This is a genomic window from Plantactinospora sp. BB1 (assembly GCF_003030385.1).
Classification (GTDB): Bacteria; Actinomycetota; Actinomycetes; order Mycobacteriales; family Micromonosporaceae; genus Plantactinospora.
This window is the reverse complement of sequence record NZ_CP028159.1, coordinates 3,382,709-3,439,520: the sequence shown is the minus strand read 5'-3', so window position 1 is coordinate 3,439,520 and position 56,812 is coordinate 3,382,709. Positions and strand designations below refer to the sequence as shown.

51 protein-coding genes, 1 tRNA gene and 2 pseudogenes (2 of these 54 cut by a window edge) are annotated in these 56,812 nt (G+C 72.5%); 18 read left to right on the top strand and 36 right to left on the bottom strand.

The window, feature by feature from the left end:
• On the top strand, window positions 1–335 hold the 3' portion of the coding sequence (gene dtd, locus C6W10_RS15025; protein WP_107258618.1) for a D-aminoacyl-tRNA deacylase. 88 nt of this gene lie to the left of the window's left edge; only the last 335 of its 423 coding nucleotides appear in the window; its start codon lies off the left edge, out of view; the stop codon is at window positions 333–335.
• 45 nt (window positions 336–380) lie between these two features.
• On the opposite strand, the gene C6W10_RS15020 is transcribed toward dtd, so the two are convergent.
• Window positions 381–1,169, bottom strand: a complete 789-nt coding sequence (locus tag C6W10_RS15020; RefSeq protein WP_107263956.1) for a sporulation protein — start codon at window positions 1,167–1,169, stop codon at window positions 381–383.
• Window positions 1,170–1,534: 365 nt separating this feature from the next.
• Between C6W10_RS15020 and sigB the strand changes: the two genes are divergently transcribed.
• The gene (gene sigB, locus C6W10_RS15015; protein ID WP_107263955.1) at window positions 1,535–2,485 is read left to right on the top strand and encodes an RNA polymerase sigma factor SigB; all 951 of its coding nucleotides are present in this window, start codon (window positions 1,535–1,537) and stop codon (window positions 2,483–2,485) included.
• A gap of 86 nt (window positions 2,486–2,571) precedes the next feature.
• On the opposite strand, the gene C6W10_RS15010 is transcribed toward sigB, so the two are convergent.
• Together C6W10_RS15010 and C6W10_RS15005 are read right to left on the bottom strand one after the other, a co-directional pair.
• Complete coding sequence (locus tag C6W10_RS15010; RefSeq protein WP_107258617.1) at window positions 2,572–4,200, bottom strand: ABC transporter permease; 1,629 nt, start codon at window positions 4,198–4,200, stop codon at window positions 2,572–2,574.
• Window positions 4,197–5,123, bottom strand: coding sequence for an ABC transporter ATP-binding protein (locus tag C6W10_RS15005; RefSeq protein ID WP_107258616.1), 927 nt, complete (start codon window positions 5,121–5,123; stop codon window positions 4,197–4,199). The genes C6W10_RS15010 and C6W10_RS15005 overlap by 4 nt, the downstream gene beginning before the upstream one ends.
• A gap of 188 nt (window positions 5,124–5,311) precedes the next feature.
• Here C6W10_RS15005 and C6W10_RS15000 point away from each other — a divergent pair, with 188 nt between their 5' ends.
• A complete protein-coding gene (locus C6W10_RS15000; protein WP_107258615.1) occupies window positions 5,312–6,193 on the top strand; it encodes a TetR family transcriptional regulator in 882 nt (293 codons plus the stop codon).
• Between the two features lie 106 nt (window positions 6,194–6,299).
• Here C6W10_RS15000 and C6W10_RS14995 read toward each other — a convergent pair whose 3' ends face one another.
• Both C6W10_RS14995 and C6W10_RS14990 read right to left on the bottom strand, forming a co-directional pair.
• Window positions 6,300–7,481 (bottom strand): acetoin utilization protein AcuC, encoded by a 1,182-nt coding sequence (locus tag C6W10_RS14995; protein ID WP_107263954.1) that lies wholly within the window; start codon window positions 7,479–7,481, stop codon window positions 6,300–6,302.
• 144 nt (window positions 7,482–7,625) lie between these two features.
• Entirely contained in the window at window positions 7,626–8,498 is an 873-nt protein-coding gene (locus tag C6W10_RS14990) for a sulfurtransferase (RefSeq protein ID WP_107258614.1), read from the bottom strand.
• 97 nt (window positions 8,499–8,595) lie between these two features.
• Between C6W10_RS14990 and C6W10_RS14985 the strand changes: the two genes are divergently transcribed.
• Complete coding sequence (locus tag C6W10_RS14985; RefSeq protein ID WP_107258613.1) at window positions 8,596–9,282, top strand: metal-dependent transcriptional regulator; 687 nt, start codon at window positions 8,596–8,598, stop codon at window positions 9,280–9,282.
• 183 nt (window positions 9,283–9,465) lie between these two features.
• Here C6W10_RS14985 and C6W10_RS14980 read toward each other — a convergent pair whose 3' ends face one another.
• The 6 genes from C6W10_RS14980 to C6W10_RS14955 form a co-directional block, all read right to left on the bottom strand.
• Window positions 9,466–10,011 (bottom strand): hypothetical protein, encoded by a 546-nt coding sequence (locus tag C6W10_RS14980; RefSeq protein ID WP_159079336.1) that lies wholly within the window; start codon window positions 10,009–10,011, stop codon window positions 9,466–9,468.
• Window positions 10,012–10,197: 186 nt separating this feature from the next.
• Window positions 10,198–10,479, bottom strand: a complete 282-nt coding sequence (locus C6W10_RS14975; protein ID WP_107258611.1) for a DUF5522 domain-containing protein — start codon at window positions 10,477–10,479, stop codon at window positions 10,198–10,200.
• An 80-nt stretch (window positions 10,480–10,559) separates the two neighbouring features.
• Window positions 10,560–11,495 (bottom strand): DUF2332 domain-containing protein, encoded by a 936-nt coding sequence (locus tag C6W10_RS14970; protein WP_107258610.1) that lies wholly within the window; start codon window positions 11,493–11,495, stop codon window positions 10,560–10,562.
• Window positions 11,496–11,644: 149 nt separating this feature from the next.
• Window positions 11,645–14,515, bottom strand: coding sequence for a vitamin B12-dependent ribonucleotide reductase (locus C6W10_RS14965; RefSeq protein ID WP_107258609.1), 2,871 nt, complete (start codon window positions 14,513–14,515; stop codon window positions 11,645–11,647).
• 70 nt (window positions 14,516–14,585) lie between these two features.
• Window positions 14,586–15,098, bottom strand: a complete 513-nt coding sequence (gene nrdR, locus C6W10_RS14960) for a transcriptional regulator NrdR (protein WP_107258608.1) — start codon at window positions 15,096–15,098, stop codon at window positions 14,586–14,588.
• 285 nt (window positions 15,099–15,383) lie between these two features.
• Window positions 15,384–15,710: a LysM peptidoglycan-binding domain-containing protein gene (locus C6W10_RS14955; RefSeq protein WP_107258607.1), complete on the bottom strand. Its 327-nt coding sequence runs from the start codon at window positions 15,708–15,710 to the stop codon at window positions 15,384–15,386.
• A gap of 246 nt (window positions 15,711–15,956) precedes the next feature.
• On the opposite strand from C6W10_RS14955, the gene lexA reads away from it, so the two are divergent.
• Entirely contained in the window at window positions 15,957–16,742 is a 786-nt protein-coding gene (lexA, locus tag C6W10_RS14950; protein ID WP_107258606.1) for a transcriptional repressor LexA, read from the top strand.
• Window positions 16,743–16,817: 75 nt separating this feature from the next.
• Here lexA and C6W10_RS37275 read toward each other — a convergent pair whose 3' ends face one another.
• Both C6W10_RS37275 and hflX read right to left on the bottom strand, forming a co-directional pair.
• Window positions 16,818–18,680: a hypothetical protein gene (locus C6W10_RS37275; RefSeq protein ID WP_159104590.1), complete on the bottom strand. Its 1,863-nt coding sequence runs from the start codon at window positions 18,678–18,680 to the stop codon at window positions 16,818–16,820.
• Window positions 18,681–18,761: 81 nt separating this feature from the next.
• Window positions 18,762–20,213, bottom strand: coding sequence for a GTPase HflX (gene hflX / locus C6W10_RS14940; RefSeq protein WP_107258605.1), 1,452 nt, complete (start codon window positions 20,211–20,213; stop codon window positions 18,762–18,764).
• Window positions 20,214–21,003: 790 nt separating this feature from the next.
• Between hflX and C6W10_RS14935 the strand changes: the two genes are divergently transcribed.
• The gene (locus tag C6W10_RS14935) at window positions 21,004–22,485 is read left to right on the top strand and encodes an NAD-dependent malic enzyme (RefSeq protein WP_107258604.1); all 1,482 of its coding nucleotides are present in this window, start codon (window positions 21,004–21,006) and stop codon (window positions 22,483–22,485) included.
• 174 nt (window positions 22,486–22,659) lie between these two features.
• Here the strand turns inward: C6W10_RS14935 and dapF are convergent, their stop codons facing one another.
• From dapF to C6W10_RS14920, 3 genes and pseudogenes are all read right to left on the bottom strand, one after another.
• Window positions 22,660–23,505 carry a diaminopimelate epimerase gene (gene dapF, locus C6W10_RS14930; protein ID WP_107258603.1) on the bottom strand — a complete coding sequence of 282 codons (846 nt, stop codon included), beginning with the start codon at window positions 23,503–23,505 and terminating at the stop codon, window positions 22,660–22,662.
• Between the two features lie 238 nt (window positions 23,506–23,743).
• Window positions 23,744–24,703, bottom strand: coding sequence for a tRNA (adenosine(37)-N6)-dimethylallyltransferase MiaA (gene miaA / locus C6W10_RS14925; protein ID WP_107258602.1), 960 nt, complete (start codon window positions 24,701–24,703; stop codon window positions 23,744–23,746).
• Window positions 24,704–24,861: 158 nt separating this feature from the next.
• Window positions 24,862–25,554 (bottom strand): annotated as a pseudogene (locus C6W10_RS14920) (class III extradiol dioxygenase subunit B-like domain-containing protein); the annotation flags it as partial.
• A gap of 248 nt (window positions 25,555–25,802) precedes the next feature.
• On the opposite strand from C6W10_RS14920, the gene C6W10_RS14915 reads away from it, so the two are divergent.
• The gene (locus C6W10_RS14915; RefSeq protein ID WP_107263953.1) at window positions 25,803–27,011 is read left to right on the top strand and encodes a DUF349 domain-containing protein; all 1,209 of its coding nucleotides are present in this window, start codon (window positions 25,803–25,805) and stop codon (window positions 27,009–27,011) included.
• Between the two features lie 360 nt (window positions 27,012–27,371).
• On the opposite strand, the pseudogene C6W10_RS14910 reads toward C6W10_RS14915, so the two are convergent.
• Window positions 27,372–28,492: pseudogene (locus tag C6W10_RS14910) on the bottom strand (IS630 family transposase).
• Between the two features lie 99 nt (window positions 28,493–28,591).
• Window positions 28,592–30,085, bottom strand: coding sequence for a tRNA (N6-isopentenyl adenosine(37)-C2)-methylthiotransferase MiaB (gene miaB, locus C6W10_RS14905; RefSeq protein ID WP_107258601.1), 1,494 nt, complete (start codon window positions 30,083–30,085; stop codon window positions 28,592–28,594).
• 82 nt (window positions 30,086–30,167) lie between these two features.
• Here miaB and C6W10_RS14900 point away from each other — a divergent pair, with 82 nt between their 5' ends.
• Window positions 30,168–30,416, top strand: a complete 249-nt coding sequence (locus C6W10_RS14900; protein WP_107258600.1) for a DUF2277 family protein — start codon at window positions 30,168–30,170, stop codon at window positions 30,414–30,416.
• 33 nt (window positions 30,417–30,449) lie between these two features.
• Here C6W10_RS14900 and C6W10_RS14895 read toward each other — a convergent pair whose 3' ends face one another.
• Window positions 30,450–30,932 carry a hypothetical protein gene (locus C6W10_RS14895; protein WP_107258599.1) on the bottom strand — a complete coding sequence of 161 codons (483 nt, stop codon included), beginning with the start codon at window positions 30,930–30,932 and terminating at the stop codon, window positions 30,450–30,452.
• A 548-nt stretch (window positions 30,933–31,480) separates the two neighbouring features.
• Here C6W10_RS14895 and C6W10_RS14885 point away from each other — a divergent pair.
• The 5 genes from C6W10_RS14885 (at window position 31,481) to C6W10_RS14865 (ending at window position 35,265) form a co-directional block, all read left to right on the top strand.
• Window positions 31,481–31,576 (top strand) — tRNA-Sec (locus tag C6W10_RS14885).
• Between the two features lie 332 nt (window positions 31,577–31,908).
• Window positions 31,909–32,661: an amino acid ABC transporter ATP-binding protein gene (locus C6W10_RS14880; protein WP_107258597.1), complete on the top strand. Its 753-nt coding sequence runs from the start codon at window positions 31,909–31,911 to the stop codon at window positions 32,659–32,661.
• Window positions 32,662–32,720: 59 nt separating this feature from the next.
• Window positions 32,721–33,656 (top strand): glutamate ABC transporter substrate-binding protein, encoded by a 936-nt coding sequence (locus C6W10_RS14875; RefSeq protein WP_107258596.1) that lies wholly within the window; start codon window positions 32,721–32,723, stop codon window positions 33,654–33,656.
• Between the two features lie 86 nt (window positions 33,657–33,742).
• Window positions 33,743–34,399 carry an amino acid ABC transporter permease gene (locus C6W10_RS14870; protein WP_107258595.1) on the top strand — a complete coding sequence of 219 codons (657 nt, stop codon included), beginning with the start codon at window positions 33,743–33,745 and terminating at the stop codon, window positions 34,397–34,399.
• The gene (locus C6W10_RS14865) at window positions 34,396–35,265 is read left to right on the top strand and encodes an amino acid ABC transporter permease (protein WP_107263952.1); all 870 of its coding nucleotides are present in this window, start codon (window positions 34,396–34,398) and stop codon (window positions 35,263–35,265) included. Before C6W10_RS14870 ends, C6W10_RS14865 begins: the two co-directional genes overlap by 4 nt.
• A gap of 66 nt (window positions 35,266–35,331) precedes the next feature.
• Here C6W10_RS14865 and rny read toward each other — a convergent pair whose 3' ends face one another.
• The 9 genes from rny to C6W10_RS14820 form a co-directional block, all read right to left on the bottom strand.
• Window positions 35,332–37,107 (bottom strand): ribonuclease Y, encoded by a 1,776-nt coding sequence (gene rny / locus C6W10_RS14860; protein WP_107258594.1) that lies wholly within the window; start codon window positions 37,105–37,107, stop codon window positions 35,332–35,334.
• 654 nt (window positions 37,108–37,761) lie between these two features.
• Window positions 37,762–38,466, bottom strand: a complete 705-nt coding sequence (locus C6W10_RS14855; RefSeq protein ID WP_107258593.1) for a 3-keto-5-aminohexanoate cleavage protein — start codon at window positions 38,464–38,466, stop codon at window positions 37,762–37,764.
• Window positions 38,467–38,498: 32 nt separating this feature from the next.
• On the bottom strand, window positions 38,499–39,239 hold the full coding sequence (locus C6W10_RS14850; protein ID WP_107258592.1) for a regulatory protein RecX: 741 nt from the start codon (window positions 39,237–39,239) through the stop codon (window positions 38,499–38,501).
• Between the two features lie 23 nt (window positions 39,240–39,262).
• A complete protein-coding gene (gene recA, locus C6W10_RS14845; RefSeq protein WP_107263951.1) occupies window positions 39,263–40,312 on the bottom strand; it encodes a recombinase RecA in 1,050 nt (349 codons plus the stop codon).
• A 216-nt stretch (window positions 40,313–40,528) separates the two neighbouring features.
• Window positions 40,529–40,729 (bottom strand): DUF3046 domain-containing protein, encoded by a 201-nt coding sequence (locus C6W10_RS14840; protein ID WP_107258591.1) that lies wholly within the window; start codon window positions 40,727–40,729, stop codon window positions 40,529–40,531.
• Between the two features lie 39 nt (window positions 40,730–40,768).
• Window positions 40,769–42,091 carry an MFS transporter gene (locus tag C6W10_RS14835; protein ID WP_107258590.1) on the bottom strand — a complete coding sequence of 441 codons (1,323 nt, stop codon included), beginning with the start codon at window positions 42,089–42,091 and terminating at the stop codon, window positions 40,769–40,771.
• A 170-nt stretch (window positions 42,092–42,261) separates the two neighbouring features.
• A complete protein-coding gene (locus C6W10_RS14830; RefSeq protein WP_107258589.1) occupies window positions 42,262–43,404 on the bottom strand; it encodes an acyl-CoA dehydrogenase family protein in 1,143 nt (380 codons plus the stop codon).
• Between the two features lie 50 nt (window positions 43,405–43,454).
• Window positions 43,455–44,153 (bottom strand): UdgX family uracil-DNA binding protein, encoded by a 699-nt coding sequence (locus C6W10_RS14825; RefSeq protein ID WP_107258588.1) that lies wholly within the window; start codon window positions 44,151–44,153, stop codon window positions 43,455–43,457.
• 29 nt (window positions 44,154–44,182) lie between these two features.
• A complete protein-coding gene (locus C6W10_RS14820) occupies window positions 44,183–45,523 on the bottom strand; it encodes an aminotransferase class I/II-fold pyridoxal phosphate-dependent enzyme (protein ID WP_107258587.1) in 1,341 nt (446 codons plus the stop codon).
• Window positions 45,524–45,562: 39 nt separating this feature from the next.
• On the opposite strand from C6W10_RS14820, the gene C6W10_RS14815 reads away from it, so the two are divergent.
• Complete coding sequence (locus tag C6W10_RS14815; RefSeq protein WP_107258586.1) at window positions 45,563–46,846, top strand: bifunctional pyridoxamine 5'-phosphate oxidase family protein/GNAT family N-acetyltransferase; 1,284 nt, start codon at window positions 45,563–45,565, stop codon at window positions 46,844–46,846.
• On the top strand, window positions 46,843–47,511 hold the full coding sequence (gene leuE / locus C6W10_RS14810) for a leucine efflux protein LeuE (RefSeq protein ID WP_107258585.1): 669 nt from the start codon (window positions 46,843–46,845) through the stop codon (window positions 47,509–47,511). The genes C6W10_RS14815 and leuE overlap by 4 nt, the downstream gene beginning before the upstream one ends.
• A 39-nt stretch (window positions 47,512–47,550) precedes the next feature.
• Here leuE and C6W10_RS14805 read toward each other — a convergent pair whose 3' ends face one another.
• The 3 genes from C6W10_RS14805 to C6W10_RS14795 form a co-directional block, all read right to left on the bottom strand.
• Window positions 47,551–48,576, bottom strand: coding sequence for a sporulation protein (locus tag C6W10_RS14805; protein WP_369938435.1), 1,026 nt, complete (start codon window positions 48,574–48,576; stop codon window positions 47,551–47,553).
• 95 nt (window positions 48,577–48,671) lie between these two features.
• Complete coding sequence (locus C6W10_RS14800) at window positions 48,672–49,736, bottom strand: hemolysin family protein (RefSeq protein WP_107258583.1); 1,065 nt, start codon at window positions 49,734–49,736, stop codon at window positions 48,672–48,674.
• Window positions 49,733–51,097, bottom strand: a complete 1,365-nt coding sequence (locus C6W10_RS14795; RefSeq protein WP_107258582.1) for a hemolysin family protein — start codon at window positions 51,095–51,097, stop codon at window positions 49,733–49,735. Before C6W10_RS14795 ends, C6W10_RS14800 begins: the two co-directional genes overlap by 4 nt.
• Before the next feature lie 267 nt (window positions 51,098–51,364).
• On the opposite strand from C6W10_RS14795, the gene C6W10_RS14790 reads away from it, so the two are divergent.
• Window positions 51,365–52,555: a D-arabinono-1,4-lactone oxidase gene (locus C6W10_RS14790; RefSeq protein ID WP_107258581.1), complete on the top strand. Its 1,191-nt coding sequence runs from the start codon at window positions 51,365–51,367 to the stop codon at window positions 52,553–52,555.
• Window positions 52,555–52,935: a sensory rhodopsin transducer gene (locus C6W10_RS14785; protein ID WP_199853362.1), complete on the top strand. Its 381-nt coding sequence runs from the start codon at window positions 52,555–52,557 to the stop codon at window positions 52,933–52,935. The genes C6W10_RS14790 and C6W10_RS14785 overlap by 1 nt, the downstream gene beginning before the upstream one ends.
• A gap of 65 nt (window positions 52,936–53,000) precedes the next feature.
• Here the strand turns inward: C6W10_RS14785 and C6W10_RS14780 are convergent, their stop codons facing one another.
• Window positions 53,001–53,363, bottom strand: coding sequence for a YkvA family protein (locus C6W10_RS14780; RefSeq protein ID WP_234361755.1), 363 nt, complete (start codon window positions 53,361–53,363; stop codon window positions 53,001–53,003).
• A 220-nt stretch (window positions 53,364–53,583) separates the two neighbouring features.
• Here C6W10_RS14780 and C6W10_RS14775 point away from each other — a divergent pair, with 220 nt between their 5' ends.
• Window positions 53,584–54,024, top strand: coding sequence for a VOC family protein (locus C6W10_RS14775; protein WP_107258580.1), 441 nt, complete (start codon window positions 53,584–53,586; stop codon window positions 54,022–54,024).
• Window positions 54,025–54,106: 82 nt separating this feature from the next.
• Here the strand turns inward: C6W10_RS14775 and mnhG are convergent, their stop codons facing one another.
• The 4 genes in view from mnhG to C6W10_RS14755 are tightly spaced (each overlapping or abutting the next) and all read right to left on the bottom strand, a layout consistent with a single transcriptional unit that may run on beyond the window.
• The gene (gene mnhG, locus C6W10_RS14770) at window positions 54,107–54,469 is read right to left on the bottom strand and encodes a monovalent cation/H(+) antiporter subunit G (protein ID WP_107258579.1); all 363 of its coding nucleotides are present in this window, start codon (window positions 54,467–54,469) and stop codon (window positions 54,107–54,109) included.
• Window positions 54,466–54,726, bottom strand: a complete 261-nt coding sequence (locus C6W10_RS14765) for a monovalent cation/H+ antiporter complex subunit F (RefSeq protein WP_107258578.1) — start codon at window positions 54,724–54,726, stop codon at window positions 54,466–54,468. The genes mnhG and C6W10_RS14765 overlap by 4 nt, the downstream gene beginning before the upstream one ends.
• Entirely contained in the window at window positions 54,723–55,400 is a 678-nt protein-coding gene (locus C6W10_RS14760) for a Na+/H+ antiporter subunit E (protein ID WP_369938431.1), read from the bottom strand. Before C6W10_RS14760 ends, C6W10_RS14765 begins: the two co-directional genes overlap by 4 nt.
• Window positions 55,397–56,812 carry the 3' portion of a Na+/H+ antiporter subunit D gene (locus C6W10_RS14755; protein ID WP_107258577.1) on the bottom strand. It continues 90 nt past the right edge of the window, so 1,416 of the gene's 1,506 nt are visible here — the last part of the coding sequence; its start codon lies beyond the right edge, outside the window; its stop codon occupies window positions 55,397–55,399. The genes C6W10_RS14760 and C6W10_RS14755 overlap by 4 nt, the downstream gene beginning before the upstream one ends.

Here is a 56,812-nt window from a genome sequence, read left to right as displayed (position 1 = left end):
TGCTCGGGGTGACCCACGCCGACACCCGGGCCACCGCCGAGACGATGGCCCGGAAGGTGCACGAGCTGCGGATCCTGGCCGACGAGCGGTCGGCCGCCGACGTCGGGGCGCCGCTGCTGGTGGTCAGCCAGTTCACCCTCTACGGCGACGCCCGCAAGGGCCGCCGGCCCAGTTGGGGCGCGGCGGCCCCGGCCGAGGTGGCCGAACCGCTGGTCACCGCGTTCGTCGAGGCGCTGCGGCTGCGGGGGGCCAAGGTCTCCACCGGCCGCTTCCGGGCGCACATGCTGGTCGAGAGCGTCAACGTCGGCCCGCACACGGTGCTGCTGGAGCTGTAGCGCCGACCCGCGCCGCCCGTCGGGCGGACCGCCGCAGGGCGGGGCTCAGAAGAAGAGGCCGCGCTTCTGCATCGACTGGCGCAGCCAGCCGTCGAGCTGCCGGACCCAGTCCGTCCGGTCGACGGAGGCGTAGTCGACGGTGAACCGGCCGAACGCGTCCCGGCCCTCGGTGAAGAGACCGCCCCGCTTGTCGATCTCCAGCACGATCTGCAAGTGCTGCGGCGTGGCCACGAAGGTCAGTTCGAGCTGGTTGATCGCCCGGGCGTACTGCGGACCGGGGTAGAACTCGATCTCCTGGTAGAACGGCAGGCTCTGGCGTACGCCGTAGATGTGGCCGCGCTCGACGTCCGCCCGGCTGAACCGGAAGCCGAGCTGGACCAGGGCGTCGATGACCCGCTCCTGCGCCGGCAGCGGATGCACCGCGACCGGGTCGAGGTCACCCTTGTCCACCGCGCGGGCCACCTCCAGCTCGGTACGCAGCCCCATGGTCATCCCGTGCAGGTGGCGACCGCCGATCTCGGTCAGCGGCGTCTCCCACGGCACCTCGAAGCGGAACGGGATGTCGTGGCGCTGCCCGCTCTCCAGCCGGAACGGGCCGGTCACCCGCTGCCGCTGGAACTCCTGGGTGGTGTTGTACTCACTGTCACCACTCTCCACCTCGACCCGGGTCACCAGGCCGAGCGCGACGTACTCGACGTCCACCGGATGGTCGCCGCCCGCGACGTGGACCTGGCCCTCCAGATAACCGCCTGGCCGGCAGTTCGGGTTGGTCAGCACCGTCTCGACCGACGGACCGCCCACACCCATCGCCTGCATCAACCGCTTGAAGACCACCACGTCCTCCATCCGTCGTCGATCTCTGTCCCGTCTCGCACGGTAACCGTCACTGGCAAGTACCGCCCGGGCAACGGGCCGGAGCGGTCCGGTACCGGAGGACGACGATCAATGGGATCAAGGTCGAGAAACCGGGACGAACCAGCCCCCGGCGGTCTCCCGGTTTCATGCCAACCCGACGTTCTCCTCACCTCGGCTTCACGCCCTACCGGCCAAGCTATGTGTCACCAGCGCGGTTGTCCGCTGGTACGCGCCACATTGTCGAAGCGGGGAGGCGACAGATGATGGTCCTGAACGAGAGCCACACTCACCCGGCCAGCGCGGCCGGGGTCCACACCGAGCCGACCGGGGACGGCGGGCAGGTCATGGTCGACCTCGACGCCACCGACGAGCGGGGTGCCTCGGCCGACCTGGTCCGGGCCTACCTCAACGGCATCGGCCGGACCAAGCTGCTCACCGCCGTCCAGGAGGTGGAGCTGGCCCGGCGGATCGAGGCGGGGCTCTACGCCGAGGAGAAGCTGAGCGCCGACACGCGGGGGGCGTTGTCGGCGGAGCTGCGAGCCGACCTGGAGATCATCGCTGTCCAGGGGCGGGCCGCGAAGAACCACCTGCTGGAGGCGAACCTGCGGCTGGTGGTCAGCATCGCGAAGCGGTACACGGGGCGGGGCATGGCGTTCCTGGACCTGATCCAGGAGGGCAACCTCGGCCTGATCCGGGCCGTCGAGAAGTTCGACTACACCAAGGGCTACAAGTTCTCCACCTACGCCACCTGGTGGATCCGGCAGGCCATCACCCGGGCCATGGCCGACCAGGCCCGCACCATCCGCATCCCGGTGCACATGGTCGAGCAGGTCAACCGGATGGTCCGGACCCGCCGGGACCTGGCCACCCAGCTCGGCCGGGAGCCCACCGTCGCCGAGGTCGCCGCCGCGCTGGGCGTACCGGAGTTCCAGGTCATCGAACTCATCTCGTACGACCGGGAGCCGGTCAGCCTCGACCAGGCCGTCGGCGAGGACGGTGAGAGCGCCCTCGGTGACTTCGTCGCCGCCGTCGACCCCCGCGAGGAGCCCGGTGACGCCGTCTCGGCGGGTCAGCTCCGCAACGAGGTGGAGATCGTCCTCGCCACCCTCTCGCACCGCGAGCAGGCCGTGATCCGGCTGCGCTTCGGCCTGGACGACGGGCGGCAGCGCACCCTCGACGAGGTGGGCCGGGAGTTCGGCCTCTCCCGGGAGCGGATCCGCCAGATCGAGAAGGTCACCCTGCTGAAGCTGCGCCACCCGTCCCGGGCCGACCGCCTGGAGGCGTACGCGAGCTGAGCCGTACCCTCCGGAGCCCCCGCCACCTGCCCCGGTGGCGGGGGCTCCGTGCTGTGTCCGTGCTCCCGGGTTCGGGTCCGTCCGGTTCAGCCGATCGCCAGGTCCCGACGGCGGAACGTGGCCAGGCCGAGCCCGGTCAGCGCCACCGCGACGGCGAGCAGCACCACCAGGGGGGTGGCGCTCGGGTCGGCGGCCGGCACCGCCGGCAGGTGGGTGAAGGGCGACAGGTTCAGCACCGGCTGTGGCAGCTCCAGCAGCGCGCCGAGCTGTCCCAGCAGGACGCAGAGCAGGAAGGCCGTCCAGGACAGCGCCACCGACAGCCGGGGCAGCAGCCCGAACAGCACCACCACCAGGCCGGCGAGGACCAGCGCCGCCGGCGCCTGGACCAGTCCGGCGACGGTGAGCCGGGCCACCTCGCCGGGTACGTCGCCGCTGACCAGGCCGTAGCCCAGCCCGGTGCTCGCGCCGGCCAGCGCCAGCAGGACGACCGCGCCGAGGGCGGCCCAGAGCAGGTGGCTGAGCAGCCAGCGGGGCCGGCTGACGGCGGTGGCGAGTATCCCCTCCAGGGTGCCGGCCGCCTCCTCGGTCCGCAGCCGCAGCACCGCCTGGACCACGAAGCCGGCCACCGCGAGCGCGAACATCGCCATCATGGTGCCGAGGAAGGCGTCGATCAGCTTCTCGGTGCCGCCGAGCTGGGCGATCAGCTCGGTGGCCGCCTCGTTCTCGCCGACGAAGCTGTCGACCTCCTCGCCGACCGAACCCATCGACATCCCCATCACCACGATGCCGACGGCCCAGCCCAGCACCACACCCCGCTGCAACCTCCAGGACAGGCCGGCGGGGCTGAGCAGACTCCGGGCCGCCACCGCCGGGCCACGGCGGACGGCCAGCAGCCCGGCGCCAAGGTCGCGGTGGGCGGTCAGCAGGAACGCCGTACCGACGGCGAGCAGCGCGAAGCCGACCGTCAGGGCGAGTACCGGCCAGCGGTTGCGGTCGAACGCCTGGACCTGGCTGGCCCAGCCGAGCGGGGAGAGCCAGGACGGCCAGGCGCTGACCACCCGCATCCCGTCGGCGGAGACGGTCCCCCAGGCGTCTCCGGCGGCCCGGAGCAGGAAGGCGACGCCGACGACGGCCGCGGCCATGCCGTTCGCCCCGCGCGCCGTACCGGAGATCTGGGCGGTCACCGCGGCGACCGCCGCGAACGAGACCCCGATCCCGGCGATCGCCGCGCCGAGCGCGAACGAACCGGCCACCGGCAGGTCCCCGGCCACCAGGACCAGGGCCAGCAGTACCCCGCTGAGCACGTTGGCGGCGAGCGTGGTGAGCAGGGCCGCGGTGAGCGGGGCGTGCCGGCCGACCACCGCCGAGCCGAGCAGCTCCGCCCGGCCGGTCTCCTCGTTCTGCCGGGTGTGCCGGACCACCGCGAAGGTGCTGAGCAACGCGGCGAGCAGGGCCAGCATCGTGTACGCCTCGGCGGTCACCACCGACCCGAGGCTCGGCCCGGAGACCGGGCCGTTGAACGCCCGGGCGACCACACTGGCGGCGCTGGTGGTGGCGTAGCCGATCCGGTCGGACTCGGTGCCGTAGATGCCGGCGACGCTCTGCGCGACCGCGGCGGCGACCCCCGGCACGGCCAGCACCCAGACCAGGAGCTTCACCCGGTCCCGGCGCACCGCGAGCCGGGTCAGCCGGGCGGTGCCGGTCAGCGCGGTCACCGGGCACCCGCCGGCACAGGACGCTCGGCGGCGCCGGTCTCGGAACCGTCGCCGTAGTGCCGCATGAACAGCTCCTCCAGGGTCGGCGGCGTACTGGTCAGGGCCCGTACCCCGGACCGGGCGAGGTGGGCCAGCACCGGGTCGAGGGTGCCGGACTCGACCTCGAACCGGGTGGTGGAGCCGGAGACGGTGACCGCGTGCACCCCGGCCAGGTCGGCGAGCCCCTCCACCGGGCGCTCCGTCTCGACCGTCATCGGGGTCCGGGTCAGGTGGCGCAGCTCGGCCAGGGTGCCGGACTCGACGGTACGGCCGGCCCGGATGATGCTGACCCGGTCGCAGAGCGCCTCCACCTCGGACATCACGTGGCTGGAGAGCAGCACGGTCTTGCCCGCGTCGCGCAGCGCGGTGACGTACTCCCGGAAGACCGCCTCCATCAGCGGGTCCAGCCCGGAGGTCGGCTCGTCGAGCACCAGCAACTCCACGTCGGAGGCGAACGCGGCGACGATCGCCACCTTCTGCCGGTTGCCCTTGGAGTAGGTGCGGCACTTCTTGGTCGGGTCGAGGTCGAAGCGTTGCAACAACTCGTCCCGGCGGGCCCGGTCCAGCCCGCCGCGCAGCGCGCCGAAGAGGTCGATCGCCTCCCCGCCGGAGAGGTTGGGCCAGAGGTTCACGTCGCCGGGCACGTACGCCAGCCGGCGGTGCAGCGACACGGCGTCCCGCCAGGGATCGCCGCCGAGTACGCCCACCTCGCCCGCGTCCTTGCGGAGCAGGCCGAGCAGGATCCGGATGGTGGTGGACTTGCCCGCCCCGTTCGGTCCGAGGAACCCGTGCACCTCGCCGGACCGGACGGTCAGGTCCAGTTCGTCCAGCGCGCGGGTGGCCCCGAAGGTCTTCACCAGGCCGGCCACCGAGATCGCGGTCATGACGCTCCCTTGCTAGTTGCCGATTCCGCTTGCCAGTTGCCGATTCCGCGTCGTCCGGGAACCGTCCGGGAACCAGGACGACGTGTCGAGCCGGATCGTGACAGTGTCTCGATGCCAGTGTACTGACCGATGGTAGGACGACGGTCACAAATTCCTGATCGTCGGTCAGGGGTCGGTACCCTGGGCGGATGGATCGACCTCCCGCTCTCGACACCCGGAGCCGGATCCTGCGTACCGCCCTGGACCTGTTCGGCGCGCAGGGCTACCAGCGCACCTCGCTGCGGCAGATCGCCGACCGGCTGGGGCTGACCAAGGCGGGCATCCTCTACCACTTCCCCAGCAAGGAACACCTGCTGGTGGCGCTGGCCGAGCCGCTCGTCTCCGACCTGGAGGCGGCGCTGGAGCGGGCGGCCCAGCTGCCCTGGCCGGCGGCCCGCTGGGCGGCGCTGGAGGGCTGGCTCGACACCCTGCTGCGGCACCGGCGTCCACTGGGGACGCTCTACCACGACATGACGCTGCTCGCCCGGGGCAGCACGTACGCCCGGATCATGCGGCTCGCCACCAGGGCGTACGACCTGGTGGCCGGCCCGGGCGCGACCCGGCTGGAGCGGATCCGCGCCATCCAGGCCACCGGGATGCTCGGCGACCCGATCGTCTTCTACGCCGACGTACCGGACGACGAGTTGCGGGCGGCGCTACTCGACGGCGCGGTCCGACTGCTCAGCGAGCCGGCGCCGCGAGCCGGCACGGACCGGATCGGAGAACGGGCCGCAGAACCGGGCGGAGAACGGTCCGCAGAACCGGGCGGGGGAATGGCCGCAGAACCGGGCGGGGGAATGGCCGCAGAACGCGGCGGAGAACGGCAGTCCGGTCCGGAGCGGGTTCGGCCGAGCCGTCGGCGCCGGGCGGGGCGACCGCCCGGGCTCAGTGCCGAACAGGTGCGCACGGCCCGGGCGATGCACGGCGCCGGGCTGCACACCGTGGACCAGATCGCCGCCAGCCTCGGCGTCTCCCGGGCCACCCTCTACCGGCACCTCCGGGTCGCCGACCCGGCCCAACCCGAGCGATAACGAGACAGGTTCCGATACTAATCCGAGACGATTTTGAGACACCCCGGGCGGCGACGAACACGGCGGCCGGCCCGCGCGGCGAGCCGCCGCCGAACCGAGCCACGGCTCAGAGCGACGGATCCTGCGGGTCGAGGCCGTGCAGTGGAAAGACCGCCTTGCGGGTCGCCATGATCGCCCGGTCCACCGCGTCCGGCTCGCCGGTCGGCTGCCACGGCTCGTACGAGCCGTCCGCCTCGTCGGTCATCCGCAGCGGCACCTCCCGCTCCGGACGGCGGGCCTTGGCCAGTTCCCGCCAGGCCGGCGGGGTCAGCGCGGCCGGGTCGACCGGTTCGCCGGTGGCGACCGCGAGCAGGTGCGTCCAGGCCCGGGGCACCACCTCGACCAGCGCGTAACCGCCGCCGCCGGTGGCCACCCAACGCCCCTCACAGAGTTCGTCGGCGAGCGCCCGCAGCGCCAGATAGCTCGCCCGCTGCCCGTCCACGCTCAGCCGCAGGTCGGCCAGCGGATCGAGCCGGTGACTGTCGGCACCGCACTGGGTGACCAGGATCTGCGGCCGGAACGCGCGCAGCAGCGCCGGAACGGTGGCGTGAAAACCACGCAACCAACCCGCGTCGCCGGTCCCGGGCGGCAGCGGCAGGTTGACCGCGCTCCCCTCGGCCCCCGGACCGCCGATCTCGTCGGAGAACCCCGTACCCGGAAAGAGTGCCAACGGCGTCTCGTGCAGGCTGACCGTCAGCACCCGGGGATCGCCGTAGAAGACCTCCTGCACCCCGTCGCCGTGGTGCACGTCGACGTCCACGTAGGCCACCCGCTCGGCGCCGAGGTCGAGCAGCCGGGCGATCGCCACCGCCGGGTCGTTGTAGACGCAGAACCCGGCCGCCCGACTCGGCATCGCGTGGTGCAGGCCACCGGCCACGTTGACGGCGCGCCGGGCCTCGCCCCGCCAGACCGCCTCGGCCGCCGCCAGGCTCGCCCCGGCCACCAGGGCGCTCGACTCGTGCATCCCGTCGAAGATCGGATTGTCCGGGGTGCCGAGGCCGTACCCGGAGAAGAGCGGGTCGCTCGGCGCCGCCCGGACCGCGTCGAGGTAGTCCGGCCGGTGCACCCGGGCCAGTGCCGCGTCGTCGGCCGGGGTGGGGGCCACCAGGCGTACGCCGGGGCGGTCCAGCACGCCGAGTTCCCGAGCCAGGGCCACGGTCAGTTCCACCCGTACCGGGTCGAGCGGATGGTCACCCAGGTCGTACGTCAGCAGACTCTCGTCCCAGACCACCACCGTGTCGTCCGACATGGTGTTCATCGTCGCACGGGGAACGGCGGCCGACCGCGACCGCCTACCCGGAGCGCCGCGCGCCGCCACCGCGCCGGTACGCCGGCTCGGTCGCCCGCCGCGACGGGTTGCCGGCCCGGTCGGCCGCCGCGACGGGTTGCGGGTTCAGTCGGCGGCCGGTGCGGGGTCGCCCGGGTCGGGGCCGAGCGCGACCGGCCGTTCCGGGTCGGTGATCCAGTGGCTCCACGACCCGACGTAGAGGGCTGCCCCGGGGTGTCCGGCCCGGTGCAGGGCGAGCACCGCCTGCGCGGCGGTCACTCCGGAGCCGCAGTACGCGCCGACCCGCGTCCCGGGCCGGACGCCCGCCTCGGCGAACCGGGCGCGCAGCGCCTCGGCGGCCGGAAACCGGCCGTCCGTCCCGACGTACTCGGTGGCCGGCACGTTCACCGCGCCGGGAATGTGCCCGGCCACCGGGTCGACGGGCTCGGTCTCGCCCCGGTAGCGCACCGCCGCCCGGACGTCGACCAGCACCCCGTGCGCCGCCATCTCGGCGGCCGAGCCGGCGTCGAGCACCGGCATCCCGCCCGGGCGTACGGTCATGTCTCCCGGCGTCAGCGCCGGCGGCTCGGTGGTCACCGGCAGCCCGGCCCCGGCCCAGGCCGGGAAGCCGCCGTCGAGCACCCGGACCTGCGCATGTCCCGCCCAGCGCAGCGTCCACCAGGCGCGGGCCGCCGCCATCCCGTCGCCGCCGTCGTAGACCACCACCGGGCCTCCGGTGCGGACGCCGGCCGTGCGGAGCACCCGCTGCAACGCCGCCGGGTCGGGCAGCGGATGCCGGCCGTGCACGCCGGGCGGCCCGGACAGCTCGGTGTCCAGGTCGACGAAGACCGCGCCCGGCAGGTGCCCGGCCAGGTAGTCCCGGCGGCCCGGCGGCCCGACGAGCCGCCAGCGGACATCGAGTACGACCGGTGGCTCGGCGGACGCCAGTTCGGCGGCGAGCCGGGTCACGTCGACGAGGAGGTCATCCGGTACGGACACGGCGTCCAGTCAACACCATCCGGAACGGAACCGCCCGGCTCGGCGGCACTGAATATCGGTACCCCGAGGTACCATCGTGACCGGGAGGACCACTGACGTGAACGACCTAGTCGACACCACCGAGATGTACCTGCGCACCATCCTCGAACTGGAAGAGGAGGGGGTGCCGCCGCTGCGTGCCCGGATCGCCGAGCGGCTGCGCCAGAGTGGTCCGACCGTCAGCCAGACCGTTGCCCGGATGGAGCGCGACGGCCTGCTGACCGTCGAGGACGACCGCCACCTCCAGCTCACCGCGCTCGGCCGCACCCAGGCGATCTCGGTGATGCGTAAGCACCGGCTGGCCGAGCTGCTGCTCGTCAACGTGATCGGGATGCCCTACGAGGAGGCCCACGACGAGGCCTGCCGCTGGGAGCACGTGATGAGCGACTCGGTGGAGAAGAAGGTCTACGAGCTGCTCGACCGCCCCACCCGGTCGCCGTACGGCAACCCGATCCCGGGGCTGGAGGCGTTCAGCCCCAATCCGGACGTCCTGGTCGAAACGGTCACCGAGGGTGAGCGAAACCTCGCCTTCCCCGGCCTGAGCGGCCCGGTGGTGGTCCGACGGATCTGCGAGAGCGTCCAGAAGGACGGCGACGTGCTGCGCCAGTTGCACGCGGCCGGCGTCGACCCGGGCGCGATGGTCACCGTCGCGCAGGAGCGGGACGGGGTCACCATCGACCGCTCCGGCGACAAGGTGCGGCTCCCCCGCGAGGTCGCCTCCCGGGTCTTCGTCGCCGCACACTGACCGGTCGCCGCACACCGACCGGTCGCCGCACACCGACCGGTCGCCGCACACCGACCGGTCGCCGCACACCGACCGCCACCGCAGGGCCGCCACACCCCGCCCGGCACCGAGTCGGCACCACCGCGCCCGGACCGACGGGGCCGGTTCACCGCCGGCCCCGGTCCGGCGACGGTCAGAGGCTGGTCAGAGACTGCTGGTGTCGATCTTCTTCGCCAGGTTGATCAGCTTGGGCGCCAGGGCGTCGGCCTCGGCCCGGTCCTCTCCGGTGGGGAAGGTGAAGCGGAGGCTGACCAGCCGGCCGTTCCCGGTGAGCCAGCCCACCTCGACCGTGCTGCCGGTGCTCTTCGCCGGGGCCGTGGTGGCCCGATAGGCGGCCTTGCCCAGCCCCTTGACGCTCTTGCCGCCGCTCGGCACCACCTCGTCGGCGAAGATCGACGCGTCGGCCGTGGTCGGGGTCACCGAGAGCGCGAGTTCGGGCCGGGCCTCGGCCTCGCCGCGCAGCACGCAGGTGTCGGTCTTGCCGTGCCGGCTCGCCGCCGCGACCTCGAACCGGGCGCCGATGGCCTGCTCGACCGCCGGATACTCCAGGAGCTGACAGGCACCGCCGGCAGCCGACGCCGGCAGCCGGACCACCTTCGGCGCCGGCCCGGCCGACTGCGGCGCCGCCTCCTCGGCACAGCCGGCAAGCAGCAGCAAACCGGCGCCAATCAGGCAGAGTCGTCCGCGCATCTCGCACCTCCCACCCGTCCGGCCCGAGCGCCGGGGAATCCGTCGGACACCGTACGGGTTCGGCCCGCGCGGCGAAACCCCGCGCCCCCGGCGAGCGAAACAGCCCGGTTCGGTCCGGCCCGCACGGCGAACCCCGCGGCCCCCGCACGGTCCCCGCACGGTCACCGCCGAGCGGAACGGCCGGGCTCAGTCGGCCGGCGCTACCGGGTCGTCCAGGTACGGGCAGTGCCGGCAGCCACGCCCACAGCAGGTGCCACGCCGGGCCAGGAAGCCGGCGGTGAGCACGAAGAGCCCGGTGCCCGGGTCGGGATAGCCCGCCTCACCGGCCGCGAGCGCGGCGGCGTGGGCGGCGAGAATCCGCTCCCGGTCCGGGTGCGTCGGCGGAAGGCGGGACGGATGCGGCTGGTCCAGCGGTCGGGGCGCCAACGGCAGGCGCCGCCCGCCGGCCCGTTCCTCCGTACCGTCCATCCCGCCGACCCTACGACAACCCGCCGACCGGCCCGGTCACCGGTCGGCAAGGCCGGCCGGGCCCGGCACCGGGGCAGCCGCTATCCGAACCAGACCATCGACTGTCCGTGCCCCCGGGTCCAGGCGAGCGGCCGGCCGTCCAGCGCGAGGACGTTGTGGAACGCCTCGCTCGGCTGCTCCGGCAACCCGTCGTAGGGCAGTACCTCCGGAGCCTCGTTCGCGATCCAGTGGCCGGGCAGGCCGCGTACCAGATCGGCGAAGATCTGCCGGCGCGGCGCCGGCACCTGGTAGAGCACGGAGGTGTGGAAGACCACCAGGGTCGCCCCGGACGGCGCCTGCGCGGCCAGCGCGGCAAGGTCGTCCACCAGGTCGCCGCGGCGCAGCAGCGGCGGCTCGGCGGCGGCGACGGCCGCCGCCGTCCGCAGCCGGGCCCGCCGGTGCGCGTGCTCCGGCCAGATGGTGGCGTCCAGCCAGGCCAGGTCGGCGGGATCGGTCACGTCCAGCGGGTTCAGGTCCAGGCCGGCCCGCCACACCACCTCGGGCAGCCGGGTCGGCGGCGCCACCCCGGTGACCGCGCAGTCCAGCACCGGCTCGCCGGTGCCGAGCAGGTGGTCGCCGTAGCGGTAGGCGTAGCGGTCCGGATAGAGGCAGAGCCCGGCGGAGGCGCCGACCTCCAGCAGCGCGAGCGGCTGCGGCAGGGCGGTGAGCACCGGCAGCAGCAGGGCGCACCGACCGGCCTCGTTGGTCTGGGTGGCCCGGGTACGCACCTGCGCCGCGATCGTCGGCCAGTTCGCCACCGCATAGTCGTGGAACGCGGCCGGGTCCTCGACCGGACCGCCGAGCAGGCGTACGACCCCGAAGAGCAGGTTCGGCTGCTGCTTGGCCGGCGGCAGCGTACCGATCAGGGCCAGCAGCTCGTCGTCGCGGGAGACGGCGAGGGCGAGCCGCTCGTAGGCGGGCGACACGCCCCGGGTCTCCCGGGTACCGAACTCGACGTAGCGGGCGGCGATCGTCATCTGCCGATGATCCCAGCGGAGCCGTCCACCGGCTCCACGCAGCGCCGCTACCTCCGGGGTGTCCCCGACCACCCCACTTCCGGACGCCGCGACCGCCCGACCCCCGGCGGGGTCGGGCGGTCGCTTCGGTCAGCCGAGGTCAGCCGGGTTCAGCTGCACCCGGAGGTGGAACCGCAGCCCTCGCAGACGTAGCAACTGCCGGCGGGGCGCATCTTGGTGCCGCAGGTGAAGCAGAGCGGGGCGTCCGCCGCCGTGCCGAGCACCGCCTCCAGCAGCTCGGTGGAGGAGCCGACCTTCGGCGCCGGCCGTTCCGCCGCCACCTCGACCTGCTGCTCCGCCGCCGGCTCCGGCTTCGCCGTCTCCACCGGCGCCGACGCGGCCATCGCGGCGAGATCCACCGCGCTCTCCGCCTCGGCCTCGGCCCGCAGCTGCGCGGCCCGCTCCTTGGCGGTGAAGATGCCCAGCTCGGCCCGGCGCTCGTAGGGCAGGAAGTCCAGCGCCAGCCGGCGGAAGATGTAGTCCATCACCGAGGCCGCCATCCGGATGTCCGGGTCGTCGGTCATCCCGGCCGGCTCGAACCGCATGTTGGTGAACTTGCTGACGTACGTCTCCAGCGGCACTCCATATTGCAGACCGATCGAGATGGCCACCGAGAAGGCGTCCATCACCCCGGCCAGCGTCGAGCCCTGCTTCGACATCTTGAGGAAGACCTCGCCGAGGCCGTCGTCCGGGTACGACGAGGCGGTGAGGTAGCCCTCGGCCCCGCCGACCGAGAACGAGACCGTCTCGGAAGGACGCTTCTTCGGCAGCCGCTTGCGCACCGGCCGGTACTCGACGACCTTCTCGACCGCCTTCTCCGCCGTCTTCTCGACCGCAGCCGGCTCGACCGCCTTCTCCTTCTCGTTCTTGGCGGCGGAGAGCGGCTGGCCGACCTTGCAGTTGTCCCGGTAGATCGCCAGGGCCTTGAGGCCGAGCTTCCAGCCCTCGAAGTAGATCTCCTCGACCTCCTCGACGGTCGCCGACTCCGGCATGTTGACCGTCTTGGAGATCGCGCCGGAGATGAACGGCTGCACGGCGGCCATCATCCGGACGTGCCCCATCGGGGCGATCGAGCGCTGGCCCATCGCGCAGTCGAAGACGGCGTAGTGCTCCGGCTTCAACCCGGGCGCGTCGACGACGTGACCGTGCTCGGAGATGTGCTCGACGATCGCCTCGACCTGCTCCTCGGGGTAGCCGAGGCTGCGCAGGGCGCGCGGCACGGTCTGGTTGACGATCTGCATCGAACCGCCGCCGACCAGCTTCTTGAACTTCACCAGCGCGAGGTCCGGCTCGACCCCGGTGGTGTCACAGTCCATCATCAGCCCGATGGTGCCGGTCGGGGCGAGCACCGACGCCTGGGCGTTGCGCCAGCCGGACTTGTCACCGATCTTGTTGCCCTGGGTCCACTGCTTGGTGGCCTCGCGGACGATCTCGCCGGCGACCGCGCCGGTCGGCTTGATCGCGTCGTTCGCGGCGGCGTGCTTGCGCATCACCCGCTTGTGCGGCTCGGCGTTGCGGGAGTAGCCCTCGTAGGCGCCGACCACCCCGGCCAGTTCGGCGGAACGGCGGTAGGCGGTGCCGGTCATCAGCGAGGTGATCGCGGCGGCCACCGACCGGCCGCTCTCCGAGTCGTACGGGTGGCCGGTCGCCATCAGCAGCGCGCCGAGGTTGGCGTAGCCGATGCCGAGCTGCCGGTACGCCCGGGTGGTCTCGCCGATCTTCTCGGTCGGGAAGTCGGCGAAGCAGATCGAGATGTCCATCGCGGTGATGACCAGCTCGACCGACCTGACGAACCTGGCCACCTCGAAGCCGCCGTCGGCGCGGAGGAACTTCATCAGGTTGAGCGAGGCCAGGTTGCACGAGGAGTTGTCCAGGTGCAGGTACTCCGAGCACGGGTTGGAGGCGGTGATCCGCCCGGTCTCCGGGCAGGTGTGCCAGTCGTTGATCGTGTCGTCGTACTGCAGGCCGGGGTCGGCGCACTCCCAGGCGGCCTGGGAGATGGTCCGGAACAGCCCCTTGGCGTCGATGGTCTCGATCACCGCGCCGTCCAGCCGGCCGCGCAGGTCGAAGCTGCCGCCGTCCTGCACCGCCCGCATGAACTCGTCGGAGACCCGGACCGAGTTGTTGGCGTTCTGGTACTGCACGCTGACGATGTCGGAGCCGCCGAGGTCCATGTCGAAGCCGGCGTCCCGCAGTGCGCGGATCTTGTGCTCCTCGCGCGCCTTGGTGAGGACGAACTCCTCGACGTCGGGGTGGTCGACGTCCAGGATGACCATCTTCGCCGCCCGCCGGGTGGCCCCGCCGGACTTGATGGTGCCGGCGCTGGCGTCGGCGCCCCGCATGAAGCTGACCGGGCCGGAGGCGGTGCCGCCGCTGGAGAGCAGCTCCTTGGAGGAGCGGATCCGGGAGAGGTTGACCCCGGAGCCGGAGCCGCCCTTGAAGATCAGCCCCTCCTCCTTGTACCAGTCGAGGATCGAGTCCATCGAGTCGTCGACGGCGAGGATGAAGCACGCGCTCACCTGCTGCGGCGAGGCGGTGCCGACGTTGAACCAGACCGGGGAGTTGAAGCTGAACACCTGGTGCAGCAGCATCCAGGCCAGCTCGTGCTCGAAGACCTCGGCGTCGGCCGGGCTGGCGAAGTAGCCGTGCTGCTCCCCCGCCGCCCGGTACGTCTTCACCACCCGGTCGATGAGCTGCTTGAGCGACCACTCCCGCTCCGGGGTGCCGACGGCGCCCCGGAAGTACTTCGTGGTGACGATGTTGGCCGCGTTGACGCTCCACGAGTCCGGGAACTCGACGCCCCGCTGCTCGAAGTTGATCGAGCCGTCCCGCCAGTTCGTCATGACGACGTCCCGGCGCTCCCAGGTCACCTCGTCGTACGGGTGCACCCCCTCGGTGGTCCAGACGCGCTCGACCTTCAGGCCGGCCGTCGTCGCCGCCCGGGTCCGTGACCTACTTGCTGTCACACCTTCCCCCGACATCTCATCCGCCCCCTTACGCACGCACGACTCTTCCCGTCGTACGGCTTCGCTGATCTGTTACCAGAACGAACTAACTGGCCGGCTCGCCCGCCGGCTGGACGGCCCCGACGCCGTCCGCCGCCGGACGGCTCCGCGCCACCGCCGCCGCCCGCAGCGTTTCGATCTCGCGCTCGAAGTCGTCCAGCGACTCGAACGACCGGTAGACGCTGGCGAAGCGCAGGTAAGCCACCTCGTCCAGCTCGCGCAGCGGGCCCAGGATGGCCAGCCCCACGTCGTGACTGGGGATCTCGGCCGCACCCCTGGCCCGGACCGTCTCCTCGACCCGCTGGGCCAGCAGGGCGATCGCGTCGTCGTCCACCGGCCGCCCCTGGCACGCCTTCCGCACCCCGCCGATGATCTTCGTCCGGCTGAACGGCTCGGTGACGCCGCTGCGCTTGACGACCGCGAGCACCGGCTCCTCGACCGTGGTGAACCGTTTGCCGCATTCCGGGCAGGCCCGCCGACGCCGGATCAACTGGCCGTCGTCGGCCTCCCGCGAGTCGACCACCCGGGAGTCGGCGTGCCGGCAGTACGGACACCGCATCGCCGACCTCCTTCGCACCGCCGGGACCACCGCGCCTGCGGCCCGCCGGAAAGAGCGGACCCGCCCACAGGCAGCCGACACCGGCGGTCAGCCACCTTCCGGCGGCTCCCGCAGTGTTGTGCGTACCCGAGAGCTGCGGGTAACGGAACCCCAACTTCTAGGCTACTTACACCCTTGTCACTACTACATCTAGGGGTCGACCGTATGTCGCCGAACAGCCGAGGTCAAGTTGAACAGGGCGTGGCGCGGCCCGCAAATCTTCCAACCGAGGGACGGACGGGGCGGTTACCGCTTCGCCGGCAGGATCAGGCGCTGACCGGCGTGCACCGTGTAGCCGTCGAGGTCGTTGAGCCGGCGGATCTCGTCGATCACCGCGAACGGGCGCCCGCTGGGCCGGTGCCGCTCGGCCACCGACCAGAGGGTGTCACCGGGCCGGACCACCGCCGTCTCCGCCGACCGGGGCGGGTCGGCGGCCCGGGAGGCGGGCGAGAGGACCGCCGCCAGCCCCGCCACGAGGAGCAGCAGGAGCACCGTCACGACCAGCCGGCCGCGCCGGGTGAGCCGCAGCCGGCCACCGCCCCGGGAAGTCCTCGGGTATCCCGTTGCACCCATCGTGACCTCCAAGATCGAACAGGAGTTCGAACGAACGGACGTACGATGGTTTATCAGAACAGGCGTTCGATGTCGAGCCGACGGAGGCGACACGCCGCAGGGAATGTCGTACAGATGTTTGAAACTATGTGATCTCACCTATACGGTTTTGAACACCGACACCGGGACCGTGCCACCTGCGGGACCGGGCCGGGCCACGACGCACCACGAGCCGCCAAGGCACCCCACCGCCACCAGGAGGACGACGTGTCGACCGACGACCGGACGAGCCGGCAGAAGCCCCAGAAGAGCGGCGCACCGGGCAGCCGGGCCGCCCGACGCACGGCCGGGCCGCGCGCCCGGGAGGGTGCCCCCGCACTGCGCGCGGTCACGCCGGTGGTCAGCACCTTCCCCGACCTGGTCTCCGCGGACCTCACCGCCCGGCAGCGCCGCATCCTGGAGTTCATCCGGGACTGGGTGGAGCGCTACGGCTACCCGCCGAGCGTCCGGGAGATCGGCGAGGCGGTCGGCCTGGTCTCCCCGTCGAGCGTGGCCTACCAACTCAAGGAGCTGGAGCGGAAGGGTTTCCTCCGGCGCGACCCGAACCGCCCCCGTGCCGTCGACGTGCGTCCGCCGAGCGAGATGATCGACGACGAGACGGCCCGGGCCCAGCGTCCCACCCCGGCCTACGTGCCGCTGCTCGGCCAGATCGCCGCCGGTGGCCCGATCCTCGCCGAACAGGCCGTCGAGGACATCTTCCCGCTCCCCCGCGAACTGGTCGGCGAGGGCGAGGTCTTCATGCTCCAGGTCAAGGGTGACTCGATGCTCGACGCGGCGATCTGCGACGGCGACTGGGTGGTCGTCCGCCAGCAGCCGACCGCGAACTCGGGAGAGATCGTCGCGGCGATGCTGGACGGCGAGGCGACGGTCAAGACCTACCGCCGCCGGGACGGGCACGTCTGGCTGATGCCGGCCAACTCCGCCTTCGACCCGATCGCCGGTGACAGCGCCACCATCATGGGCCGGGTGGTGGCGGTGCTCCGCCGGATCTGACGCATACCCGGTCGAGTCGTCCGCAGGGGTATCCGTGCCCGGCCGTCGGCAGGGATACCCGCCCGGCCGGCCGGGTCAGCGGTAGTCGTAGTCGTCGGGCTGGCCGCCGGAGCGCTGCCGGGGCTGGCCGCCGTACTGCCCACCCCGAGGAGCACCACCACGGGGGCCGGCGCCCTGGCCGGTCCGCGGCCCGCCACGCTGGTCGACCCACTGGTCGTCCGGTCCCGGCCGACCACCCCGCCCGTTGCCGTTGCCGCCGGAGGGCTGGCCGCCGTACACGCCGCCGCCGCCGGCCCGGGGCCGGCCGGCCGGAGCGCCGCCGCCGGCCGGCTGGCCGCCATACACACCGCCGCCACCGGGTGGGCGACCGCCACCGCCCTGGGGACGACCACCGCCACCCTGGGGACGTCCGGCACCGCCCTGCGGGCGCCCTCCGCCAGCGCCGCCGCCCTGCGGGCGTCCAGCACCAGCACCGCCACCCTGGGGGCGTCCACCGCCGCCGGTCTGGGGACGGCCGCCACCGCCGCCCTGGGGGCGGCCGCCGTACACGCCTCCGCCGCCGGCCGGCTTTCCGCCGTAGACACCACCGCCGTCGGCCGGCTTTCCGCCGTACACACCGCCGCCCGCCGGCCTGCCCCGACCGGCCGGCTCGTAGTCGTCGGCCGGACGGTCGGAACGGTAGCCGTCGTCGTACCCGCCGGAGCGGGCCGGACCCCAGTTCGACCCGTCGTCGTAGTCGCCTCGCCGGCCCCCGGAGCGATCCCGGTCACCGCCCGGCATCCCCTCCCGGCCGGCCCTCGGATCGACGTCGTCACCGTCCGGCCCGACGGCGCCGAGGCCGTCCTCCCGGGGCCGGCGGCGGGCCCGCACGATCCCGAAGATGCCGAGCCCGACCAGCAGGGCGCCGAGCACCCCCACGGCCGCGATGAGATAGGTGATGTCGTCCAGGGTGAGCGAATCCGTCCAGGACTTCGCGGACTTCTTCGTGTCGGCCCCGGATTCGCCGGCCGCCGCCGCCACCTCCTTGGCCGGGGTGTAGCTGAGCACCGTCACGTCCAGTTCCTCGTCCAGCGAGGCGACGTCGGAGACGGTGAGGAAGCTCTTCCCGTCCGGGGTGTAGGCGATCGCCTCGCCGAACGGGTCGGCCAGGGCCGTCATCCGAGGCTTCCCGCTGGTCAGGGTCTTGACCAGGTCGTCGCCCTGCACGTCCCACTCGAAGGCGTCCGCGTACGTGCGCAGGACGACCCGGGCACCGTCCGGCGACCGGGCCGCACCGGTGATCGTCACCCGGCCCGCCCCGCCGAACGGGTTGGCGGTGGAGGACTTCGGCAGGGTGATCTCGCCGGCCTTCGCCAGCGGCACACCCTCCTCGTTGTTCTTCTCCAGCGCCGCGCTCGGGCGGTAGATCTCCGCCTTGCCGGTCGACTTGGTGATGATCAGCGGCACGTTGTCGGCGCCGATCAGCAGCGCCTCGGCGTCGTGCCGCTTGTTGCCCGGAAAGGTCAACCGGTGCAGCACCGGCTTGGTGGCGCCGCTGACCGGCATGCTCCAGAGCACGACGCTGGTCCGCCGCTCGGTGTCGTTGTCACCGGTGTCGGCGATCCAGACGGTCTTGCCGTCGGCGGAGAGGGCGAGGTCCTCCGGGTCGCGCGGGCTGGTCGGGTACTGGACGGCCTTCTTCAGCTTGCACTTGGTGTCCAGCAGGAAGACGCGCTCCCGGCTCTCGTCCTCGCTCCCGTCATTGATCATGACGTAACCACTGGACGTGGCGATCATGCCGGAGAGTTCCGTCATCCGTTCGTCGGTGACGGTGCAGACCTTCTTGCCGGCAGCGGCGGAGGCCGCGACAGCTCCGAAACCGAGGCTGGCCCCGAGCAGGCCCAGGGTCAACCCGAGCACGCCGGAGGCAACCAGCACCATGGAGAGGACTCGCCGCATCCGCCCAGTGTCGCATGCTGATGCCGCCAACCGGGGAAGCGGCGTGATCAACGCTCCGTCACCGGTCAACGGCGCGGCCGGTCATGCCACTACCTCCCGGTACGGCGCCAGCTCCGCGGCGAGCGCCTCGTCCACCCGTACGTGGAGTTTCGTCCCCTCCGGCAGGTGCGCCGTGCCGAGCACCTCGCCCCGGCGGTGCACCCGGGCAACCAGGTCGCCCCGGTCGTACGGGAGCACGGCCCGGACCTCGACCGCCGGCCGGGGCAGCCGGGCCTCGATCGCCGCCCGGACGTCCTCGACACCGCCACCGGTACGCGCGGAGACGAAGACCGCGTCCGGCCACTCCCGCTTCAGCCGGAGCAGGGTCTCCTCGTCGGCCGCGTCGGTCTTGTTGACCACCAGCAGCTCGGGGAGCTTGTCCGCGCCGACCTCGGCCAGCACCTCGCGTACCGCCCGGACCTGCTCCTCGGGGTCGGCGTGCGCGCCGTCGACCACGTGCACGACGAGGTCGGCGTCGGCCACCTCCTCAAGGGTGGAGCGGAACGCCTCGACGATCTGGTGCGGCAGGTGCCGGACGAAACCGACGGTGTCGGCCAGCGTGTAGACCCGGCCGTCGGCGGCGTACGCCCGGCGGGTTGTCGGGTCCAGCGTGGCGAAGAGGGCGTCCTCGACCAGTACTCCGGCGTTGGTCAACCGGTTGAGCAGGCTGGACTTGCCCGCGTTGGTGTAGCCGGCGATGGCCACCGCCGGCACGTTGTTGCGGGCCCGCCGGGCCCGCTTGGTGATCCGGGCCGTCCGCATGTTCTTGATCTCCCGCCGGAGCCGGGAGATCCGGATCCGGATCCGGCGCCGGTCGGTCTCCAGCTTGGTCTCACCGGGACCACGCAGCCCCACGCCGCCACCGGCGCCGCCGCCGCGACCGCTACCACCGGCCTGCCGGGAGAGGCTCTCACCCCAACCACGCAGCCGGGGCAGCAGGTATTCGAGCTGGGCCAGCTCGACCTGGGCCTTACCTTCCCGGCTCTTGGCATGCTGGGCGAAGATGTCGAGGATCAGTGCGGTCCGGTCGACCACCTTGACCTTGGTGCGCTGCTCCAGGTTGCGCAGTTGGGACGGGGAGAGCTCACCGTCACAGATCACCGTGTCGGCGCCGGAGGCCAACACCACCGAGCCGAGGTCGTCCACCTTGCCCCGACCGATGTAGGTGGCCGGGTCGGGGCGGCTGCGCCGCTGGATCAGGCCCTCGAGCACCTGCGAACCGGCCGTCTCGGCGAGCGCGGCAAGCTCCGCGAGGGAGTTCTCCGCGTCCGTCACCGTGCCGTCCGTCCAGACGCCGACCAGGACCACCCGCTCCAGCCGAAGCTGCCGGTATTCGACCTCGGTGACGTCGGCCAGCTCGGTGGAGAGGCCCGCGACCCGACGGAGCGCCTGGCGGTCCTCCAGCTCCAGCTCGCCCGTGGTGACGTCGCCATCGATGACGATGGCGTCAAGGTCCTCGTCCGCCAGCCGAACGAAGCTTTCCTGGTCTCGCAAGCCGATCCTCCTGATCTGGTCTCTTCGCCGTCCCCGGCCGGAGCGCGGTGCCTGTCCGCCCGGCCGGTCGGGACTTCCGACGCCCCTGCGTCATCTGCGCGCTCTGCGGCTTGTCGTCGCATTGGTTACGCTCTGCGCGCTGGTGGCAATCAATCGTGACACGTGCGCCGGTCGGACGCACCCGCTATATACCCGTCGGACGGACGGCCTACGTCTCGGCGGGCGCACTCTCTGCGCCCCGCGCCGGGGCAGGGCTCCGGTCACGGCGGGCCGGGCGGTCGCGTCATCCGGAATGGTCAACGTCCCCTGGCGGCGGGAAATTCCGGTACGCACGGTCCGTGGCGACCCGAATGGCGCCGCCCGTGGCCTGCTGTCGACCCGGTGCTGCCGGCCGGGTCGGCTTGTCCCGTTGGCCCGTCGTGTCGATCCCGTTCGTCGTCGCGGCGAACTGGCGGGAGGCGATGGCGAATTGGCGGAAGGTGAGGGGCGAGCTGGTGGAAGAGGTCGTGACGAGCTGGTGGAAGGCGAGGAGCGAACTGGCGGAAGGTGAGGTCGCGGCGAGCTGGCGGGAGGCGAGGGGCGAGCTGGTGGAAGGCGAGGGGCGAGCTGGTGGAAGTGAGTCGGTGACGCAACCGGGCGGGCTGGCGTCGGCGGCGTTGTCGAGTCCGCCTAGGGTGGTGCGGGTCGCCGGGCGGCGACCGAGGGCAGGCCCGGCCGACGGCGGGTCGGGGCCGGCAGGCGAGAATGCTGACGGCGGCAGCGAGGCCGCGGGAAGACGACGGAGGACCACGTGGCGATCACCCGACTGCCGAGTGCCGGATTCTCGATCACGATCCGGATCAGCGTAACGGCGGACGCCTCGGCCATCGGCCGGCTGACCACCTGCGTCGGTGAGGCCGGTGCCATCGTCACCGCCCTCGACGTGGTCGACTCCGACCCCACCACGGTGGTCGTCGACCTGACCTGCGACACCGCCGACGCGACCCACGCCGACCAGGTGGTGCAGGCGCTGACCGCACTGGACGGAGTGGACGTCCGCAAGGTCTCCGACCGGACCTTCCTGCTGCACCTGGGCGGCAAGATCGAGGTCTCGCCGAAGGTGGCGCTTCGCAACCGGGACGAGCTTTCCCGGGCGTACACCCCGGGGGTTGCCCGGGTCTGCCTCGCGATCGCGGAGAACCCCGCCGACGCGCGACGGCTGACCATCAAGCGCAACACCGTCGCGGTGGTGACGGACGGCTCGGCCGTACTCGGACTCGGCAACATCGGTCCGGCGGCGGCGCTGCCGGTGATGGAGGGCAAGGCCGCGCTCTTCAAGCGCTTCGGCGGGGTGGACGCCTGGCCGGTGGTACTGGACACCCAGGACCCGGACGAGATCGTCTCGATCGTCCGGGCGATCGCCCCGCAGTACGGCGGGATCAACCTGGAGGACATCGCCGCGCCGCGCTGCTTCGAGATCGAAAACCGGCTGCGTGAACTGCTCGACATCCCGGTCTTCCACGACGACCAGCACGGCACCGCGATCGTGGTGCTCGCCGCGCTGACCAACGCACTGCGGGTGGTCGGCAAGAAGCTCGCGGACGTCCGGGTGGTCGTCTCCGGCGCCGGTGCCGCCGGTACGGCGATCATGAAGCTGCTGCTCCGGCAGGGCGTCGGCGACATCGTCGCGTACGACCGTCAGGGCCCGCTGCACCGCGGCCTGGAAGGGCTGAACCCGGCCTGGCAGTGGTTGGCCGAGAACACCAACCGGGACAACTTCTCCGGTGACCTTAAGACGGCCCTGCACGGCGCCGACGTCTTCATCGGGGTGAGCGCCCCCAACCTGCTCACCGGGGACGACATCGCGATGATGGCTCCCGACGCGATCGTCTTCGCGCTGGCCAACCCCGACCCCGAGGTGGACCCCCGGGAGGCGCGCCGGCACGCGGCGGTGGTCGCCACCGGCCGGTCCGACCAGCCCAACCAGATCAACAACGTACTCGCCTTCCCGGGCGTGTTCCGGGGGATGCTCGACGCCCACGCCGAGGAGTTCACCGAGGAGATGGCGATCGCGGCCGCCCGGGCCATCGCCGACGTGGTGGGCGCAGAGAAGATCAACCCGACGGTCATCGTGCCGAGCGTCTTCGACTCCCGGGTGGCACCGGCGGTGGCGGCCGCCGTCCGGGCCGCCGCGCAGCACCCCGCTCCCCCGCCGGCCGCGGACCCCGGGCCGGCCGACCTACCCGAGATCGCCGCCGAGGCCGCCGCCCCGGCCAGCCCGCTGTCCAGCTGACCCCACCGTCGGCCGCCCACGCGACCCTCCGGCCGCCCACGGGGCTGCCCGACAGCCACAGAGCCGGCGACGACGCGGCAACAGACCGGGAGCGGACAGGGCTGGGCGACAGGCCGCAGAGCCGGCGGGAGTGCGCGACAGACGGGACAGGAACGGCCTCGGTGAACGGGACGCTCAGGCGGTGAGGGCGGCCAGGTCCAGCTCGCCGTCTGCGACCAGGACCGCCGGGCCGGCGAGCCAGCAGCTCTCGTCGTCAACGGTCACCGTCAGCCGGCCGCCGGGCACGTCCACCGCAACCGCCCCACTGGTACGCCCGGCGTCCCGCAACGCCACCGCCGCCACCGCGCAGGCGCCGGAGCCGCAGGAGAGGGTCTCCGCTGAGCCGCGCTCGTAGACCCGCATCCGCACATGCAGGTCGGCACCGTCGACCGGCTCCCCGGGAGCGACGAACTCGACGTTCACGCCGGTCGGAAAGACCGCCGGGTCGAAGTCGGGTGAGCGGGTGAGGTCGAGCCCGGCCAAGTCGATGCTGGTCGGCAGTACGCAGACCAGGTGCGGGTTGCCGCAGTCAACGGCGGTACCGACCAGGGTCAGTCCGCCGAGTGCGGCCACCGAGCCTCCGGTGATCCGGGGCGGCCCGAGGTCGACCGCGATCTCCCCGGAGTTCACCTCGGCGCGGACCACTCCGGCGCGGGTGGCGATCGGCAGGCCGCCGTCGACCGGCTCGGCCAGCCCGTTGGAGATCAGGTACCGGGTGAAGACCCGCACCCCGTTGCCGCACATCTCGGCGACGGAGCCGTCGGAGTTCCAGTAGTCCATGAACCACTCGGCGGCGTCGGCGTAGCCGACCGCGTCCGGGTGCTTGGCCGCCCGGACGACCCGCAAGAGCCCGTCCGCGCCGATCCCGCGCCGACGGTCGCAGAGCGCCGCCACGATCGACGGGGTCAGGTCGAGCTGGCCATCTGGGTCGGGCAGGAGCACGAAATCGTTACCGGTGCCGTGGCCCTTGGTGAACCGCACCCCTCCATCATCCCCGAGCGCCCGACGACCCCGCCGGGCACCCTCACCGGGACCCGGCACCATCCACCCCGGGACACCTCAGCGGCACCAATGCGCCCGGCGACCGCGGCGGGCCCCTCCGCCCCGGCAACCACACCAGGTGCCCGTCGCCCCGGCAACCACAGCAGGCGCCCATCGCCCCGGCAACCACAGCAGGCGCCCGTCGCCCCGGGAACCACGGGAGGCTCGCGGGGATAGGTCAGCCCGGGTGGCGGGCCGGGTCGGCCGAGCCGGCGGGCGCGGCGGGCGACGGGTCGGCGACCAGGGCGAGGGCCGTCTCGACCAGGTCGTCGCGGGCACCGTCCAACCAGTGGATCCGGGGATCCCGGCGGAACCAGGAGCGTTGCCGCCGGACGAAGCGTCGGGTCGCCTGAATGGTGTCGGCCCGCGCCTCCGGCTCGGAGATCTCGCCGTCGAGCAGCCGGAGCACCTGCTGGTAGCCGAGCGCGCGACTGGCGGTCCGGCCCTCCCGCAGGCCCTGCTCCGCCAGCGCCCGGGTCTCGGCGACCAGGCCGTCCGCCCACATCTTGTCCACCCGTACGGCGATCCGCTCGTCCAGCGCCGCCGTCTCCCGGTCGACCCCGATCTGCACGGCGTCGTAGTACGGCGTCGGCCGGGGCAGCGAGGCGGTGAACGGCGCTCCGGTCAGCTCGATCACCTCCAGTGCCCGTACGATCCGTCGCCCGTTGCTGGGCAGGATGTGCTGCGCGGCCACCGGGTCGGCGGCGCGTAGCCGGGCGTACAGCGGAGCCGGTCCCGACTCGGCGAGTTCCGCCTCCAGCCGGGCTCGGACCAGCGGGTCCGTACCGGGGAACTCGAACTCGTCGACCACCGCCCGGACGTAGAGCCCGGAGCCGCCGACCAGCAGCGGTACCCGGCCCCGGGCCAGGATGTCGTCGACCGCCGCCCGGGCCAGCGCCTGGTACGCCGCCACGCTCGCCGGTTCGGTGACCGGCCAGATATCCAGCAGGTGGTGCGGTACGCCGGCCCGCTCGGCCGGGGTCAGCTTGGCGGTGCCGACGTCCATCCCGCGATAGAGCTGCATCGAGTCGGCGTTGACCACCTCGCCGCCGAGCGCCTGGGCGAGTTCGATGCTCAGCCCCGACTTGCCGGTGGCGGTGGGTCCGACGACGGTGACGACCCGGGCACGCGGGCTCATGCCGGCCCTCCGCCCGGCGCGCCGAAGACCGGCGACCGCTCCGGCTCACCGGGCCCGGGCGGCCCGTCCGGCTCGTCGGCCGGCCAGAAAGCCACAGCGCCCGACGTGGCGGTGGCTAGGGCGCCCGGCGTGGCGGTGGCCAGGGCATCCGGCGTGGGGGTGGCCACGGTGCCGGGCGTCCAGGTGGCCACGAAGTAGCTGACGCCGTAGGGCGCCGCGTAGTAGCCGAGGTCGCCTCGCCAGGGTGCCCCGCTGTGGGCCGCCGCAGTGGCGAGCACCTGCCACGGTGCCCGGCCGGCCACCAGCAGCCGGGTCGACAGTTCCGGCTCCAGTCCGAGCAGGGCCGGACCGTCGGCGTCGCGGAGGGCCGCGGCGACCCGGTCGTCGTAGGGGCGGGCGCGCGGATCGTCGTACCCGGGGGAGCGCTCGCCCCGGCACGCCGACCCGTCCCCCAACACCAGCAGCGCGATCCGCTTGGCCGGATCCTCGACCAGCTCGGTACCGATCCGCCGGCACTCGCCCACCGGGGCGTCGCTGGCCACGCTCTGCCCCCGCCGGGGTCCGGTGGCACCGGCCCGGTCCAACAGCCAGGCGCCGACCAGCAGGCTGAGCGGCAACTCGCCCCGGCCGGTGCCCGTACCGTCCGGACCCAGCCGCAGCACCCGATCGAGCCCGTACGGCCGGAGGCTGCCCGAGTCGCCCGGCCCGTACCGTACGGTCTGGGCACCGGCCCCGACCAGGACCAGGACGTCCGGCTCACTCGCCAGCAGCCGACGGACCGCGTCGACGCAGGCGAGACGGAGGTCATCCAGCTCACCGGCGGCAGCGCCGGCCAGTTCGGGGACGATCATCGGGGGATGCGGGCAGACCGCGGCGGCGACCAGTGGCACGCCACCACCGTAGCGGGCAGCGAACCTTACACCCGTTGGCCAGACGATCCGGGTGCGGTCAAGGACACCGTATGGTCACGGTCGACGATAGGCGCTCGACGCGGACGGGGTTGGACCTGTGACAATGCCGGGAGAAACTTCGCTGCGCCGTGGCGGCGACCGCCGGGGACCCCCATCCCCGGCAGCGCCGGGAGAACGAGGATGGGCTCATGAGTGACTGGACTGCCTTTGGACGGGTGGATGCGGACGGCAACGTCTACGTCAAGACGGCCGAGGGTGAGCGGGTGGTCGGTTCCTGGCAGGCCGGTGCGCCGGAGGAAGGTCTGGCCCACTTCGCCCGCCGCTTCGCCGACCTGGTCACCGAGGTCGACCTGACCGAGGCCCGTCTCAATTCGGGGGCGGCGGACCCGTCGGGTTCGCTCGCCACGATCCGGCGGTTGCGGGCGTCGCTCGCCGACGCGCACGTGGTCGGTGACCTCGACGCGCTCGCCGCCCGGCTGGACCGGCTGGCCACGCTCGCCGAAGGCAAGGCCGGCGAGGCGCGGGCGGCCCGGGAGACGGCCCGGGCCGAGGCGGTGACCCGGAAGACGGCGCTGGTCGAGGAGGCCGAGAAGCTGGCCGCGGAATCCACCGGGTGGAAGACCGCCGGCGACCGGCTCAAGGAGATCCTCGACGAGTGGAAGACCATCCGGGGCGTCGACAAGAAGACCGACGGCGAGCTGTGGAAGCGGTTCGCGGCCGCCCGGGACGGCTTCACCCGGCGCCGTGGGGCGCATTTCGCCACCCTGGACGCCCAGCGCAAGCAGGCTCAGGCGGCCAAGGAGGAGTTGGTCGTCGAGGCCGAGTCGCTGGCCGACTCGACGGACTGGGCCGCGACCGCGAACCGGCTGCGGGAGCTGATGGCACAGTGGAAGGCCGCGCCGCGCGCCTCGAAGGAGGCCGAGGAGCGGCTCTGGGAACGGTTCCGGGGCGCCCAGGACAGCTTCTTCTCCCGGCGTAGCGAGGTCTTCTCGGCTCGGGACGCGGAGCAGCGCGGCAACCTGGAGCGCAAGCAGGCCCTGCTCGCCGAGGCCGAGGCGCTCGACGTCGACGGCGACCCGCGCGGCGCGCAGGCGAAGCTGCGGGAGATCCAGGGGCAGTGGCACGAGGCGGGCCGGGTTCCCCGGGACGCGGCGGCCAACCTGGACCGCCGGCTGCGTGCGGTGGACGAGCGGGTCCGCCAGGCGATGGATTCGGCGTGGCGGCGGACCGAGCCGTCGGCCAACCCGCTGCTCGCGCAGATGCGTGACCAGGTCGCCGAGGCCGAGCAGCGGCTGGCCCGGGCCCAGGCGGCCGGCGACGCGAAGCGGATCCGCGAGGCCGAGCAGGCCCTCGCCGCCAAGCGCCGCTTCCTCGAACTGGCCGAACAGGCGAGCTGAACCGGCTCCGGGGCGGGCGCACCGCCCCGGGCCGCGACACGCGGTCAGGCTGGGCAACGCGGTGCCCATGCCGTGCCCCGTGCCCCGTGCACTGGGCGGGCCGGCGGAGGTGACGCCCATCCATGTCGCGACGCCGGCAGAGGTGACACCGGTTCGTGTCGCGGTGGCGGCAGAGGTGACGGCGGTCCGTGTCGCGGCGCCGGCAGAGTGCCGTCGATCGTGGCCGGTGGGCTACCGCCGCCGCTGCCGTGCCGGCGGCGCCGGCAGCGGTCGCGTGGCGGCACCGGGCACCGGTCGGGCCGGTCTCCGTGCGGAGACCGGCCGGCTAGTGCTGTGACCACGAACGTTGGCCGGGTTGGGTCAGGCTGCTCGGGTGGTGGTTTGACCCCATCGGTGTTGGCGTTCGCTACGGATTCGGGCTCGTTCGCGGCGTTGTGCGGCGAGGACGTCGGGGTGGCGGGCGTTGGTGTTGCGCCAGCGGAGGTAGGCGTGCAGGGCCCGGGTGGCGACGGTGTGGTTGGGATGGTTCGAGCCGGTCACGACGAAGGTGCGTAGCGGGCCGAAGTGGGCCTCGATCGGGTTCGCCCAGGAGGAGTACGTCGGGGTGAAGCACAACTCGACCCGGTTGGTTGCTGCCCATGCCTTGATCCGGTGGCCCTTGTGCGCGGAGAGGTTGTCCAGGATGACGTAGATCGGTGCCCTGTCCGGTCGGGCAGCGCGGATCGACTTGAGGGCGGCGAGGGCGTTGGTCGCGGACTTCCGGGTCCGGACGACGCCCCAGAGGGTGTCGTCGCCGACGCTGTAGCAGGCGTGGAACTGCCGCACCCCGTGCAGCTTGTGATAGTTCGCGGGGAGCCGGTCGGGGTGACCTCGCGCCGACCATGAAGCGCCGGGGTGCGGGCGGATGGTCAGTGGCCCGAACTCGTCGAAGGCGAAGACCCGGTCCGGGAACGAGGTGGTGACTTCCTCGATCCGGGCGAGTTTCGCCTGCGCCTGGGGGTCGTTGGTCTCCTTCCACGTCTTCGTGCGTTGGAAGGTGATCTCGTGCTTGTGGAGAAACTCCCGTAGCCGTTCACGGCCGATCGTCACTCGGCGGGTGCCGTGGTTGTGGGCCAGATAGTCGGCGAGTTTCCGAAGGCTCCAGCGGGTGAACGGCTGGTCGAGGGCCTGTGGTCGGGTCGTGGCCGTCGCGACGATGAACGCCTCGTCGTCTTCACTGATTCGGCGGGGACGGCCACCCGCCCACCGAGGGTCCAGGCAGGCCAGGCCCAGCTCGTTGAACCGGTGGATCACCTCCCGGATCGCGTCCTCATCACCCTGGACCAAGCGGGCGATCGCCGGAACGGTGTTACCGCTGGCGGAGGCCATGATGACCATCGCCCGCCGCAGTCGGATCGGAGAACCGTCCCACGCCGCACGATCTGCTGTAATCGCCGGCCCTCGTCATCACTGAGCCGGCGAGCCCGAACAGGTTCTGCCATCTCGACAGCCTGAACCCCCGAGTACAGCCAAGCCGCGAACGCCGACCGGCGTGTCACCCAACCCGGCCAACGTTCGCGGTCACAGCACTAGAGGACAGCTCAGCGGTCGCAGGCCGCCGCGGACGCGGGCAGCGGCGGCGGCACGCCGACCGTGGGCAGCCCGAGCGAAACCCCCGGGGTACGCGGTGTCCGGCCCGCCTCGGCGGCGTCACCGGCCCGGGTACGCCGGTGGGCCAGCGGCTCCCCGTCGGCGTTCAGGTGGTGTGGCGCGGCGTAGCTGACCGTGGTGTGCACGATGTCGCCGGGCCGGATCTTGCCCTCGTACGAGCCGGCGGCGAAGTGCACCAGCCGGCCGTCCCGGGCCCGTCCGGAGAGCCGTCCGGTGCGCTCGTCCTTGCGCCCCTCGCCGACCGCGACCAGCACCTCGACCGGGGTACCGACGAGCTTCCGGTTCTCCGCCCAGGTGATCTCCTCGACCGCCGCGATCAGCCGCTCGTAGCGCTCCTGCACCACCTGCTTCGGCAGTTGGTCGGGCATGGTCGCGGCCGGCGTGCCGGGGCGCTTGGAGTACTGGAAGGTGAACGCGGAGGCGAACCGGGCCTCCCGGACCACCTCCAGGGTGCGGGCGAAGTCGGCCTCGGTCTCGCCGGGGAAGCCGACGATGATGTCGGTGGTGATCGCCGCGTCCGGCATCGCCGCCCGGACCTTCTCGATGATCCCGAGGTAGCGGTCGGCCCGGTACGACCGGCGCATCGCCCGGAGCACGTCGTCGGAGCCGGACTGCAACGGCATGTGCAGCGAGTGGCAGACGTTCGGGGTCTCGGCCATCGCCGCGATCACGTCGTCGGTGAAGTCCTTCGGGTGCGGGCTGGTGAACCGGACCCGCTCCAGCCCGTCGATCCCGCCGGTCGCCCGGAGCAGCTTGCCGAAGGCGAGCCGGTCACCGAACTCGACGCCGTACGAGTTCACGTTCTGGCCGAGCAGGGTGACCTCGAGCACACCCTCGGCGACCAGGGCGCGTACCTCGGCCAGGATGTCGCCGGGCCGGCGGTCCTTCTCCCGGCCGCGCAGCGCCGGCACGATGCAGAACGTGCAGGTGTTGTTGCAGCCCACCGAGATCGACACCCAGCCGGCGTACGTCGACTCGCGCCGGGTCGGCAGCGTGGAGGGGAAGACCTCCAGCGACTCCAGGATCTCCACCTCGGCGGCGGTGTTGTGCCGGGCCCGCTCCAGCAGCACCGGCAGCGCGCCGATGTTGTGGGTGCCGAAGACCACGTCGACCCAGGGTGCCCGGCGGACGATCTCGCCCCGGTCCTTCTGGGCCAGGCAGCCGCCGACCGCGATCTGCATGTCGGGGTGCTTGTCCTTGACCGGGCGCAGGTGGCCGAGGTTGCCGTAGAGCCGGTTGTCGGCGTTCTCGCGTACCGCACAGGTGTTGAAGACCACCACGTCCGGGTCGTCGGAGTCGGCCGCGCGCACGTAACCGGCCTGCTCCAGCAGTCCGGAGATCCGCTCGGAGTCGTGCACGTTCATCTGACAGCCGTAGGTGCGCACCTGATAGGTACGCGGGCTGCCGGGGGCTGCGGTAGTCATGACAGTGACAGAGTATCCGCAGGACTCGGGAAGCCCGTTCCCCCGGGACGTCGTCCACTCCCCTTCACCGGAAGGTAGCGCCATGTGCCGGAGCATCAAGACCCTTCGCCAGCCGTACGCCGAGGTCGTCACCGAGACGGACATCGAGGCGGCGGCGTTGCAGTACGTCCGCAAGATCTCCGGGTTTCGCGCCCCGGCCGCGCACAACGCGGCGGCGTTCGACGCCGCGGTGGCGGCCGTGGCCGAGGCGACCCGGACCCTGCTCGACCAGCTCGTGGTGAAGGGCTCCGGCGCCGGCCAGCCGGCGAAGGATGGCCAGCCGGCCGGCTAGCGGCCCGGAGCAGCCCGGCTGGCGAGTCGGCGGTCAGGCGGCGGCGAGCGCCGGGATGACCGAGTCGGGGACCCAGCGCGAGCGCTGGCACGGCGACCAGCCCCGGCAGCGCGGGCTGAGCAGCGTGCAGAGCCGCTGTTCGGAGAGGATCTCGCCGTCCTCGGTGTCCCGCACGTCGTGGTGCACGGGCCGGATGGTGCCGTCGGCCGCGACCAGCAGGTGCCGGCCGGCGTCGAGGGTGTCGTCCGCCAGCAGGCAGGCCCGGCCCAGCCGGCGGGCGAACGCCGCGACGGCGCTCACCTCCGGCAGCCCGGCCGGCACCCCGTAGCAGTCGACGGAGGTCGGGAAGTCGCCGGGGCGGTGCCAGACGTCGACCAGCAGCGCGCCGGACGGCACCCGGACCGGGTCGACCCCGCCGAGCGGCAGCACCGGTACGTCGAGCGCGTCGGCAAGCGCGAGGCGGATCTCCGAGGCGGCGACGCGCCCCTCCGTCCTCCAGTTCCACAGCTCGATCATTGCCGCCTCCTCGCCGTAATCGTTCGTGGCTGGATGCCGGGTCTCGGTCGGGCATCCCCCGTCGGGCCGGGCACCCCGGTGCCTGGGTGTGACGGCCTCACCCACGATGGTGCCGGGCACACCCGGTCGAGAGCGGCTAAGTTACCGGTCTGTGACCATATCCGCCGAAATAGACGGCCGTTGACTACCTATTGTAGTCGGAGGAAGCCACTGCTCCGGCGCAGCGCGCCGGGGATGCTCACCCAGCGTGTTCTGTTCGGCTCGGCCCGGTCGGGCACCGGACACTTCGGGCTGCCGCCGGTGACCCGACCGCAGGCGCCGCCGGGTGCGACGACCGCGAATACCTTTCCACTGATCGAGGTGCTCACCGGCCGGGCGACCGGCACGGACGCCGCCGAGTCGGCCGCCGCCCGGCGCCTTCGCAGCCGGTGCCGGGTCGGCGATCTTTTCCGGACCACCCTGGACCGGCGTCGGCGACCGGCCGTCCCGGTGAACCGCCCGAATGGCGCACACCCTACGATCAGGGGCGCAAGGATGCCGCTGGCTGAGGAGGCGGGCAGGCGCCTGGTGGTCCTCCCGGTCTTCAAAACCGGTGCGACCGAGTAGCTCGGTCGGGCGGGTTCGATTCCCGTACGCCTCCGCCAGCAATTTCCGCGACTTTCCCGCGACGACCCCGTTGCCCGGTTTCCGATGCCCCTCCGTGCCGGGTCCGGAAGCGGGCAACTGTCGCCAACTACCCAACGTCATTCCTTCTTTACGTCATGTGACGCACGTCGTCGGCGGTGTTATCGCCCCGTGATGAACTCGATTGCATTCCAGCACGTCAGGTCCCCTAGAGTTGCGTCACCGATTCAGCGGAATCCGGTGCGACAGATCGTGGACGAGACAGGTAGGGGGACATGACCGAGCGGAGCGAGCGCGTCAGCCAGCTCAGTCACCCGGGTCATGGCGCCGACGAGCGCAGCGAGGAGACGACGTGACCGGTACGACCGACCAGCCGCTCATCAGGCTTGACGGGGTCAACAAGTGGTTCGGCCCGTTGCACGTGTTGCAGGACGTCAACCTCTCCGTAGAGCGGGGCGAGGTCGTCGTGGTCATCGGTCCGTCCGGCTCCGGAAAGTCGACGCTGTGTCGGGCGATCAACCGGTTGGAGCCGATCAACTCCGGGACGATCACCTTCGACGGTCGACCGCTACCGGCCGAGGGCCGGGCACTGGCCCGGCTGCGCAGCGAGGTCGGCATGGTCTTCCAGTCGTTCAATCTCTTCGCCCACAAAAGCATTCTGGACAACGTGACCCTCGGCCCCATAAAGGTCCGCAAGGAGAAGCCGACCGTCGCCCGGGAGCGTGCCATGCAGTTGCTGGAGCGGGTCGGCATCGCGAGCCAGGCGGAGAAGTACCCTGCTCAGCTCTCCGGCGGGCAGCAGCAACGGGCCGCCATCGCCAGGGCCCTGGCGATGCAGCCGAAGGCGATGCTCTTCGACGAGCCCACCAGCGCGCTGGACCCGGAAATGGTCGGCGAGGTGCTGGACGTGATGACCTCGCTGGCCAGCGAGGGCATGACGATGGTGGTGGTCACCCACGAGATGGGCTTCGCCCGGCACGCCGCCAAGCGGGTCATCTTCATGGCCGACGGCCAGCTCGTCGAGGACGCGCCGCCGGACGAGTTCTTCGGCAACCCGCGCAGCGAGCGGGCCAAGGACTTCCTGTCGAAGATCCTGACCCACTAGTTGTCCAGTATGTGGAGCGTCGCTGCGGGCGCCGCTCCACCAAGAGGAGGAGAAAGATAATGCGTATCGCACGCATGGCGGCGCTGACCGCTATGGCGGCGCTCGCCCTGTCGGCCGCGGCCTGCGGCGAAGAGGGTGCGCCGACGCCGAGCGGAGCCGGCAACGGCTCCGACGCCCCGGGCGGCGACACCTGCCAGACGTCCGGCACGACCTTCACCCCGGCCTCCAACGTCGCCATCACCGGCAGCCCGACCTACGACAAGATCAAGGCGGCCGGCAAGGTCAGCGTCGGCGTCAAGTTCGACCAGCCCTTCCTCGGCTACAAGGACGCCCAGGGCACCCGGTGCGGCTTCGACATCGAGATCGCCCAGTACGTCGCGAGCAAGCTCGGGATCGACCCGACGAAGATCGAATACAAGGAGATCCCGTCGGCGAACCGGGAGACCGCGATCAAGGGTGGTGAGGTCGACTACTACGTCGGCACCTACTCGATCACGGACAAGCGGAAGAACGACATCTCCTTCGCCGGGCCGTACTACGTCGCCGGACAGGCCCTGCTGGTCCGCAAGGACGAGACGGCGATCACCGGCAAGGACACCCTCAAGGGCAAGAAGGTCTGCTCCGCGACCGGTTCGACGCCGATCCAGAAGGTCCGGGACGAGGGCCTGACCGAGCCGGAGAACATCGTCGAGTTCAAGACGTACTCCGAGTGCGTGTCGCAGCTGCTCGACGGCAAGGTGGACGCGCTCACCACCGACGACGCCATCCTGAAGGGCTACGCGGCGCAGGCGGGCGGCGAGCTCAAGGTCGTCGGCGAGCCGTTCAGCACCGAGAAGTACGGCATCGGCCTGCCCAAGGACGACAAGGCGCTGCGGGACTACGTCAACGACCAGATCCAGGCGGCCTTCACCGACGGCACCTGGCAGAAGATCTACGACGGCACGCTGGGCAAGTCCGGCTCCTCGGCGACCCCGCCGACGCTGGAACGGTACTGACAGCCGCTGACGGCGATCTGATCTGCTAACGACGCCGGGCGGGGAGTCCGCTCCCCGCCCGGCCTGGCGACGACTGAGAGCGAGGCATGGGCGAGTTCTTCCGCGTACTGGCGGACAACCAGGACCTGTTCGTCGACGGGTTCACCAACACCGTCAAACTCTTCCTGATCTCCGCCGTCTTCACCCTCGTCCTCGGCACCCTGCTCGGTGCGATGCGGGTCTCCCCGGTTCCCGCGCTTCGTGCGTTCGGGGCGGCGTACGTCAACGTGCTGCGCAACACCCCGCTGACCCTGGTCTTCGCCTTCCTCGTCTTCGCGGTGCCGAAGCTCGACGTCAACATCGACTACTTTCCGGCCGCCTGCATCGCGCTCACGCTCTACACCTCGGCATTCGTCTGCGAGGTGGTCCGCTCCGGCGTGAACACCGTGGCGGCCGGGCAGGCCGAGGCGGCCCGCGCCCTGGGCATGACCTTCGACCAGGTACTCGGGTTGATCGTCCTGCCGCAGGCGCTCCGCTCGATGGTGCCGCCGATGATGAGCGTCATGATCGCGATGCTCAAGAACACCACGATCGCCGCCGGCTTCTCCGTACTGGAGGCCGGTGCCATCCCGGCGTACATGGCCGAGCGGGGTGAGCCGCAGTTCGCCGTGCTGCTCTGGATCACGATCGGCTTCCTCATCCTCATTCTTCCGCTGGTCTTCCTACAGCGGTTCCTCGAGCGCAAGTGGACGGTGGCACGGTGAGTCAGGCGACGGTTCTCTACGACCTTCCGGGGCCGAAGGCACGCCGCCGCAACGGTCTGATCGGGATCCTCACCATCGCCGGGATCGTCGCTCTGCTCGCCTTCGTGGGCTACCGGCTCTGGGAGACCGGCCAGTTCGAGGCACGCAAGTGGGAGCAGTTCAGGTTCGAGGCGGTGCAGGTCGAGCTGCTCAACGGGCTCTGGGCCACCCTGAAGGCGGCCGGCATCGCCGCCGTACTCGCCATGCTCTTCGGCGCCGTCTTCGCCAGCGCCCGGCTCAGCGACCGGTGGATCCTGCGCGCGCCGGCCACCTTCGTCGTCGAACTCTTCCGGGCCATCCCGCTGCTGATCCTGATCTTCTTCGGCTACTACGTGCCGTTGCAGTACGGCTGGCCGATCGACAAGATCTGGGCGCTGGTCATCGGGCTCACCCTCTACAACGGCTCGGTACTGGCCGAGATCTTCCGGGCCGGCCTCAATGCCGTACCCCGGGGCCAGTCCGAGGGCGGGTACGCGATCGGCCTGCGCAAGAACCAGGTGCTCCGGCTGATCCTGCTGCCCCAGGCGGTGCGCTCGATGCTGCCGGCGATCGTCAGCCAGCTCGTGGTGCTGCTCAAGGACACCGCGCTCGGGTTCATCATCACCTACCCGGAGCTGCTCTACGTCGGCAAGACGATCGGCGGCCGGCTGTCGTTCGGGCTGCCGTACGTGCCGACGTACCTGATCGTCGCCGCCATCTACATCTCCATCTGCGGGCTGCTCTCGCTGCTGGCCTGGTGGTTGCAGAAGCGGATGATGCGGATGCCGAAGACGGCCGCACCGGTGATGCAGACCAAGGAGGCGGGCGGCGCCGCCAGCACCCTCTGAGGCAGCCACCTCGGATCGCTCAGCGGAACTTTCCGGGGCGAGGTTCCGGCGGCAGGTGCGCGCCGGTCAGCGGGCGATCTCGGTGACCCGGGACTCGCGTACCACGGTCACCCGGATCTGCCCCGGATAGGTCAGCTCCTCCTCGATCTGCTTCGCCACGTCCCGGGCCAGCACCGCCGCGCCGATCTCGTCGACGTCGTCCGGCTTGACCATCACCCGGATCTCCCGGCCCGCCTGCATCGCGAAGACCTTCTCCACGCCCGACTTGCCGGCGGCGATCTCCTCGATCCGCTCCAGCCGCTTGACGTACGCCTCCAGGCTCTCCCGGCGCGCGCCCGGCCGACCGCCGGAGCAGGCGTCGGAGGCCTGGGTGAGTACCGCCTCGATGGTCTGCGGCTGCACCTCGTTGTGATGCGCCTCGATCGCGTGTACGACCTCCTCGGCCTCGCCGTACTTGCGGGCCAGGTCGGCGCCGATCAGCGCGTGGCTCCCCTCCACCTCGTGGGTGAGCGCCTTGCCGATGTCGTGCAGGAACGCGGACCGCTTGATCAGCGGCACGTCGAGTCGCAGCTCGGCGGCCATGATCCCGGCGATGTGCGCGGTCTCGACCAGGTGCTTGAGTACGTTCTGCCCGTACGACGTCCGGTAGCGCAGCCGGCCGAGCAGGCTGACCATCTCCGGGTGGATCTCGGTGATCCCGACCTCGACCAGGGCGTCCTCGGCGGCCCGTTGGCAGAGCCGCTCCACCTCGTGCTTGGCGGTCTCGAAGACCTCCTCGATGCGGTGCGGGTGGATCCGGCCGTCGAGTACCAGCTTCTCCAGGGTGAGCCGGCCGATCTCCCGGCGTACCGGGTCGAAGCAGGAGAGCAGGACCGCTTCCGGGGTGTCGTCGATGATCAGGTTGACTCCGGTGACCGACTCGAAGGCCCGGATGTTGCGCCCCTCGCGGCCGATGATCCGGCCCTTCATCTCGTCGCCGGGCAGGTGCAGCACGCTGACCACGCTCTCGGCGGTCTGCTCGCTGGCCACCCGCTGGATCGCGTCGACCACGATGTGCCGGGCCCGCTGCTCGGCGGTGTTCCGGGCGTCGGCCTCGATGTCCCGGACCAGGATCGCCGCCTCCCGCTTCGCCTGGCCCTCGATCGCCTCCACCAGCTCGGCCCGGGCCGCGTCGGCGGTCAACCCGGCGATCCGCTCCAGCTCCCGCTTCTGCCGCTCCTCCGCCTCGGCCAGTGCGGTCTCCCGGGCCACCAGCGCCGCCTTCCGGGCCGCCAGCTCGGCGGTCGCGGCGCTGAGCTGACGCTCCCGCTCGGCGAGCCGCTCCACCTCCTCGGTGTGCAGCCGCTCCCGCTCGTCCATCCGCTGGGCCCGGCGTTCCACCTCGGCCGCCTGCTCCCGGGTGGTGGAGGCGAGCAGCGAGATCTCCCGCTCGCCGCTGCGCCGGGCCGCCGCGCGTACCTGCTCGGCGTCCGCCTCGGCCTGCCGGTGCGCCCGGTCCAGTACCGTGTCGGCCTCGGCCCGGGCGGCGTCCAGCACCCGCTGCGCCTCGGCGCGGGCGGCGCTCGCCTCGGCCTTCGCGGCGGCGGCGTCGGCCCGGGCCGCGGCGGCGGCCGACTTGGCCGTGTCGACGCTCGACGACGCCTCGTCGGCGGCGGTACGCAGCGCCGCCAGCGACTGTTCCTGCCGGTCCTTCTCGGCGACGAAGGCCGGATCGTCCGGTGGCGGCGTGGCGGCCACGGTCCCGATCCGGCGCAGCGCCCGGGTGCCCAGGCTGATCGCGACGAGCACCAGCGCGGCCAGCCCGACGATGGCGGCCAGCAGCACCCATTCCAGGCCGCTCATGCCGGCACTCCGCTACGCCGGGTGCCGGCGTGCGGCACATCCGCACTGAACTGGCTGATTCGCTCGCGTCGCTCGGTCATGCCGGAGCCCCGGCGTGACTGAACCCGCTACCGATGCTGGCCCGCTCGGTCATGGCCGCCTCCCCTGTGCCGTCAAGCGCCGGCGGGACCACGCCCGTGGGTGGGGCGTGCCCTACGGCTGTCACGACGCCCGACCGAGGCGGCTGGCCGAGGGTACGGCCACCGGGCAGTGCCCCCCGGGGACACCGCCGACGACCGGGTGCTGGTGCTGCGCGGTCACCCGACCGGCCCGTCCGGTAACCGAATAATCTGGCCGATGAACTGGCCCGAAGTGATGCCGTACTGTTACGCGATCTATGTTGTGCGCTTAGCCTGCGATGGTCGGGAAAACTCGTCTAAGGCGAGGCTAGGTCGCGATGGGGCATTCGGTCAAGAAACTCATGATCCGGCCAGGTGACTGACGTAGGGCGACGGCACGCTCACGGGAAGCTGATTTCAGGGCGGGCATAAGGGGGCGAGTCCGGAATCCGACTCGACCTGCGGCCACGACGACACCGGTCCGGAAACCGGACCGGAAGCGCTCCCAGCTCGGATCACGGGCACCCGCCCGACGCCCCGGAGGGCCCTCGGCGACTCAGCCCGCGCCCAGCGTCACCGCCGCCGCCACCAACTCGGGATTGCCGGGCGCGGGCGAGCCGTCCGGCAGCGTCCGGATGTCCTCCAGCCCGATCCGGGTGCCGAGCCCGCGCCGGACCGCCTCGACGAGTACCGCCCAGCTCGCCGGCCCTTCGCCGTGCAGCAGTATCGGTGGGCCGTCGGCCGGGAGCGCGACGAGCATCGCGGCGGCGTCGGCCAGCGCCTCGGCCGGCTCCGGCCGCATGCACTCGACCAGCACCCGTACGCAGGGCACCCGCCACCGCTGGTACGCCGCCACCGCCTCGACCGTCCAGAGGCCGGCCTCGACCCCGACACCGCGCTCGTGCAGCGCCCCGGCCACCAGCTCGGCACCCGGCTCGTGCGCGTTGACCGAGGCGAAGTCCGGCAGCACCGTCCAGCCGCGTACCGCCGCCAGCCGGGCGGCCGGGTCGGGCTGGATCCAGGCACCGGTGCTGACCCCGACCGGCAGGCCGGGACAGGCTCGGCGGATCGCGGTGACCGCCGCCGCGATGTCGGGCGCGGCCAGCGACTCCCGCCCGTCCCGGTCCCTGGGGTGGACGTGCACCGCCGCGGCACCGGCGAGCCGGCACCGGGCCGCGTCGGCGGCCAACTCGGCGGGGTCGACCGGCACGGCGGGATGCTCGTCGCGACGTACCCCGCCGTTGAGACATGCCTTCAGCACGTTGACGGCTCCGCAGTGCAGCTCAGGCGCCCCTAGAGGGCGTCGCGATCGGGTTCGGCACCGGCTTCGGCCAGCGCGTCCGCGTCGATCTGGTCGGCGAACTCGGCCGCCTCGGCGTCCCGCTCGGCCAGCGCGTCCCGGACCGCCCGGATCGCCACCCCGGGCGGGTAGCCCTTGCGGGCCAGCATCCCGACCAGCCGCCGGAAGACCGCCTCGGGAGAGCCGGTGGCGGTACGCAGTTTCCGGTCGACCAGTTGCCGGGCCGTCTCGGCCTCGGTCGTCTCGTCCAGCTCGCCGAGCGCCTCGGTCGCGATGTCGGCGTCCACGCCCCGCTGGCGCAGCTCGTTGGCGAGGGCGCGTCGGGCCAGTCCCCGGCCCTGGTGCCGGCTGCTCACCCAGGCCCGGGCGAAGGCGGCGTCGTCGATGATGCCGACCTCGTCGTAGCGGTCGAGCACCTCGGCGGCCACCTCTTCGGAGATGCCCCGCCGGGCGAGTGCGGTGGCCAGCTCGGCCCGGGTGCGCGGACGCACGGCGAGCTGACGCAGGCAGATCTCCCGGGCCTGCTCCGCCTCGTCACGCGGAGCACTCGGCGTCGGCGACCCGTCCGGATCCGCGTCACCCGGTCCCCCTGCCCCTGCGGGCCACCGCCCGGACGGGCTGGCCGGGCCACCTGACCGGCCCCGGCGCGCACGGCCGGTGCCACTGCCGCCCGTACGGGCCGACGGGGCGGCATCCCACCCCCGGCCCGTACGGGCACCACGTCGTCCTGCCACGTCGATGTGGACCCGGTCGACCGTCAGAAGTCCACCGGCGGAAGCTCCGGCCCGCCGGCCGCGTCCGTCCCGGCGGCCATCCCGACGCCGAGCTTCTCGAGGATCTTCTTCTCGATCTCGGCCGCCACGTCCGGGTTCTCCCGGAGGAACTCGCGGGCCTTCTCCTTGCCCTGGCCGAGCTGGTCACCGTCGTAGGTGTACCAGGCGCCGGACTTGCGGATGATCGACTGCTCCACGCCGACGTCGATCAGCGAGCCCTCCCGGGAGATGCCCTTGCCGTACATGATGTCGAACTCGGCCTGCTTGAACGGGGCCGCGACCTTGTTCTTCACCACCTTGACCCGGGTCCGGTTGCCGACCACGTCGGTGCCGTCCTTGAGGCTCTCGATCCGGCGCACGTCGAGCCGGACCGAGGCGTAGAACTTCAGCGCCCGGCCACCGGTGGTCGTCTCGGGCGAGCCGAACATCACACCGATCTTCTCGCGGAGCTGGTTGATGAAGATCGCCGTGGTGCCGGTGTGACTCAGCACACCGGTGATCTTCCGCAGCGCCTGGCTCATCAGCCGGGCCTGGAGGCCGACGTGGCTGTCGCCCATCTCGCCCTCGATCTCGGCACGCGGCACCAGCGCGGCGACCGAGTCGATCACGATGATGTCGAGCGCGCCGGACCGGATCAGCATGTCGGCGATCTCCAGCGCCTGCTCACCGGTGTCCGGCTGGGAGACCAGCATCGCGTCGGTGTCCACGCCCAGCGCCTTCGCGTATTCCGGGTCGAGGGCGTGCTCCGCGTCGATGAACGCGGCGATGCCGCCGGCCTTCTGTGCGTTGGCCACCGCGTGCAGCGCGACGGTCGTCTTACCGCTGCTCTCCGGGCCGTAGATCTCGACGACCCGGCCGCGCGGCAGACCCCCCACGCCGAGCGCCACGTCGAGCGCGATGGAACTGGTCGGAATCACGGCGGTCTGGATGACCGGCCGCTCCCCCAGCCGCATCACCGAGCCCTTGCCGAACTGCTTGTCGATCTGAGCGAGAGCAAGGTCGAGTGCCTTCTCCCGGTCAGGTCCTGCCGCCATCGTCGCCACCCCTGCCTTCGCCGGCATCTTCGCTGAGCTTTTCGTCACGCGCACACGCTAGGCGCTCGGTCCGACAGAAAACAGCCGGCTGGCCGCGACCTGTGGATGGGCGCCCCGCTGTGGACAATAGCCGAACAGGTGTACGACTCGGCACACGACACGCCAAACTACTATAAGTGCCTAATCGATCACTTTGAGACGCGTGTCGATCGATGGTCAGCGTAGCCGAGCCGGCACGCGGTCCGGGTACGCCGCGCAGACCGCCCGCCACACCACCACGGTCTCCTCGCCGGCCTCCAGCGCCTGCCGGATGGTCCGGCCGCCCAGCTGCGGCAACACCTGGTCGGCGGCGATGCTGCCGGCGTACGCCGGACCGAACGTCTGCTCCAACCGCGCCCAGAAGTCTGTCAGCCGCACCGAACCAATCCCCTTCCCCGACGGACACCCGCCCGGTCCTCACGCACCGCCCCGCACCCCCGGCGACGCCGTCCGCAACGCTAGCGCCAGCAGCGGCACCACGGCGACCGCGGCCAGCAGGTTGAGCACCGGATAGCCGGCAACCTGGATGACAAACCCGCTCAGCGCCCCGGCCAGCGCCCCGGCCAGCCCCATGGTCAGGTCGGAGAGCCCCTGCACCGCCGGGCGCACCGACGCCGGCACCGACTCCGACAGCAGGGTCGAGCCGGCCACCATCGTGCCGGACCAGCCGAGCCCGAGCAGGGTGAGCCCGATCGAGATCCGGACCGTGTCGTGCCCGGCGGTCCCGGCGACCGCGCAGGCGGCGAGGAGCACGCCGAGCCCGCCGAGGATCACCGCACGCCGGCCGAGTCGGTCGGTGAGCCAGCCGACCAGCGGGGAGAGCGCGAACATCCCGGCGATGTGCAGGCTGAGCACGATGCCGACCACCCGGAGCAGGTGGGCGTCGGAGTGCCACTCGCCGAGGCGTACCGGGGTCATCACCATCACCCCGACCATCACCAGGTGCCCCATCGCGACGGCGGAGATGCCGAGCCGGGCCGCCGGCAGCTCGCGGACCACCCGGAGGGCGCCGCGCAGGCCGTCGTCCCGGCCGGGCCGGGTGCCGGGGGCGGCGGCCACCGGCGGGGCGTCGGCGGCCGCGAGCCGGCGGGCGGTGAGCAGCGGGTCGGGCCGGAGGAACACCAGGAGTACGCCGGCAGCCAGCGCGAAGGCGAACACGCTGAAGACGAAGGGGCCGGCCAGCACGGGTACCCCGGTCCAGGCCAGCGCCCGGTCGGCCGGCGCGGCGAGGTTCGGGGCGGCCACCGCGCCGATGGTGGTGGCCCAGACGGCGATCGACAGGTGTCGGCCCCGGCGGGCCGGCTCGGCCAGGTCGACGGCGGCGTACCGGGCCTGGAGCCCGGCGGTCGTCCCGCCGCCGAAGAGGAGCGCGCCGACGAAGAGCAGCGGTACCCAGTCCGTGACCGCCGCCACGATGATCAGGACACCGCCCACCGCGCCGACCAGGTACGCGGCGATCAGCCCCGGCCGCCGGCCACCGGTACGCATGATCCGGCTGACCGGTACGGCGAGCAGCGCCCCGCCGACCACCGAGGCGCTCTGCACCAGGCCGGAGATCGCGGTGCCGCCGAGCCGCGCCGCGAGCAGCACGCCGACGGTCATCCCGATGGTCATCCCGGTGCCGCCGATGATCTGGGTGAGGCAGAGCAGCAGCAACGTGCGCCGCTGGACCCGGGCGACGTCGACCGGCGCCGCCCCGGCGGGGCGGCCCCCGACTCCGGTGGTGAGTTCCGCCGTCATGCCAGCCGCTCCCGTCCCCGTTTCGGACCCGCCGCCTCCGGCGGGGCGGCCCCGCGTCGGGCACCGCAAGGAGCGGTGGGCCGGGCCATCCTTACCCGCGGATCGAAGCACGCCGCCCGGCCCGGTTCAACCCCGATTCGCCGCCGGCGTAGCCGCGAGCCGCCGGCCGGTCAGAGTCCCAGGTCGCGGCCGATGATCTCCTTCATGATCTCGGTGGTGCCGCCGTAGATGGTCTGCACCCGACCGTCCAGCCAGGCCCGCGCGACCGGGTACTCCAGCATGTAGCCGTAGCCGCCGTGCAGTTGGACGCAGCGGTCGGCGACCCGGTTCTGCAACTCGGTGGTCCACCACTTGACCTTCGCCGCGTCCACCGCGGAGAGCCGGCCCGCGTTGAACTCGGCGACACAGTGGTCGAGGAAGGTACGGGCGATCGTGACCTCGGTGTCCAGCTCGGCGAGGAGGAAGCGGTTGTGCTGGAACGCCCCGATCGGCCGGCCGAACGCCTGGCGGGACCGGGCGTGCTCCAGGGTGACCGCGAGCAGCCGCTCGGCGGCGGCGACCGCGGCGACCGCGATGCCGAGCCGTTCCCGGGGCAGGTTCGCCATCAGGTGGTAGAAGCCGCTGTTCTCCGTACCGAGCAGGTTCGCCGCCGGCACCCGGCACTCGTCGAAGAAGAGTTCGGCGGTGTCGTTGGCCTTCAGCCCGACCTTGGCCAGCCGGCGTCCCCGGGTGAAGCCGGGGGTGCCGCGCTCGACCACCAGCAGGCTCACGCCGTGCGCGCCCCGCTCCGGCGCGGTCTTCGCCACCACCACGACCAGGTCGGCCAGCTCGCCGTTGGTGATGAACGTCTTCTGTCCGGTCAGGACGTAGTCGTCGCCGTCCCGGGTGGCGGTGGTGCGGATCCCGGCCAGGTCGGAACCGGCGCCCGGCTCGCTCATCGCGATCGCGGTGACGATCTCGCCCGCGCAGAAGCCGGGCAGCCAGCGCGCCCGCTGCTCGTCGCTGGCCAGCTCGCTCAGGTACGGCGCGACCACGTCGTTGTGCAGCCCGAACCCGAGCCCGGAACAGCCGCTGGCGACGATCTCCTCGACGAGTACGGCGTTGAACCGGAAGTCTCGCTGTCCGCCGCCGCCGTACTCCTCGGGGACGTCCGTTCCGAGCAGCCCGGCCGCACCGGCCCGGCGCCAGACCTCCCGGTCGACGATGCCGTCCGCCTCCCACCGGTCGTGGTGCGGCACCGCCTCGCGGGCCAGGAACGCCCGGCAGAGCTGGCGGAACTCGTCGTGCACGGGCTCGTAGAGGTGCAGTTCCATGCCGGCCAGTCTGCCTGGGCGGCATGCCGGACCCAAGAGGCCGGAACCGGTCAACCCAGCGCCCCGGCCACCACCTTCAGGTCGTCGACCAGGCCGGCGTAGGCGGCGTCCCGGTCGTCGGCGCGGAGCACCGCCGAGGGGTGGATGGTGGCGACCAGCCGGGTCGGCGCGACCGTCTCCCGCTCGCCGGTCGGCCCGACCGGTACCTTGGCGAAGTCCTGCGGCCGCTGCGCCGACTCCGGCCAGGGCAGGAGTACGCCCCGGGACTGGGTGACCCGGAACGAGGGGCCGAGCAGCGCCTTGGCCGCCGTCGCGCCGAGCACGACCACCACCTCGGGGTGCAGCCGGGCGAACTCGGCGACCAGCCAGGGCCGGCAGGCGACGATGTGCACCCGGTCCGGCGTCTTGTGCAGCCGGCGCTTGCCGCGCATCTCGAAGCGAAAGTGCTTGACCGCGTTGGTGATGTAGAGCTGCGCCGGGTCGATGCCGGCCTCGTCCACCGCCCGCCGCAGCAGGTGCCCGGCCGGCCCGACGAACGGCAGTCCCTTCTGGTCCTCCATGTCGCCGGGCTGCTCGCCGACGAAGACCACCCGGGCGTGCTCGTCACCCCGGCCGAAGACCGTCTGGGTGGCGTCCCGGTACAGCTCGCAGCCCCGGCAGCCGCCGGCCGCGTCGCGCAGCTCGGCCAGGCTGCCGGCGTCGGGCGGGATGAACTCCTGCGCTCCGGGCGCGGTCTCCGTCTCAGGCATAGCGCATGTTCTACCCCGTATCCCCGGGGTCACGCACTCAGGGTGGCCGGCGTGGCGGGCGCGGCGGCCCGGGCCAGGGCGTCGGCCAGCGGCGCGATGTCGGCCTCGGCGAGCGGGCTGACCGTGATCCGGATTCCCGGCCCGCTAGCCAACCGGAACAGCGAGCCGGGCGCCACCACGTAGCCGGCGTCGCGGAGCACCGCGACCGCCCGGGTCTCGTCGGGTACCGGCAGCCAGACGTTGATCCCGGTACGGCCGTACCCGCTCAGCCCGCGCTCGGCGAGGGCGGCGTGCAGCGCGGCGACCCGTCCGGCGTAGCTGTCCCGGGCCACCGCGATCCGCTCGGCGACCGCCGGATCCCGCCACAGCGCCAGGGTGAGCCGTTGCAGCAGCGTGGAGACCCAGCCGGAGCAGACCCGGAGCCGGCCCGCCACCCGGGCGACGGTGACCTCGTCCCCGGCGAGCACGGCGAGCCGCAGGTCCGGCCCGTACGGCTTGCTGGCCGAGCGGACGAAGGCCCAGTTCCGGGTGGCGCCGGCCAGGGTGTGCAGCGGCTCGACGGCCAGTTCGGCGGCGTGGTCGTCCTCGATCAGCAGCACGTCGGGGTGGTCGGCCAGCACCGTCCGCAGCTCCGCCGCCCGCTGCGCGCTGACCGCCGCCCCGGTCGGGTTCTGTGCCCGGCTGGTCACCAGCACCGCCCGGGCTCCGGCGGCCAGCGCGGCGCGCAGCCCGGCCGGGGTGGGGCCGGCCTCGTCGACCGGCATCGGCACCGCCCGCATCCCGAGCGTGGCGACCAGGTCGATGGTGTTGGCCCAGCCGGGATCCTCGATCGCGACCGCGTCACCCGCGCTCAGGTTGCCGACGAGCAGCCGCTCGATGCCGTCCGACGCGCCGCCGGTGACCGTGACCGCCTCCGCCGGCACCCCGTCGGCGACCAGCCGCCTGCGGGCCGCGTCGACGAGTTCCGGGAGCACGCCGCCGTCCCGGTAGTTGACCACCGCGGCGGTGGTCTCGGCCAGCGCGGCCAGGTGCGGGCCGATCGGCGGGAGCAGCCCGGGGTCGGGTTCGCCGACCGAGAGGTCGAGCGCGCCGGGCGGCGCGGGCAGCCGCAGTGCGGCGCGGCGGCCGGCGACCGGCGGCTTCGGCCGGATCCGGGTGCCGTTGCGGCCGGCGGTCTCCACCACTCCGCGCTGGCGCAGTCCCTGGTACGCCTTGGCGACGGTCGCCGGGCTGACCCCGAGCCGCTGGGCGAGGGCCCGGACGGCGGGCAGTGCGGCTCCGGCCGGCAGCTCCCCGGTCCGGACGCCCGTCTCCACGCTGGCCGATATCGCGGCTGCCGTCGTACCGGCGATCTGATAATGTGCTGTCACAGTTTTGAGATTGTACTATAACAAAAGGGTGGACGCCAGATGGCCGATCAGACGCATCCGAACGGCGCCGCAGAGACCTACCGGCAGACCCCACGGAGCACCGCCAGCCGCGACCGGTCGAGGATGGACTACCGGCGCGACTCCGCACACGAACTGCTCGACGAGGCGTACCACTGCCACCTCGGGTTCACGGTGGACGGTGAGCCCCGGATCCTGCCCACCCTGCACGTCCGGCTCGGCGAGACGCTCTATCTGCACGGCTCCACCGGCAGCCGGCCACTGCTCGCCGCCCGCTCCGACGCCGGACTGCCGGTCTGCGTCGCGGTGACCCAGCTCGACGGGCTGGTCTACGGCCGCTCCCAGTTCCACCACAGCGCCAACTACCGCTCGCTGGTCGCACACGGCACCGCGCACCTGGTCGCCGACGAGACGGAGAAGCGGCGCGTGCTGACCGCGCTGGTCGAGAAGGTCGGCCGGGGCCGCAGCGCCGACAGCCGGCCACCGAGCCGCCGGGAGCTGGCCGAGACCGCCCTGCTGGCCCTCCCGCTGCGGGAGGTCTCGGTGCGCACCCGCACCGGCGGCGTACGCGACGATCCCGGCGACCACGACCTGCCGCACTGGGCCGGCGTGCTCCCGCTGCGTACCGTCGCCGGGCGGCCCGAGCCGGACGCCGGGGTGACCGCCGCGCTCCCGGCGTACCTGCGCCCGGACCGCTCCCGCTGGCACACCCCGGCGCCGATGGCCGGCGCGCACGTCCGGCTCGTCCCGCTGGCCGAGTCGCACGTCGACGCCCTCTTCGCGGCGACCCGCGACCCGGAGGTCTGGACCCACCTGAGCGCCGCCCAGCCGCACGACCCGGCCGGGATGGCCGAGATCGTCCGGACCGCCCTGGACGCGCACTGGCGGGCCGAGCGGGTGCCGTGGGCGCAGCTCGACGCGACCACCGGCGAGGTGGTCGGGACCACCTCCTACTACGAGATCGACCCCGGGCACCGGTCGGTGGCGATCGGACACACCTGGCTGGGTCGGCGCTGGTGGCGTACCGGGCTGAACACCGAGGCGAAGCTGCTGCTGCTGGGCCGGGCCTTCGACGAACTCGGCGCGGAGCGGGTGGTCTGGCACACCGACATCCGCAACGAGCGGTCACAGCGCGCCATCGAGCGGCTCGGCGCCACCCGGGAGGCGGTGCTCCGGCGGCACCGACTGCGGCCGGACGGCTCGTGGCGGGACACGGTGCAGTACGCGATGCTCGCCGACGAGTGGCCGAAAGCACAGGTCAGGCTCCGGGAAAGGCTTCAGCGGGCCGCCCCGGCGGGGCGATGATGACCGGCGTGCTGGGGATCACCGACATCTGGACCTACGTGCTGGGCACGGTCGCCATCATCCTGCTGCCCGGACCGAACTCGCTCTACGTGCTCACCACCGCCGCGAAGACCGGGGTACGCGCCGGCTACCGGGCCGCCGCCGGGGTCTTCCTCGGCGACGCGGTGCTGATGGTCCTCTCCGCCGCCGGGGTGGCCTCGCTGCTCAAGGCGTACCCGCCGATCTTCATGGTGATCAAATATGGCGGCGCGGCCTACCTGGGTTACGTCGGGCTGATGATGCTGCGCGGCGCGTGGCGGCGCTGGCGTACCCGGAACGACCCGACGGTGGCGCCGCTGGTCGACACCCGGCCGGCGGCGGCCGACCGGCCGTTCCGGCGGGCGGCCGTGATCAGCCTGCTGAACCCGAAGGCGATCCTCTTCTTCATCTCCTTCTTCATCCAGTTCGTCGACCCGGCCTACCCCTACCCGGCGCTGTCGTTCCTGCTGCTCGGCGCGATCGCCCAGGTCACCAGCGCGCTCTACCTGACCATGCTGATCTTCACCGGTACCTTCCTCGCGGCACAGTTCCGCCGCCGCCGTCGGCTGGCCGCCGGGGTGACCACCGGGATCGGGGCGCTCTTCCTCGGCTTCGGCATCAAACTGGCGACCGCCAGCGCCGGCTGAGTCCCCGGCTCGACGGCCCGGCCCCGACCGCGCGGCCCCTCAGGTTCCGCTGCCGCCGCCACCGCCGGCACCTCCGCCCGAACCGCCGCCGATGCCGCCCTCGCCGCCGCCGATCGGCCGCAGCCCCCGGTCCGGATCGTGGCCGGCGGCCGGCGCGGCACCCCGGGGCTCCTCCCCCGCCGGCTCGCTGTCCGGGGTGTCGGTGCCGGACGGGCCGGGGTGCGACCGGTCGGGGTCGGTCGGGCGCGGCGCCGGCGCCGGACCGGGTGCCGTACGCACCTGGTAGCCGGCGGCGGTCGCCGAGTGCCGCTGTACGGCGTACCGGAGCCAACTGTCCACCACCGTGATCCAGTCGAGTTCCGCCGCACCCTGGTGCGCCACCCGGAACCGACTGAAGCTGAGGTGCCCGGCACCGGCCAGCGCCACCCGGCGGTCCAGTGCGAAGAGCACCTCCACCCGGTACTGGTCGGTGAAGAACGAGACCTCCAGCTCGCTGAACGGGCCGCCGTAGAGCGGTGCCGCCCAGTACGCGATCTTCTGGTGGAACGGCAGCCGCTGGTCGATCCCCGGCAGCCGCTCGGCGAGCAACCCGACCTGGCGCAGTGCGAAGCCCAGCTCGGCCAGGGCGGAGAGCACACCGGCCTGGGCGGGGAGCGGGTGCACGTACACCGGACGCAGGTCGCCCCGGTCGAGCAGCGCGCTGACCGCGACCTCGGCCCGCAGCCCCATCCGGAGGTTGAGCAGGCAGTGCCCGCCGACCACCGTCACCGGGGTCTCCCAGGGCACCGGCACGGCGAAGTCGAGGACCCGGCGCTCCCCCTCGGCCAGCACGAACGCCCCGGCGGCGGCCACCCGGTGGAACTCCACCGGCTGGTACTCCAGCTCCCCGCCGGCCGGCTCGACCCGGGTGACCAGGCCGAGCGTCACGCCGTCGACCGTCACCGGCGACCGGCCGGCGGTGAGGATGACCCGGCCGGGCAGCGACAGGCCCGGCCGGGTACTCGGATTGGCCAGCGTGGTCCGCACGGTCAGACCCGAACCCGGCAGGAGTCCCCCGAAGCCCACCGTCGCCCCCTCCCGTGCCCGCCCCGGCCGGGCCCCCACCCGGCCGTTCCGCCACGCCCGCCCCGCAATTGGCTCGGGGCGGGCACGGCGGACGTTCAGCGCAGCCGGCGGCCCCGCGGGATCGGGTCGGTCTCGTCGTCGAACTCCCCGATGACCTCTTCCAGCAGGTCCTCCAGCGCCACGAAACCGACCGGCCGACCGGCACCGGCCCCGTTGCTGACCATGGCCAACTGCGCCTGCTCGGCCCGCATCGCCGCCACCGCCTCGGTGACCGTCGCGGTCGCCTCCAGGGTGAACGGGCTCGTCATCAGCTCCCGGGCCGTCGCCGGCCGTCCGGCGGTGGTGGCCCGGACCGCCTCCCGGACGTGCACCAGCCCGGCCACCTCACCCGGCGCGTCGAAGACGGCCAGCCGGGACCGGCCGCTGGACCGGCACACCTCTTCGATCCGCTCCGCGGAGTCGTCGGGGCGTACCGAGACGATCGTCTCGACCGGCTCCATCACCTGGGCGACGGTGGTGCCCTGGAGTTCGAGCATGCTGGTCAGCATCTCGTGCTGGTCGGCGGCGAGCAGGCCGTGCTCGCGGGACTGCTGCAACAGCATCCGCAGCTCCTCCGGCCCGTGCGCCACCGCCAACTGCTCCTCCGGGCGTACCTTGACCAGCCGCAGCGTCACGTTGGCCAGCCCGTTCAGCGCGGAGAGCACCGGCCGGGCCACCCGGGCGAACGCCCGGAACGGCAGCGCGAGCAGCAGGGCGGACCGCTCCGGGTCGGTGATCGCCCACGACTTCGGGGCCATCTCGCCGACCACCAGGTGCAGGAAGGTGACCAGGGCGAGCGCGAAGACCAGCGCGATCACGTGGCTGGCCGTGTCCGGCAGGCCGACCGCGTGCAGCAGGGGGCTGAGCAGGGACTCGATCGCCGGTTCGGCGAGCGCGCCCAGCCCCAGGGTGCAGACGGTGATGCCGAACTGCGCACCGGCCAGCATCAGGGTCAGCTCGCGTACCCCGTCCAGCGCCGCCCGGGCGGCCCGGCCACCGGAGGCGGCGGCCTGCTCCAGCCGGTAGCGCTTCGCCGCCAGCAGGGCGAACTCGGCGGCCACGAAGAAGGCGTTCAGCGCGAGCAGCAGCAGCGAGACCAGCAACGCCCATGTCGTACTCATGAGGCGCGCTCCGCCCCGCTCTGCGGCACCAGCACCCGGAGCCGGACCGAGTCGGCGACGTGCCGGTCGACCGCGAGCACCTCGACGTGGGCCCGGGGCCGCATCGCCTCCTGCTCGGGTTCGCCCTCGGCGGAGAGCCTGATCTCCAGCCGGTCACCGACCTCGGGTATCCGGCCCAGCTCCCGCATCACCAGCCCGGAGAGGGTGTCGTATTCGGGTGCCTCGGGCAGGGTGATCCCGGTGCTGTCGGCGACCTCGTCGATCCGCCAGCGGGCCGGCACCACCCAGGAGCCGTCGGCCTGCCGGACCGGGGCCCGCTCGGGCGGGTCGTCCTCGTCCCGGATCGGCCCGACCAGCTCCTCGGCGATGTCCTCCAGGGTGATCACCCCGGCGAACCCGCCGTACTCGTCGACCACGCAGGCGAGCTGGCGGTGCCCGGCCCGGAGCCGGTCCAGCACCGTCGGCAGCGGCAGCGTCGCCGGCACCAGCAACGGGGGTACGGCGACCGCCTCGACCGGGGTACTGGCGCGCTTCGCCGGCGGCACCCCGAGTACGTCGGCGATGCCGACCACCCCGACGACGTCGTCCACGCCCTCGGAGCCGCGGACCGGGAAGCGCGAGTGCCCGGTGTCGAGCAGCTCGACCAGCCGGCTGAGCGGCTCGTCGGGCCGTACGGTGTAGACGTCGACCCGGGGCACCATCGCCTCGGCGGCGGTGAGCTGCCGGAAGTCGAGTCCCCGGTCGAGCAGGGTGGACATCTCGGCGTCGAGGTGCCCCTCCTCGCGCGACTCGGCGATGATCTGTTCCAGGTCCTCCGGCGTCGCCCCGCTGGGCAGTTCCTCCACCGGTTCGATGCCGACCCGACGCAGCAGCCGGGTGGCGGCGGCGTCGAAGAGCCGGATCACCGGCCCGGCGACGGCCAGGTAGATCAGGGTGGAGCGGCTGAGGGCCCGGGCCAGCCCCTCCGCCCGGACGATGGCGAGGTTCTTCGGGGCGAGTTCGCCGAAGACCATCTGGATGACGGTGGCGATCACCAGGGAGAGCGCGACCGCGAGCGGCGTGCTGATCGCCGCCGAGACGCCGGCCACACCGAGCAGATCGGCCAGGCCGTCGCCGAGGTACGGCTCGGCGACGTAACCGACGAGCAGGGCGGTGACGGTGATCCCGAGCTGGGCTCCGGAGAGCATGAAGGAGAGTCGTCCGGTGACCGTCAGGGCGCGTTGCGCGGCGACGTCGCCGTCCTCGGCGAGCTGGCGCAGTTTGCCCCGGTCTACGGCGACATAACCGAATTCCTGGGCGACGAAGTATCCCGTCGCCACAGTGAGCAGGATGATCAGGAGGAGACCGATCGCGATCAACACAGGGTGCTCAGCGCTCCCTGTCGTCGCGGCTGGTGCGGGAGATGCCGGGTCCGACCCGGCTGGCTACAGCTGCCCTCCTGGACAGTTGAGTCGATCACCAGGCCATCCTACCGAGCCCCGCTGAGCACTGCCTGGACAACCACCACCGGTCCCGACCAGCCGTTTCCCGGACCGTCGACCGGGTAGAGACGCCTGTCCCGATCCGTCCCGCCCGGTACCGGACCGTGCGGTTGGCGCCCCGGGCGGACACCCCGGAGGGAGGTCGCGGTGGGACGGGAGTGGCGGAACTGGTCGGGAAGCCTCCGGTTCACCCCGCGCGAGTACGCCAGGCCGGACGGCGAGGACGCCGTACGGGCCCTGGTCGAACGGGCCCGGCAGACCTCGACCACGCTCCGGCCGGTCGGCTCCGGCCACTCGTCCAGTCCGCTGGTCCGCACCGACGACGTACTCGTCAGCCTGGCCGGGCTGCCCCGGGCCGTGCGCCGGCACGACGACCCGCACCTGGCGACCGTCGGCGCCGGGGTGCCGCTGGGTGAGCTGGGCGAGGCGCTCTACGAGGCCGGGCTCGCCATGGACAACCTCGGTGACGTCGACGTGCAGTCGATCGCCGGCGCCACCGCCACCGGCACGCACGGCACCGGCCTCGAATTCGGCAACCTCTCCACCCAGGTCGCCGGGGTCCGGCTGGTGACCGGCACCGGCGAGGTGCTGGAGATCTCCGCGGAGCACAACGGCGACCTGCTGCCGGCGGCGCGACTCTCCCTCGGCGTGCTCGGCGTGGTGACCACGCTGACGCTGCGGCTCACCCCCACCTACCACCTGCGGCGGCGCAACTGGTGCTCGTCGATCGCCTGGACCCTCGACCACCTGCCCCAGTTGCAGCGGCAGAACCGGAACATGGACTTCTACTGGTATCCGCGCACCGACACCACCCAGATCCGCACCCTCAACCGGCGCGGCGAGGAGCCGGAACTCGGCCCGGTCGGCGAGCCCCGGATCACCGAGTCCGGCCCGAGCCACCGGACCATTCCCCGGCACCGCGAGCTGCGGTTCGAGGAGATCGAGTACGCCATACCGTCGGAGGCCTTCCACGCCTGCTTCACCGAGATCCGGCGCCGGATCCTCGACCGGCACCGCACCGGGGTGGCCTGGCGGGTGCTGGTGCGTACCGTCGCCGCCGACGACATCTGGCTCAGCCCCGCGTACGGCCGGGCCACCACGACGATCGCCTGCCTACAGAACAACTCCCTGCCGCACGACGAGTACTTCGCCGACGTCGAGGCGGTGTTCCGGCAGCACGACGGCCGCCCGCACTGGGGCAAGAAGCACTCGCTGGCCGCCCCGCACCTGCGCGCCGTCTATCCACAGTGGGACAGGTTCCAGGACCTGCGCCGCCGGCTCGACCCGGACGAGGTGTTCCTCACCCCCGACCTCGCCCGGCTGCTGAGGGACGGCTGATGGCCGGGCTCGGCGGGCGGGTCTGGGTGGTCCCCGGCGGCCGGATCCCGTTCCCCAGCAACGGCGAGGAACCGGAGTTCACCAGCTTCGACCAGCTCTCGGTGCTTAACACCGGTGACGAGCCGGCCGATCTGGAGATCACCGTCTACTACGAGGACCGGGAGCCGGTCGGCCCGTACCCGGTCGAGGTCGGCGCCCGCCGGATCCGGCACGTACGCCTCAACGACCTGATCGACCCCGAGGCGATCGTGCTGGGCCGGCGGTTCGGCTGCGTCGTCCGGTCACCGGTCCCGGTCGTGGTGCAGTTCCTCCGCCAGGACACCCGGCTGCCCGGCACCGTCGGGTTGACCGGCACGATGGCGTTCCCCGCCGACTCCTGACCGCATGCTTGCCAGGAGACGTGTCGACGGTCGCAGTCCGGCCCGGCAACGGCAGGCTCCGGCGGTCAACGCCGGGTACGGGTCCGATCCGGTCCCCGGGGCGGCAACGGCCGTACGTCCGCACCCACGCCATGATCCAGCGACCCCGGGCGACCCGCCCGGCGCTGGTGCACCAGCCGGGTCAGGTAGAGCAACGCGCCGGCCAGGATGCCCATGTCGTCGAGGTAGATCGGATCGGGCAGCAGGTCGACCGGCAGCACCGTGTAGATCAACGCGCCGTAGAACGCCACCTTGCCGCCGGCACCCAACTCGCCGAGCAGCTTGCGGGTGCGCAGCACCCGGAGCGCGAGCACGACGGCTCCGGCCAGCGTGGCGACGGCGACGATGCCACCCAGCACGAGGATCACGGTCCACGTATCCCGGGACATGCCGCAACGGTAACCCGGCAGGCCCCGGCCCGCCCGGCGACGCCGCGCCACGCCGGGGGGAGAAGTCCGGATCCGCACGCGGCGTGGCGTCCGTCGACGATCGGCGAGCAGCCACCGGCGACTGGCGGGGCGGCCGATGGTGTCGAGAGTCGCCCGGCGGCTCCGTCCCAGGAGTCGATGCGGCCGGCGTGGCCGTACCCGGTCAGAAGGAGACCCCGGCATGACGATCCACCGGATGGACAACGTCCTCATCGTTGTCGACGACCTCGACGCCGTCATCTCGTTCTTCGTCGAACTCGGCATGGAGCTGGAGGGCAGGGGGCCGATCGAGGGCCGCTGGGTGGAGCGGGTCATCGGGATCGACGACGTCCGGCAGGACGTCGCGATGCTGCGCGTCCCGGACGGGCACGGCCGGGTCGAACTGGCGAGGTTCCACACGCCGAGGGCGATCCGCACCGAGCCGACGGACGCCCCGGCGAACACCCTGGGGATTCGCCGGATCATGTTCGCCGTCGACGACGTCGAGGACGTCGTCGCCCGGCTGCGTGCGCACGGTGCCGAACTCGTCGGCGAGCTGGCGCAGTACGAGCAGAGCTACCGGCTCTGCTACGTCCGCGGCCCCGAGGGCATCGTCGTCGGCCTCGCCCAACAGCTCGGCTGAGACCCGCCGAGGAAGCCGTGCGGCCGACCGGGCCGGCGCGCCGGTCGTCGAGGGTCGACGGTCGGTCCCTCGCCGGGGTCGCTCAGTCGGCACGGCCGGAGCCGACGCCGTCCTGGTCGGCGAGTTCGTCGACGTCGAGGGACTCCCGGTGGACCCGCCCGGTGCGGTAAGCGGCCCGGCCGATCATCTGCGCCGCGAGCGGGGCGGTGGTGAGCTGGAAACCGCCGATCAGCACCAGCGTGGCCAGGTCGGCGCCGTTGCGCAGGCTGACCGCCTGCGCCAGCAGGATCAGCAGTACGCCGAGCACCTGCGGCTTGGTCGCCGAGTGCATCCGGCTGAGCACGTCCGGGAAGCGGATCAGCCCGATCCCGGCGACCAGGCTCAGCAGTCCCCCGGCGACCAGGAAGATCCCGACCAGTACGTCGAGGACGACCTCGCCACTCACGCCTCCTCCCCGGCGGCGAACCGCACCAGGGCCACCGAGCCGACGAAGCCCAGCATGCTCAGCGCGATCAGGATCGGCAGCGTGGTGGCGTGCCGGTTGACGGCCGCCTCGGCGCCGAGCGCACCGATGATGATCGAGATCAGGACCTCGGCGGCGACGACCCGGTCCAGCAGCGCCGGGCCGCGTACGACGCGGACCAGGGCCAGCCCGGCCGCGGTCGAGAGCAGGACGGCGACGACAACGACTGCGACGATCACGGTGGTCCTCCCGGTTCGGAGTTTCGGCTGCTCGACGAGAGCAGCCGCAGCTCCGTTCCGGAGCCGACGGCGCGGACGAGGCGGGCCTCCAGGCCCAGGATGCGTTCCCGGCTCCGGGCCAGGTCCTCGGCACCGCGTACGTCCAGTACGTGCACGTAGAGCGTCCCGGTCTCCCGGTCGGCCTCCACGATCAGCGTGCCGGGGACCAGCGACAGCACCTCGGCGGTCAGCGCCAGGTTGAGGTCGGTACGCACCCGCAGCCGGATGGCGATGATGGCGTTCCGGGGCCGTCCGGGGCGCAGCGCGACCCAGCCGACCTGCACGCTGGCCACCACGAGTTCGACGACGAAGCGCCCGACGAACTCGGCCAGCGCCAGCGGCCGGAGCCGCCCCCCGAAGGTCACCCGGGGCAGCGGCAGGAAGACCAGGATCACCACAGCCGCCAGCACCCCGCTGAGCAGGTTGCCGACGCTGAACTCGCCCCAGAGCAGGCTCCAGACCGTGACCAGCCAACCGACCGTGATCAGGTGGTCCCGCCAGCGCCGCCGGTCCGGAAGCCGGCGCCGCAGCGCCCGCCAGCGGTCCGGGTACCCGAGTCGGCGCCGCAGCCCCGACCAGCCCGGCACGACCCGACGGGCCGGGACCGGGCCGGACGGCTGGGCGTCGCCGGTCACGGCGGGCCGCCGGGGAAGACCGCGCGCACGTACGGGACGCGTTCCCGCAGGTCGTCGGCGGCCTCGGCGCTGACCCCGAAGAGCGGGCCGGCGGCCACGGTCAGCCCCACCCCGAGCAGCACCAGTACGGTGGTGGCGCCCACCATCAGCCGGGGCAGCCGGGTCGGCTCCTCGGGATCGGCCAGCCGGGGCGCCCGCCAGAACGCCAGGCTCCACACCTTCGTCGTCGCGTAGAGGGTGAGCAGGCTGGTCAGGGTGCCGGCGACCACCAGCAGCCAGGGCAGCACCCCGCCGGCCGACACCCCGGCCTGGAAGAGCCCCAGCTTGCCGAGGAACCCGGAGAACGGCGGGATGCCGGCGAGGTTCAGCGCCGGCAGCAGGAACAGCCCGCCGAGCAGCGGCGCGACCCGGGCCAGCCCGCCGATCCGGTCCAGGTTGGTGCTGCCGGCCCGCCGCTCGACGAGCCCGGCCGCCAGGAAGAGCGTGGTCTGCACGGTGATGTGGTGCACCACGTAGAAGATCGCGGCGGCCAGCCCGGGCCCCGAGGTGAGCGCCACCCCGAAGAGCAGGTATCCGATGTGGCTGACCAGGGTGAACGACAGCAGCCGCTTGATGTCGGACTGCGCGACCGCGCCCAGGATGCCGACCAGCATGGTCAGCAGGGCCAGCACCAGCAGCAGGTCGGCGGCGCGGCCGTCGGGGAAGAGCAGCGTCTCGGTCCGGATGATCGCGTAGATGCCGACCTTGGTGAGCAGGCCGGCGAAGACGGCGGTGACCGGGGCCGGTGCGGTCGGATAGCTGTCCGGCAGCCAGGCCGCCAGCGGGAAGACCGCCGCCTTGATGGCGAAGGCGAGCAGCAGTACGCCGTGCAGCGCCAGCCGCAGGTCGGCCGAGAGCGCGTCGAGCCGGCCCACCAGCTGGGCGAGGTTCAGGGTGCCGGTGGAGGCGTACACCAGGCCGATCGCGGTGAGGAAGATCAGCGACGACACCAGGCCGACCACCACGTAGGTGGCGCCGGCCCGGATGCGTTCCTCGGTGCCGCCGAGGGTGAGCAGCACGTAGCTGGCCGACAGCAGGATCTCGAAGCCGACGAAGAGGCTGAACAGGTCGCCGGCGAGGAAGGCGTTCGTCACCCCGGCCGTCATCACCAGATAGGTGGGGTGGTAGATGACCACCGGGGCGTGCGCGCCGGGATCCGCCCGGCCCTCCCCGATCGAGTAGAGCAGCACGCAGAGCGTCACCGCCGCCGACACCACCAGCATCAGCGCGGCCAACTGGTCGGCGACCAGGACGATGCCGAGCGGGGCGGACCAGCCGCCGATGTGCACCACCAGCGGGCCGTGCCAGTGCGCACGCCAGAGCAGCAGGACCGCGACCGCCAGGGTGATCACCAGGGTGGTGACGCTGATCGT

Excerpts from the sequence above, each read along its gene's own strand:
- recA (WP_107263951.1), bottom strand. The coding sequence starts at position 40,312 with ATGGCGGCAGGACCTGACCGGGAGAAGGCACTCGACCTTGCTCTCGCT.
- sigB (WP_107263955.1), top strand. The coding sequence starts at position 1,535 with ATGGTCGACCTCGACGCCACCGACGAGCGGGGTGCCTCGGCCGACCTG.
- leuE (WP_107258585.1), top strand. The coding sequence starts at position 46,843 with ATGATGACCGGCGTGCTGGGGATCACCGACATCTGGACCTACGTGCTG.
- C6W10_RS15000 (WP_107258615.1), top strand. The coding sequence starts at position 5,312 with ATGGATCGACCTCCCGCTCTCGACACCCGGAGCCGGATCCTGCGTACC.
- C6W10_RS37275 (WP_159104590.1), bottom strand. The coding sequence starts at position 18,680 with ATGCGGCGAGTCCTCTCCATGGTGCTGGTTGCCTCCGGCGTGCTCGGG.
- rny (WP_107258594.1), bottom strand. The coding sequence starts at position 37,107 with ATGAGCGGCCTGGAATGGGTGCTGCTGGCCGCCATCGTCGGGCTGGCC.
- C6W10_RS14995 (WP_107263954.1), bottom strand. The coding sequence starts at position 7,481 with ATGTCGGACGACACGGTGGTGGTCTGGGACGAGAGTCTGCTGACGTAC.
- C6W10_RS14980 (WP_159079336.1), bottom strand. The coding sequence starts at position 10,011 with ATGCGCGGACGACTCTGCCTGATTGGCGCCGGTTTGCTGCTGCTTGCC.
- C6W10_RS14775 (WP_107258580.1), top strand. The coding sequence starts at position 53,584 with ATGACGATCCACCGGATGGACAACGTCCTCATCGTTGTCGACGACCTC.
- C6W10_RS14955 (WP_107258607.1), bottom strand. The coding sequence starts at position 15,710 with ATGGGTGCAACGGGATACCCGAGGACTTCCCGGGGCGGTGGCCGGCTG.
- C6W10_RS14895 (WP_107258599.1), bottom strand. The coding sequence starts at position 30,932 with ATGATCGAGCTGTGGAACTGGAGGACGGAGGGGCGCGTCGCCGCCTCG.
- C6W10_RS14815 (WP_107258586.1), top strand. The coding sequence starts at position 45,563 with ATGGCCGATCAGACGCATCCGAACGGCGCCGCAGAGACCTACCGGCAG.
- C6W10_RS14915 (WP_107263953.1), top strand. The coding sequence starts at position 25,803 with ATGAGTGACTGGACTGCCTTTGGACGGGTGGATGCGGACGGCAACGTC.
- C6W10_RS14800 (WP_107258583.1), bottom strand. The coding sequence starts at position 49,736 with ATGAGTACGACATGGGCGTTGCTGGTCTCGCTGCTGCTGCTCGCGCTG.
- C6W10_RS14870 (WP_107258595.1), top strand. The coding sequence starts at position 33,743 with ATGGGCGAGTTCTTCCGCGTACTGGCGGACAACCAGGACCTGTTCGTC.
- C6W10_RS14875 (WP_107258596.1), top strand. The coding sequence starts at position 32,721 with ATGCGTATCGCACGCATGGCGGCGCTGACCGCTATGGCGGCGCTCGCC.
- C6W10_RS14975 (WP_107258611.1), bottom strand. The coding sequence starts at position 10,479 with ATGGACGGTACGGAGGAACGGGCCGGCGGGCGGCGCCTGCCGTTGGCG.
- C6W10_RS14965 (WP_107258609.1), bottom strand. The coding sequence starts at position 14,515 with ATGTCGGGGGAAGGTGTGACAGCAAGTAGGTCACGGACCCGGGCGGCG.
- miaA (WP_107258602.1), bottom strand. The coding sequence starts at position 24,703 with ATGAGCCCGCGTGCCCGGGTCGTCACCGTCGTCGGACCCACCGCCACC.
- nrdR (WP_107258608.1), bottom strand. The coding sequence starts at position 15,098 with ATGCGGTGTCCGTACTGCCGGCACGCCGACTCCCGGGTGGTCGACTCG.
- C6W10_RS14780 (WP_234361755.1), bottom strand. The coding sequence starts at position 53,363 with ATGTCCCGGGATACGTGGACCGTGATCCTCGTGCTGGGTGGCATCGTC.
- C6W10_RS14830 (WP_107258589.1), bottom strand. The coding sequence starts at position 43,404 with ATGGAACTGCACCTCTACGAGCCCGTGCACGACGAGTTCCGCCAGCTC.
- C6W10_RS14900 (WP_107258600.1), top strand. The coding sequence starts at position 30,168 with ATGTGCCGGAGCATCAAGACCCTTCGCCAGCCGTACGCCGAGGTCGTC.
- C6W10_RS15005 (WP_107258616.1), bottom strand. The coding sequence starts at position 5,123 with ATGACCGCGATCTCGGTGGCCGGCCTGGTGAAGACCTTCGGGGCCACC.
- C6W10_RS14970 (WP_107258610.1), bottom strand. The coding sequence starts at position 11,495 with ATGACGATCGCCGCCCGCTACGTCGAGTTCGGTACCCGGGAGACCCGG.
- C6W10_RS14825 (WP_107258588.1), bottom strand. The coding sequence starts at position 44,153 with ATGCCTGAGACGGAGACCGCGCCCGGAGCGCAGGAGTTCATCCCGCCC.
- C6W10_RS14785 (WP_199853362.1), top strand. The coding sequence starts at position 52,555 with ATGGCCGGGCTCGGCGGGCGGGTCTGGGTGGTCCCCGGCGGCCGGATC.
- miaB (WP_107258601.1), bottom strand. The coding sequence starts at position 30,085 with ATGACTACCGCAGCCCCCGGCAGCCCGCGTACCTATCAGGTGCGCACC.
- C6W10_RS14835 (WP_107258590.1), bottom strand. The coding sequence starts at position 42,091 with ATGACGGCGGAACTCACCACCGGAGTCGGGGGCCGCCCCGCCGGGGCG.